Raw genomic sequence first — 57,671 nt, forward strand, 5'->3', positions numbered from 1 at the left:
ATTGAGAGGGCTTTTGCCGGGGGTTCAATCGGCATCGGAAAAACCATTTCAGCGAAAAGTATTAACGCTATCTACTATCAAGACCCTGATCCGCGAGAATCGCCGGTCATTGCGAGTTAAGGATTTAATACGCCTATTTCGGAGTGAAGTAGAAGGTTATCTTGAACGTAAGCTGGACTGGGCGACCGAAGAACGAGTCAATAAAAATCATCTTCAATTATTAGAAGAAGACATAAGACAAGCTATGAATGGTGACAGTTTGTTTCAAAATATTCTGTATTCTTTACGGGAAGAGACTTACGCTATATGGAAATTATTACCCGTTGATCAGAAAATTTTGTTCGTTAAATGGATAAAGCCCTATTTTGACATTAACCGGCATGCGGTACCCATGGAGAATGGCATTAAGATAATGAACCTATTGAAATCAAATCAGTTGGAGGTTATCGGCAATAGCGAGGACATCAAATGGAAAGGAAATAAATTTGTATTGAAGACGGAGGACGGCCAAGTCTACAAAGCGGACTTTGTCATCAATGCCTCCGGACCGGCGAGCGTCATTCATAAGATGGAAGATCAAAAGTTGTTACAAGCTTTATTAAGCAAAAAGTATATTCAAGAGTATGGCGCCGGTGGACTGATAGTGGATCTGAATACGCTGCGGGTCAAAGACGTTTCATCAGAGGAAAGGACGCCGTTCTACGCGCTTGGGCATCTGATTACGGGATTGCAATTGGATGTAAATTCGTTATGGTTTAATGTGGAACAAGCAGATCTCCTGACGGATGATCTCATTCGTCAATTTCAATAATGGAGTTATTGCAAGAACTTCTTAACAAGGTACTACCTCTCTACGGCTTCATTCTTATTGGGTTCTTTGCTAAAAAAAGATGGCAGTTGGGCAGTAAATGGATTTCAAAAATTCTTTTATACCTTTTAATTCCCTTACTTATCATTGAAAATATGCTCCAGGCCGAGCTATCGGAAAGCGCTGTGGTTGGATCTATAATCTTTGTTCTTGCCTTGGCAATGAATATACCTGCTATTATCTGTAAACGTTTTGTAGCAAAAGATTTTAATGGTAGTCTTTTGAAAGGTAGCTTTTCCTACTATAACATTGGATGGTTTGGGATCCCGGTTGTAATGGCTCTTTTTGGTAATGAACAAATGCCATTAATTATCAGCGCGTATGTAGGCAATGTATTTTACGGTGACACCATAGGTTATTATCTGATATCGCGCACGAAAGGTCTTCCTGTGAAAGAGGCTGCGAAAACGTTTTTCGTATACCTGCTCTGTATGCCTGTGTTATCGCGGTGCTATTGAACTTGTTTAGCGTGAACTTACCTCAAAGAGCTGAACTTATTGGCGATGTGGTAGGCTGGACAGTTTCGGCTTCCGGAATGTTCATCATTGGCCTCACGCTGGCGGACATCAATTTCCAACAGATACGATTATGGAATTTTGCTAAAATATTAGGCTTGCGCTACATCTCGGGCGCGGTACTTCTGGTCCTGTTGTTATGTCTTGAAAAACAATTTATGCAAATACTTGACGATGATAAATCGAAATTAATGGGGCTGATTGCTAGTTTTCCTATTGCTGCAAACCTTGTGGTCTTCGCGTCCTTTCTGGAAACTGAAAAAAAGAATTCAGCCCTATTGGTTGGGATTTCTTCTATCATTTCACTTGTTTTGGTTCCTATATTGTGCTTGCTGCTATTTTGATTCGGCGAATAAATCAAAAACAGCCGTGATGCTAATTCTTTTTTTCCATAATCTCTTTTAACTTACCAGCCAGTTCAGCCACTTTATCAGGATATTTGCCAGCTAAATTTCGTTGTTCCCGGGGATCGTGCTTTAAATTATATAACTGCGGCTCTTGTTGCAGACCCGTTTCAACCGTTTTATTATCCAACCAATCGGGTATTTTTTTGGAGACCGGTTCAATATACTTCCAGTTCTCCTCTCGAATAGCCATCGTAAACGATTCCTGTAGCATAACGCGACGCCCTTTCTTTGACTTTCCCGTTAATGCATCAAGTAAGTTTTCGCTATCAGGTGCGATTGTCTCTCGATCGATTTTAACTCCGGTAAGGTTTGCCAAGGAAGCAAAAAAATCGATCTGATTAATGACCGCATCGCTAATTCCGGGCTGTATCTCATTTGGCCAACGAACAATCATCGGCATCCGCAATCCGCCTTCGAAGGCGCTGTACTTCCCTCCTCGGTATATACCGGCCGGCTTATGGTTGCCAATCAATTCTTCTGCATGATCGCCATAACCATCGTCAAGTACCGGCCCATTATCGCTACTGAAAATGACGAGTGTGTTTTTATCGAGATTTAAATCTTTCAGCGTTTTCATAATCTCCCCCACCATGGCATCCATTTCAACAATGAGGTCTCCCCTAGGTCCCATGTTGGTAGTGCCCACGTATTTATTATTCGGCATACGTGGCACATGAATATGTGGCAGTGCATAATAGAGAAAAAAGGGCTCATTCTGATGTTGATGGATAAACGCTTTCGCCTTATCCGTAAATACGTCAGCAAAATCTTCATCTTTCCAATAAGCTTGATGCCCGCCCGTCATATAACCTATACGGCTGACTCCGTTAACAATAGTTCCGCTGTGCTGGGTGTCAGCCGCCATCTTCAGCATTTTGGGATGTTCGAGACCAATGGGATCTTTTCCTATTTTTTTATTATAATCCACCTGGATCGGATCTCGATGGTCTAAATCAACAACACGACGATTTTCTACATATACCGTAGGCACACGATCAGCCGTGGCTGGTAATAAAAAACTATAATCAAAACCTATCTCCAAGGGCCCAGGCTTTATGTCCGCATTCCAATCCGGACTTCCGTTGCCCAAACCTAAGTGCCACTTACCAACTACGCCTGCAGTATAGCCAGCCTTCTTCAACATCGACGCCAAGGTTTCACGATCGGGTTCAATAATCAAAGGTGCATCACCGGGCAAAATAGCCGCGTCGTTTCGAAAAGCATATCTTCCCGTCAGCATCGCATAACGTGACGGTGTACAGGTTGAAGCCTCGGAATAGGCATTGGTGAAACGTAAGCCTTCCGCTGCCAGTCTATCTATATGGGTTGTTTGCACTGCGCTTGCTCCATAGCAACTTAAATCACCATAGCCAAGATCGTCTGCATAAATAATAATGATATTGGGCTTTTTTACCGGCGAAGTGTTCTTTTGCTGGCAAGAGCTGAATACAATCGGGATGACAAGGGTGTAAAAGATATTTTTTATCATCTTCTTTGAATGAAAATCAATGCCTAATAGTAAAAATTCATATTCTCCAGGTTATCTTTAAACCAAGCCTGCTTTTAGCAGAAACAAATAAGCATCCTTGCTGTTCATCATTTCTCTGAATTAACGGTTGAATAGAAATCGGCTGCGGCTTTAATATCAGGCTTTAGTCGATTGTCTTCCCACTTTACCGGTACAAGGGCAGGACGACAAGTTTGAGGAAATTTTTTACCCATAGCACCGCGCGGATTAAAAAAGACGGTTGACCACCAATGTCCCTCTTTATCCCAAAATAGGTTGTTATGGCCACCTTCTATGATAGCGGGGTAGCGTGGACCATAAGGTCCGTAAATATGATCCGATTCTGCCACGACCACATCATAGCTATGTAATTGTTCACCGGGTGTTTCCTTTCTTAAATATGTATAGCGACCGTTGGAAAGCGGTACAGACCATACAGTTTGTAATAACTGGTATTTGCCATGATGCTTGGTCAACCACACGCCTTCGATATAAGGTTCTTTAGCATAAGGTGTTTCTTTAAGTTGCTTAAAAGGCTCCGCGATATCACTCAGATCATTCTTCATACGAGCGATATAATGATCATGACCGACGAGATAAACCTCGCCGTCCTCATCTTCGAAGGCGCTGAGGTCAATGTTATCGAAAATAGCATGCTGTTCATTTCCTTTGATATTGCGATAAGGCCCTTCCGGTTTTCCGGAAATACTCTCTAAAACGAAAGATCCCTGATTACCATTAAACAGGCAATGAGCAACCATTTTTTTTTTGCTTTTTATATAATGTAACTCTGGCGCCCATATGGCACGGTACATCGAGTCGAGCGGGTCACCATTTAATGACATTGCCCCCTTTTTTATAGGTTTACCGGCCTTCTGCCAATCAGCGGCATCTTCGTCGAACGACCAAATCCGGCCCATTGACTCCCAATGCTTAAGGTCTGCTGAACGCCATAGGTATAGACCATCATTATAATCCCAGCAGTGCACCCGTCCAGTAAAATGCCTATCAGGGGAAGCGGTTGTTCCAGTTAAATAATAATTCCCGTCGGGTCCGAGCATTGCATACGTATCGCGCATCCATACGTCTAACAATGGTTTTACCGTTGGAGGAACTGTAAGCAATGAATCTCCCACGGGTGCGCGAGGATCACTGAAAGATTGACGCTTGCTCCGGTTTTGAGCGTAACCGATGCAATAGCTTAAACATAATATAAGGAGTATGAATTTTATCCGTTTGGTTAACATAGCCGTCTTAGTGTATTAATAAAATCTCTAATTATATCCCTTGTTCTGTACGCAAAGTTTATTCGCTTGGATTTCGGATTGTGGAATGGGGAATAGAAGTTTATCTGGCGTTGCTAAAGCAGCTGACACTCCTCTTGCTATTGCTGATGACAAGAAGGTTCCTTGCCGGATTAAATCTTCCCGCCTTTTACCTTCAGAGATAAATTCCCAACCTCTCTCTTTAAACAGAGCTTCTCTGAAAAGTTCTTTTGTTCCTGCTTCGGTAAGTGTTAAATCGGGCAAACCGGCTCTTTTGCGTATCTGATTAATAAGTGTAAATGTTTCTTCTGAGGGCCCGGACAACTCGTTTAACGCTTCTGCGCGCGATAATAAAATATCTGCGTAGCGCAATACAGGCACGTCGTTTCCGCTGTTATTGCCGATGGTGCTGTTATCCCAATATTTAAAGCTTCGGGCATTGTCGTCATTGAGTATATTTACTGTCACGTTGTTATTATTTACATAACTGGTGCAGATCAACGCACGCCGCTGGTCGTTTTCCGCCATACTATTTACAAAGGCAGTCCTTAAACGGTATTGGGTTGCGAAGTTAGACATAGATGCCTGGTAAACAAACTCAGGAAGTTGAGCTGTACTTTTAAAATTTGGTGGAAGGGCTCCGGCCATAAACCAGTTCCCGAAATCTACTTCATTACGACAAGGCAATACTAATAGCATTTCGCGGTTGCTCATTCCTTCGTTTTCTACTCGAAAAAGATCTTTGAAGGCATATTGACCGGTGCTATAGTAATTAAAATCAATAATGGTTTTACAGGCATCTGCCGCTTTTTGCCATTGCTTGGTATTTAAGTAAAACTTCGCCAAAATACCGCTTGCGTTTCCTTTATTGAAGCGACCAAAGGCTTCCTCCTGTCCCGGATCCGGTAGATCGGGGATCGCTGCAAGAAATTCTGATTCGATGAAGTTTTTTATTTCTTCCTCAGTTGCTCTTGCCAAATCGCCTGTTTGTTCAGTGGAAAGGCGAAGAGGTACCGGCCCAAAGAAATTATATAAAATAGCAAAAGCCTGTGCACGCAGAGCGCGCGCTTCCGCTAGAATCAGTTTCTTACTTTCTTCCGAAGCATTTACCCCCTCTATATTTTCAATTACTCCGTTAGCGTCGCGGATACAGCGGTAATTCGGTGCCCACATATCACCTTCAAAAGTACCTAAAGTAGGTTCCCAACTAAAATTAATTAAGTGTAATAATTGTCCATTTTCTGCTCCGCCCGAATTGAAAGCCATATCAGTACATACCTCCGAATCGTTAATAATAAAGCGCGAATTCTGCTGCGTTTGTTGTTGCGCATAGGCAGAAAATAAAAGTGACTTGATACCAGCTTCTGTCGTGAGCACGTTGCCCGGTGCAAATTCAGAATTCGGCGTTACATCTAATACATCGCTACAGGACGAAAGGCTTCCCAAAAGCAACAATGTAATATATTGAGTGATCTTTTTCATCTGCATAAATTTTTCTATAAAAAATATACTTACATACTTTACCAAACTAAAACTGCACATTAATCCCCGCCGTAAATGTCCTTGTAAGTGGATATGAATTATAATCCACCCGCAGGATATCATCCCCAATTGCATTAACTGCAGGGTCTACCCCTGAATAGTTGGTAAACGTATATAAGTTCTGTCCGTTAACAAATACCGTTGCATTGCGAATAAATAGTTTTTCAGGTAAAGGGATCTGATAAGATAAACGCACGGATTGTATACGTAGGTAAGATGCGTCTTCTACTGTTTTATTCGTTATTTGTCTGGCACCCTGTACATCACCCGGAATAAAGGAGGGATACTCGTTATTTGGATTAGCTGCTGTCCATCGGTTAAGATATAGCTCAGCCAATTTATTACGGCGAAAATCAACGGCATAATAAGAATCTACCAGACTACTATTGAGCATCTTAGCACCTTTCGAGCCTTCTAAAAAAATAGATAAAGCTAGTTTTTTGTAGCGCATGTTTGCGTTAAAACCATAAAAGAAGTCCGGCAAGGATTTACCTAAGATGACGCGATCATCTGCATTGATGATTTTGTTATTATCGAAGTCCCTGTATTTCAGATCACCGGGTCTAACACCCGGTTGAGCCAACGAAAAATCGTCTCCTTCTTGCCAAACGCCATCCACGATGTAGCCATAAAACGAGCCCATTGACTCTCCCGGTTTTAATATGCTATACTGACCGATATTTCCAGGACCCGAGCCGATAAATTGTTCAACATTTCCTAAGCTCAACACCCTATTTTTTAACGTTGTGATATTAAAATTGGCATCTACCTTGAAATCCTCGTTTTCAACAATTACACCATTAATCGAAAACTCCATCCCCGTATTGCGCATACTGCCCACATTTTCTGTCCGACCAGCGAAACCTGAACTTAAAGGTTGAGGAACGTTATACAGCAGGTTCGAAGTTTTTCGGTTATAATAGTCTATGCTACCAGAAAGTTTAGAACTGAAAAAGGCAAAATCCAACCCAATGTCAATTTGATGGGCAGATTCCCATCTTAAGTACGAATTTGAGCTTCTGGTAGGGGCGATACTGGTTACTTTCTCTCCATCAAAAACGGCAACTCTGCCTGCAGCATAGGTTGAATAATAAAGATAATTTACATTAGGTTGGTTGCCGGTAGCGCCATAACTAGCTCTAAACTTCAAGTCATCTATAAGGTTCGTGTTCTTCAAAAAATCTTCTTGCTTCATTTTCCAAGCAAATGCCGCAGAAGGGAAATACCCGAAGCGATGCTCCGGACCGAACCGAGCCGAGCCGTCGGCACGTATCGATCCGGTGAACAAATATTTACCGGCATAGGAGTAGTTTATCCGCCCCAGATATGATAATAAAATATTTTCCTGTGCGCCATTGCCTACCCCATTTAGCATTGCATCCCCCGATCCGATACCGAAGTATGTCAAATCAGGTAATGCGAAGTCCCGCGAATTGGCAATTAACGAGCTGGAGGTGTATCGCTCATAGGTTGAACCTGCAACGGCTGACAAACTATGCTCACCAAAAGTTTTATTATAATTCAATGTACCCTCCACCAAATAATATGTTCGTTTTCCATCACGGGCGTCAGCATAACCATTATAGGAAGCGCCGGTAAGCGTGGAAGGATCTATCCAGAAGTTTCGTTGTGAGATATTGATATCTGCTCCAAGCCTTGCTTTTGCTGATAAGGAAGGAAGAATAAAATACTCGGCGTAGAGGTTTCCAAAAGTTCGATAGGTATCGCCTACCGAGTACTGCCCATTAATGACTGCTAGCGGGTTATCCATCGGCGCCATTAAAGGTGAACGATAGTAAGAACCGTCCGGATTATAAGGAGGGACCGTTGGATCGTAATTCTGTGCCATATAAAGGGCGCTGGCATTATCATTTAAACCTGTTCCATTTGCGTTATAATGATCCTTTATATAGGCCGTAGCGAGGTTAATGCCCACATTATACTTCGATGCCACACCCGTTTCCAGGTTAACTCGCGCGTTATACCGCTTAGTAGACGAATTTAACATCACCCCTTCTTGATCAAAATAGCCTGCCGAAATGTGAAACTTGGTAAGCTCATTTCCACCACTAAAAGACACATCATGACTTTGTATTGGTGCGTTTTTCAATAAGAGGTCCTGCCAATTGGTATTGTAAGTGCTCGCCTCTACGGGTTGGTATACGCTGCCGTTCAACTGTCCTTCTTGAATGATGCCATTAATGGCAGAGGTATATTCTTCAGCAGTCATATAGCGCTGTGTCTTAGCCACCTGCTGCTGTCCATAACTTGCATCATAAGTTACTGTAATTTTTCCCGCTTTCCCCTTTTTTGTGGTGATCAAGACAACACCGTTGGCACCACGCGAGCCGTAGATAGCTGTAGCAGAAGCATCTTTCAATATTTCTATCGAGGCGATGTCTGCCGGGTTAAGAGCGTTTAGTGGTGTACGATTATTCGGATTGTTCGTCGCTCCCCCTACACCGGCTGCGCCGATAGCGGCTGCATCATTCACGGGCATTCCATCAATCACATATAAGGGAGCGTTATTTCCGGTGATGGAAGTGATTCCACGGATTTGTACACTCATTGCTGCACCTGGCTCGCCGCTTTTCTGATAAATCTGCACACCTGACGTTCTCCCCTGTAGGGCCTGTTGCATGTTAACATTTGCACCCTTTGTTAAGTCTTCTGCCTTGACAGATGACACAGAACCGGTGAGATCACTTTTTGCCACCGCTCCGTAACCTATAACAACAATCTCGTCTAAAGCGGTACTTTCAGCTATCAGGGTTACTGACAGGTTATGTCTCCCGTTTAAGCCTAGTTCTTGTGTTTTGTAACCTACATACGTGAATTTTAAGGTTGCGTTTGTTTGGACGCCATTCAATGCAAACCGGCCCTTTTCGTCCGTCATCGTTGCCAAAGATGCCCCTTTAACGGATACACTTACACCGGACAGTGCCTGTCCTACTTGATCAGTCACTTTTCCGTTAACGCTTGTCTGTTGAGCTGCAAGTTGATGCATATGTACTAGCATCAGGCTTATCCATAGGAAGTGCTTTAGCCTATTGGTAAGCTTTTCTATTTTTAATCGATCCATAATTATTGGTTAGGTATTATCAAAGTATTTATACTCTCGTCATTTTAGTCAGAATAAATGCCTTCCTACCCACCGATAAGGTGGGATTCCATTATATTTCACCCGATACAATGATGACTCGCTATCTAGATGGCATCATGCGTCTTAAGGTTTCGGAAAAACGCTGTACCGGTTGGCTAATTCTTCCCATTTTTTCTTCATAGCTTCCATTCTTTGAGGATAAGTAGCCGACAGGTTTTGGGTTTCTGAACGATCTTTCGCTAAGTCATAAAGTTCCCATGGCGCATTGATATCTACCCGAACAATTTTCCAATCGCCCTGTCGCAGGGCAGCAGCACCGTTGTGTTCCCAGAACAATTCGTCATGAAGATGTGCTTTCTGCTTACCGGTCCACAGAGGCAATAGGCTTTTTCCCGGTGTAGGTGTGATACGATGTCCTTCAAAGGTCTCAGGGTATATTGCCCCCGCGATATCGGTACAAGTGGACATCAAATCAATAATATGTGCGGGTTCGTCGCTGATTTTATTTTGTGCCTTTATCTTATTTGGCCAATAAGCGATAAATGGCGTGGCGATTCCTCCCTCATGTTCTTTAGATTTCCAATAACGAAAGGGTGTACAGGATACGTTTGCCCACTCTGGTCCGATGCCGAAGTGTGTTGTTTGCGGGCCAGGCATTACATCCTTGTTGACAGAAAAACTGATCTTCCTACTATCTCGCGTCGTTCCTGAGCGATCGAAACCTGGGCCAAATTTAGCGGGTTGCTCGGGGCTAGCGCCATTATCTGAAAGGAAAACAATAAGCGTATTGTCAAGCTGGCCCGATTTCTGAAGCGCATCCATCATCTTGCCAATATTTTGATCCAGACGGTCTACCATTGCCGCATGAACCGCCATTGCACGCGCATCCCAAAGACTGTCAGCGTTTTTCTCCCAGCCCCTTTCTGGTGTCATAAATCTCGAAAGCTTTACTTGATTAGGCTTAATCAGTCCCAACTTCAGCATTTTTTGATAACGTTTTTCACGAATGTAGTTCCAGCCCTTTTTATATGTATTTTCGTATTTGCGGATATCACTTTCCAATGCTTGTAGTGGCCAATGGGGCGCCGTAAAGGCGACATACATAAAAAACGGCACCTCTTTTTGTGCGAATTGCCTTATATAAGAGGCCGTACTATCCCCAATAGCATTAGTGTAATAGAAATCTTTGGGAACTGACTGAATCGGCCGCGTGCCATTCACCAAGGAAAATGGGTCGAAATAGTCTACTACGCCCCAAATATTACCATAATGTTTATCAAAACCTTTATGTACAGGATATGACAAAGTATCTGAAAAGTCGCGATTAGTGATCTGATGATCGAGCCAAGCCAATTGTTCCTCTTTAGTTGGTAAGGGTTCTGTTTCAGAAACATGCCATTTACCTACCATTCCTGTTTGGTAGCCGGCTCCTTTTAATACCTGAGCGATTGTGACTACATTGGGTTGTAAAAAACCTCTGTATCCAGGTTGCCCTTGATCGCTTGTCATATTCCCGATACCAGCTGTATGTGGATATTGCCCGGTTAGTAGGGAGGCCCGTGTTGGGCAACATCGACTGGCATTATAAAAACTCGTCATTCGTAAACCGTGTGAAGCGAGTCGATCCAAATTAGGCGTCTTAATTTCTCCTCCATAACAGCCTATGTCTGAGAAACCCAAATCATCTGCCATTACAATAATGATATTAGGTTTATTTTGCGCCGAGACCCCGGCTGCATAAATTAACCAAATAAACAATAAGCATAGAATTTTTGCGTGTCGAAAAAAAGCCATAAGTGTATGATTGGTTTGCAAGAGCAATGTTAGACGAAAAACGCTATCATCAGTAGCACACATGTTAAATTTTATAGGACATTCGTTCAAAAACCGTATCTTAAACCCATTTAAAGCGATTTTCTATTTTTTTAGGAATTTCGTCGGATCTCGATAGACTAATCAATGCGTAAGCAATTCTACACCTGCGTTTTCTTTTTATTGTTGCTGATACAGGCAACGAAAGGTAGCGATATACGCTTCCGTAAAATAACCTCAAGCCAAGGTTTGTCGCACAATACGGTTTATGCTATCACCCAAGACGAACAGGGCTTTATGTGGTTCGGCACCCGAGAAGGCCTAAATCGATTCGATTGTCGTCATGTTAGAAGTTATTATATTGATGCTGCACCACCTGGAACGTCAACCAATCAGATTAATGCTTTACTGAGCCATCAAAAAAACATATATGTGGGTACCAATCACGGACTTTACCGCTACGATCTACGTCAAGATCGATTGATAGCCCACCCTTTAAATTCGGAAAGGCCCGCTGTAATTTTCATATCGGAACAACAAAGCGTGCTTTATATAGGTACATCTAGAGGCTTATTTCAAATCAAAAACGGTAGAACGAGTCTACTGCTTAAGGGATTCGCGAGAGCCATTTGCCCTCTATCTACAAACAGATTGTTGATTGCTATCGACCGGCGTATTCTTCTTATCAATGAGGCAGGTGATATTGAGCATACCTTCACTACGAGCTCTTTTCCTCCGCTGTCATTCTCCAATTTTACCATCTTCCAAATGCATCGCGATTTGAAAAATCGTATTTGGCTGGCTACATCGCGTGGACTTTATCTTTATAACGATGAAAAGCGACAATTTACTTCACTGCCCTTTACGAATGAAGAAAACACCGAGAACAGTACCGTTCGATCAATCACAGCAGACAAAGATGAACTTTTATATATAGGCACCGAAAATGGCCTTTATATATATGATATTAAAACAGGCCGAACTGAGAATCATTCGCAATCCTTCAATAACGAGCCTAAAAAGCTAAATGATAAAGCTATCTATTCTACCTTTATCGGTAAAGAGGGTACAGTTTGGATAGGCACTTATTTTGGCGGAGTCAACTACATCCCGGTAGGAAGTGATGGTTTTCAGAGCATACTACCAACCGATAAAAATAATGGTTTGGGAGGAAAAGCTGTCAGTCAATTAATGGAAGACAGCTTGCACCGATTATGGATTGCAACCGAAGATGGTGGTATTTCTATCTACGATCCATCTACCGCAGCTTTTAGTCGAATTAATAAAAACACCGCCCCCTTTTATCTCAATACCAACAATGTCCATGCACTCCATACAGATTCTTATGGAAATGTATGGGCTGGAACCTTTTTTGGAGGCTTGCACCGCTTTGACCTTAATAAGCGAACGACCACTATTTATGCGAAGAATCCGGCCGATCGCAACTCACTTTCCAACAATCAAGTATATGCGATATATCAGGATAGTCGCGGCATACTCTGGGTGGGTACTCAACAGGGCTTGAATCAATTTAACTATATAACAGGCAAGTTCACTTTACTTGCTCCGGAAATTTTAGGCGATAAATTCATATATGATCTCACCGAAGACAAAAATGGTGATTTATGGATCTGTACCAGACAGGATGGCATTTACCGATACAACCCGCTATCTAAAACCATGAAACACTATACTAACACGGGTAAAAATGCTCCTTTATTAAGCAATCAGCTAATCAGTGTGTATAAAGATCGTCACCAGCGTTTATGGTTCGGTACGTTAGACGGCGGCGTATGTGTTTATCATGCTGAAACAGATGCTTTTCAACATTATACCACAATTACCGGCTTGGCTAATAACAATGTCTATGGCATACTGGAGGACGATGCCGGTTTTATTTGGCTCAGTACCAACTTAGGTATTTCCAGGTGGAATCCAAACACGAAAAGATTTATAAACTATGATAATAGGCATGGCTTGAGTACGAATCAATTTAACTTTAAATCTTTCTTGCGAGGCAGCGACGGCACTTTTTATTTCGGCAGCATTAATGGCTTATGCTATTTTAATCCATTGAAGATGCAGGTAGACAGGCAATCCTATCCCCTGGTTTTTACAACCTTTCAGTTATTCAATAAGGAAGTACACCCGGATTCCGATTCTACAGTTTTGAAGCATCAGCTCGGTTACGCCCGTCAAATTAGTTTATCTTATGATCAGAATGTATTTACCATAAATTATATCACCATCAACTATGCAAACCCAACAAGCACCAACTACGCTTACTATTTAGAGGGATTTGAGGATCGATGGAATTATGTTGGTGATAAAACGAGCGCAACCTATACCAACTTGTCACCAGGCCGCTATACACTGCATGTCAAAACCCTAGATGACGCAGGCGGTTTTACCGGCCAGCAACAAAGTATTAGTATCCATGTGGCTCCTCCTTTTTACCGCACCAACCTGGCCTACCTCTTTTATGCATTTCTCTTATGCCTATGTATTTATATATATACCCGTTTTGTACGCTTTATTCATGAAAAGCGTTTGGAGATTCAACTCGCGCATATGGAGAAGGATAAAACAAAAGCACTTACACAACATCGAATTAACTTCTTCACTTTTATATCCCATGAATTTAAAACGCCCTTAACACTTATTCTTGCATCCATCGACAAATTTATAAATGAGAAGAATATCGATCTCAAGCAACATGTGGAGCTATCACATATCAAAAAGAATGCATCCAAATTATTTAAGCTCATTCACCAGCTAGCGGAATTCAGAAAGGTAGAGGGAGACGACCTGTCTGTGCATTTTAATCGATTGGATATGACCGCTTTTGTACGGCAAATCGTTAACGCTTTTGAGCCCTTGGCAAAGGAAAAAGATATTGCTATTTCTTTTGAGACGGAGATAGACGGACTTAATGTTTTTTTTGATAGCGATAAACTGGAAAAAATAATATCGAACATCTTGTCAAATGCTTTGAAACACACCCAAGCGGGTAGTGTTTCGGTATCTATGCGAACAACTCTTCAAGACGGACAGAATAGAGCAGATTTTGTCATCAGTGATACCGGAACAGGCATGTCTACGACCGATTTGAAACACCTATTTGACCCTTTTTATCGCTCGCCCTCCCAGACTGACATCTCAGGTTCGGGAATCGGTATGGCCTTAGTGCACCACTTGGTTAAAAGCCTTGAAGGCAGCATTGAAGCTTCCAGCACACTTGGCAACGGTACGACGATTTTTTTCAGTCTTCCAGTATACGAACAATTAACTGAACAACAAAGCGAACAACAAAATCCATCGGAAACTGACGTCAATATGGATGTCATCTCCCCGCCTATTGAAAAAAAAGAGCAACGACTAGACCGGCATTATACGCTACTTTTAGTAGAAGATAATAAAGAATTATTGAAATTTCTGGCACAACATTTTCAGAAGACGTACTCGGTAATAACTGCCTCAAACGGAGATATAGCATGGAAAAAGATCTGTAAAACATCTCCTGACATTATTATCAGTGATGTTAAGATGCCTAAAACCACTGGGCTGGACCTATGTTTAAGGATAAAACAAAATAAACAGTTTGATCATATTCCGTTTATCCTTTTGTCTGACAATCAGGATGAACAGATCAGGGTAAACGGATTGGATGTAGGCGCCGATGCCTATATCGGTAAACCGTTTAACTTAAATGAACTGGAGTTGGTAGTAGCCAATATGGTCAAATCAAGAATTAGTTTACGGGAACATGTAATAGGACTAGGCGCTTTTATTGATAACCCTGTTGTTGGCAATAACCGGGATCAGGACTTTCTTACCAAATTAAGTAGCGCTTTGGAGCGGCATTATAAAAACCCGGACCTATCCGTAGAAGATTTAGCGAATGAACTGAATACAAGCCGAACCTCTTTACATCTCAATCTTAAGCGTATTCTGCAAAAAAACGCAACAGAATTACTGAATGAATATCGCCTAAAAAAAGCATTGATGATGTTGGAAAAGGATGTCCCCGTTAACGAGATCTCTTACCATTGCGGCTATCGCGAACCGAATTACTTTAGTAGGGTCTTTAAAAAGCACTATCAGCTTTCTCCTCAGAAATACAAAGAGGTGCATTTTGATAAAAGTAAAGATTAGTGATATAGTAACATTTGCTTATAATGCTATACAATGTTTTTGGCCCTTTTAAGAACCGATTTATACTCTGATTTCGTTAAATGATGTTAAGCCTTTCGACTAAGCTTCTTTATTGCTAATTTAGAGCCTATGACTAGCTATCGGTCCTTTCTAATTCTTATAATTCTATCTTTGACGGCAGGTGGTCTGTATGGTCAGATGCAAAAAATAAGTGGTACGATTGTGATAAATGGGGTCAAGAGCAGTGGTTATCAGATAAAAGTAACAGAAGCGGATATAAGGAACATGAAGAAAAAGATTTCTACTAGACCTGATAATCTGGGCAATTTTTATATCGATGCCCATATTGGTGACTCGTTGGAAGTATACCTCCGAGGTTTTTCCAAAAAGTATGTCATAATAAGTAGTCATGATCATATGACCGTGTATTTAGACAATACTATTCTTTTGGAAGAAGTTGATATAAACGCAGCTATTAACAATAAAACCTTTTTGAAAAACACTGCAGTTGATTACAACAAACAAAACAATATATATTTTGGTGGAAAACCGCCTATCGCTTTGTTATCTCCGTTTGGAGGGAGTCCAATAACTTTTTTTCGTGAGCTCCTCGGTAAGGACGGCGAAAAAGTGAGGATATTCAATAAATATATTAACCAACAGATTGAACTTGAGGAAGTTGATGCTAAATTCAATACACAGACGATCAAGCAGGTAGTCGCCATTAACGATTACGAAATCAACGCATTTAAAGCTGCGTACAGACCAACTATAGAGGACATTAAAAAATGGACGAATTACGAACTGTACGATTACATCAAACAGTCGTATGAGGACTTTAAGAAAAGTAAATAATTTAACATTAATCTAACTGATTTTTTTGATTTATAGAAAAGCAAATAAGCGTTGTAAAGAAGATATCTCCTATGTAATTGCAAGAGATATCTTCTTTTAGGGGCCTATTTTAATAGGGTTTACAATCGTAACAAGTCACTTTCGAAAACGGATCTTATTCACTCCACAATAGGAACATTTAAGACATCACTGCCTTCCACTTTCTAACGTCAAGCACTAAAAAGAAATTAGCTACAACTACAAAACTGAGCAAACCGACTTGTGAGATATTATCTGATTCTTTGTAGATTGTTTCTCCTAAATGAAACACATTTAAAAGGAGTAGCATAATCGCCCAGGTAAAAAGGAACAATATGAAACCTTTCTTTTTAATATAGAGTGTTAATAAGGCTAACAACATACTGAACACTTCAAGTACAAATCGCATCAGGTGCATACTTACCGGAACTTTACCCGTAGCGCCAGGTATTTTTATGTCCATACCAAATACGGCCTGGCTAAAGTGGTAACTGCTGTGAAACAGATAACAAAGTGCGATCATAAGCCAGATAAAGGCGATTCTATGCTGGATGTTCATAATTTCCATTTTTTAAAATTTTAACCCGGCGCCCACAATGAAGTTACGCGGTGCTTGTGAATTGAATGTGGAATAACCTGTCCAATATTTCTCATTTCCAATATTGTTGGCTGAGAAGGTAATTCTAAATTTCTTTAGGTCGTAAAATATGGATGAATTGATAACAATGTAAGCGGGTGCATAGATTTTTCCAGCTGCAACTGAATTGACCAAGTAGTTTTTACTGGCGTAGTTACCACCAAAGCTAATGCCCAACCCTTCTGCTAACCCGAAAGGAATACGGTAACTTATATATAGATTACTTAAGTGGGTGGGGCCTGAAGTTTCGGGTCGCAGACCGTTTAAGCCGCCACTGGCACCATCTGCATCAATTTTTTCATATTTACTGTCGTTATAGGCATAACCGGCGATAATATTAAGTCCGTTAATTGGATTGGCTACAATCTCGGCTTCAAAACCCTTACTTAATTGGGTGCCATCCTGAATGTTTTGATTTGGTATTTGCGCGTAGGGGCGAACGATATCCTTCACTTTGATATTGTAATAACTAAAAGTACCCGATAATTTTCCACCAAATGCGTCCAGTTTTACGCCACCCTCTAGCTGATTGGCCTCTTCCGGCTTAAAGCTTTTACCTTCATAGTCAACGCCCGTTTTATTTGTAAAACCGTTCTGGTAATTACCGAATACCGATACTTGATCTTTTACAACCTGATAAATCAAACCGAACTTTGGCGAGAATGCCGTTTGAGCGTAACTATCAGAAGTGATATCGGTGGTCGCATTATAAATGCCCCTATTAAAGAAACGGTCAATCCTGATTCCTGCTAATGCAATCAGTTTGTCCGTAATATTGAGTGCATCAAACATAAAGGCACTGTAGGTATTGGTGTTTGAATTTGGTTCGTAGTTTAATAAAGGTTTAGTTCCGTATAAGGTTGAAACTTTATCCTCGTTAAAGTCGTTGTAGTTTGGTGCCGGTCCTGTAGCAGGCACGAGATCAAAGAAATCAGGTGTCTGTTGACCGCCGAATACATTGATAAAACGCTCATAAGAAATATTACTCTTATACTTAAAATAATCCAGTCCCACAGTCAGCCTATTTCTCATCCCCCCTATTTTGAAATCACCTTGCAACAAAGGCTGTATTTCTATTGCATGATCGCTTCCATTCGGCGACCACACCATTCGTGCCAGGTTGTCCGCTCCAGGAGTAGCGATCCCCAACAAAGCGTTAGGAACGAGCATTAAATAAGGTGTTCGACCTTCCGAAGAGCTGTTGGTTACCGATACATTGGTTTGTAATTTCCAGTCCTTATTTATTTGATAGTTCATCGCACCGAATAAATTGATATTTTCGGATTTGTTATATAAACTATTATTGAGAAATGCTTTGTCATAATCGATGTTAATCTCATCGATCCGGTCCGTACCTAAGTTATCCACGGTATTGCCATAGAAAAAAACGCCCATAAAGTCGTTGGCTTTCCCTGAAAAGATTTCTGCGTCTAAATTAAAGTTCAGCTTATCGTTTACCTTATAACTTAAACTAGGAGCGAAAGCAAAGCTTTTACTAAAGCCTGCATCACGGAAAGAATGTTGTGTTGTATAAGCTGAATTTACCCTAACCAATACAGATTTATCGGCATTCAAGGGGGTATTGACATCTGCGGATATTCTATTGAGCCCGAAGCTTCCTGTACTGTAATCTATCCTGCCTCCCAAACTATCATACGGTGTTTTCATGACTCTGTTAATCAATCCGCCATAAGAAGTAATTGTATTACCAAATAAGGTGGCTGATGGGCCTTTGATGACTTCGATGCGTTCGATATTCACCGCATCAATGCTTGAAGCAACATTTCCCGATATGCCATTGCGAGCTTTTATATTCGTTATGAATCCTCGTTGGCTAAAAATTGGACCTCCAATTCCGGCTCGCCCTACTGCATCCCACATTTTATGGACGCCAGGAGCATTTTTTAGGGCGTCCTCCACCCTAAATAGTTGTTGTTCGGCAAGTAAATCACCTGAAATAATGGAAATATTCTGTGGATTTTCCAGATTTCGCAGCGGCATTTTTGCTGACGCATCTGTCTTTTTAACAGCAAACTTATTGGTATGACCTGCTTTTATATTAACCTCCTGTAGTTGTGCTGAATTATAAGTAATATTAAAGTTGGCGGTAACGGTCTCTCCCAGCTTCACCGCAACGGATTGTGTTTCACTATTTGCTCCAACTGCGGTGGCTTTCAGGATATAATTTCCCGGTTTTACATTACTGATTTTATATTCTCCCCCGGTATTGGTTACGGCCCCTTGGCCAGTACCAGTTAATACAACAGATACATACGGTGCCGGATTTCCGTCTGATGTTAAAACTGTTCCGCGAACAACGCCGTTTTGCTGCGCAAAGACAGCCAGACTTGTCAGTATAAGGGTTACGAATAACTGAACGTGTAGTGTTATTTTCATTACTGTTTATTTAGATTAATTCCAAATACAAAAGAATAGATTAATTTTGATTCCCACAAATTATTTTGACACCGTTTCTTTACGCTTTACGATGGATTGCATTAGGAAAACTTAACCGATCTGAATTCACGCCTTGCACTGATACGGTACAGCTAAAAGGCGTCGAGGATGTGAAGGTTTAAAAGGCTGTACAGAAAGGCGGTATTGACACCAAATACCTTGGTACTTAACTAAGGCAGTTTCTACACTACCGGAACAAGAAGGTAAGCGAAGAGATCACACTGAGGCTTTTAATTTGTTAGACTAATAGGTAAAAATGTAAAAAGGCTTGTTGAACACAAGCCTTTTTACATTTTCTTCAAATAAGATAAATCGTTCTATCTTATAAGGTGGCAGATTTCTCATTTCTGCTCCGCTCTGGGTACGGAGTTCTGTTTTTCTTTCATCTTCTTATCTAATATCCCCCTGACTTTCTCACTTTGTTGATAGGCTTGTGCAATCTGCAAATAGGTCTCGACCTTTAAGCCTTCTTCTTCGACCGCCTTGGTCATCTTTCCTTCCAACCCCTGCTGCATGCCATTTATTTGTTCTGCCGCCTTTTGGAATACGGCCAGATCTTTCGGATCTTGCTTCGCAGCGGTGCTGTCCTGCTTTTGTTGCGCTTCTGCCATGGCATTGAATTTATCTACCGACATTCCTTCCTTCTCTATAATTTTCACCATCTCGCCTTGTGCTTCTGTCTGAATCGCGGTTATCTTTTGATTGGCATTGAGGAAACGATCCAACTCCTGCTCATTAAAATCTTCTTTTACCTGTGGTGTTTGCGTTTGGACGGGTGCTTGACCATATACGACTGAACTGCTCAAAACAATTAATAGCAATGCAAATGCACCCAAAGCTGTATTATACCTTCTTCTAATTCTGTTAAATGTTTTCATTTTTTTGTATTTTAATAGATGTACTTATTATTATAACGTAATGACATGATATTATTGCCCATTGGCTTAATTAAGATTGCCCAACCCGTTAAGATTTATGAACAATGATCTGGCTATTCTTTTAAAAGCGCTAATTTAAAAAGATGTTTCATTGCCCAATTTGATTGATATTTTCTTTATTTTTATTACAGGGCTATAAATGGCATAACTTCACACCCAAGAAATAAAAATGGACAAATCAAATGGTTATGAAAAAGTTGCGAAGACCTTTAGTGAAGTTCGTGGGCAAATTGTTGACGGAATCGGTGCATCTTCCGTCAGCATGTGGGCACAAACACTTCCTAAAGGTTCAGTTATATTAGATCTCGGTTGTGGAACGGGCATTCCGATTACGAAAGTTTTGATAGATGAAGGCATGTCGGTTTACGGAGTGGACGCATCACCTACATTAGCTCAAGCTTTTCGGAAAAACTTCCCACATTGCCCTATTGCCTGTGAACAGGTAGAAGATTCATTATTCTTTAACCGTAGTTTCGATGCCATTATCGCATGGGGGTTATTATTTTTATTATCCAAGGATAACCAAGCCATGGTGATACGGAAGATGGCCGAAGTATTGCGGATTGGCGGTAAATTGTTATTCACGGCCCCATCTTCAATAAGTGAATGGACGGATATCCTTACCGGACAACAATCAAGATCGCTTGGCACGAAAAAATACAAAGAAATACTATCGGCTGTTGGATTGTACTTGATAGAAGAATTTGAAGACGATGGTGAAAATCATTACTATCATGCTGTCAAAGTCCGATAAGGTCAATTGCTTTATATTTAAAGATTTATCATATTTATTTCACCTGCTTTTACTTCCACAAGCTTATTCAAATCAGCTTCTTGCATTTCACCTTTCTTTAAAAACGTGTAATGCATGTGAATAAGTTATACTCCTATCTTTGTATCCATTTTGCTGTTCTGTATATTTGAAGTAAGTAAATCAGTGTAAAAACACAATAAGCAGAACCAATTTTAATCTAAAAAATAAAAAAATGACCAAGTTAATAATGTGGAACATCATCACCCTCGACGGTTACTTTGAAGGTAGCCAACATTGGGACCTAAGTTTTCATAACAGTGTATGGGGGCAAGAACTTGAAAAATTAAGCCTCGAACAGTTGCACGCAGCGGATTGTCTTATTTTTGGGCGGATAACATATGAGGGTATGGCCGCTCACTGGACGAAAGCTAAAGGGGAAATTGCCGACCTTATGAACAGTATACCGAAGATTGTTTTCTCGACAACATTGAAAACGGCAACATGGAATAACTCCAAATTAATCAGCGGTAATGCTTCGGCAGAAATTAGCAAACTCAAAACGCAAAGTGCTAAGGATCTATATGTATTTGGTAGCGCTAATCTCTCAGAAACTTTTATAAATGACAATTTATTTGACGAATACCGTATTGGTATTGCACCTATAATTTTAGGAAGCGGAAGACCTCTTTTCAAACAAGGAATTTCGTCAAAAAATTTATCGCTCGTTTCAACACAACAGCTCTTGACGGGCGGTGTAGTATTAAAGTACACAAGTGCCCTGAGCAATAACTTGAAAAAAATGGATAATACAAGAGTTTACAAAATGTCTTTTGCCGGCGTATATCCCCATTATATACAAAAGGCGGAAAAAAAGGGCCGTACGAAAGCGGAAGTTGACGAAATAATATACTGGCTGACCGGATATGATGAAGACGCGCTGCAACAACACCTCGACGATAAAACAAATTTTGAAACTTTTTTTGCTCAAGCGCCACAAATAAATCCGAACGTTTCAAAAATCACAGGTGTTATCTGTGGATATCGCGTGGAAGAAATTGAAGACAAACTCATGCAGAAGATTCGCTATTTGGATAAATTGGTGGATGAACTGGCTAAAGGCAAGACGATGGAAAAGATTTTAAGAAAATAAAGAAAAAACCACCGCTCAAAATTTGAGCGGTAGTCTAACACATTAATTATCATTTTACTTGCTACCGATAAAGGTAGGCTTCTGAAATTAATACCGTATAAGAAAAAAAAGCCACCTCTTCAAAAAATAAAGAGGCAGCTCAAATGAACTTATAATGAATTGTTCTTCAAATATCGTTGTGACAGATTAGGGTGAAATAAGAAAAGCCGTCCTTAAATCTCAAAAAAGGACGGCCAAACAGAATGAAAAAAATTTACCTGTACCACTGAACACGTGGAATATCAAAGCTAGCCTTCACATATTAAATTGCCATAAGAATCGATGTAAAAAAACCGTCCTTTATGATGCGATCAAGGGCGGTTTAATTAATTCAGGTGAACTCCAACTAGTGGAGAAAGTACATAGAAGTATATTTCTGACTTGAGGTCGGAAGTGGATTCGAACCACTCTGGGATCTCTTGCGGAGCTCTGCCTAACCGCTCGGCCATCCGACCTTTTGTTTATAGAACAAATTTAGTAATGTCTGTCATCTTTACTCGGCACAAAACAATCACAGAAAAATGTATATTTATGTGACTGATATCTTTTTCTGTTTTGTCAAAAGGTGTTGATTTTTTAAAACTATGAAAGAAGAAGCCCGGTATTGATTTGAATAAATGGGTGGTATGCTGATCGAAAGTATAATTAGGGAAAACGGGTATTTTGGGCAGGTGGGCAATAATGTAACACGGCAAAATGAAAGTATTTCGAATTTATCAGCTTTAAAAAACGAAAAAAATAAAGACATTTTTTTTATAACAGCTAAGCAGTTAATCGGTAACGATCACGAAGCAACAATGATGGTACAACATTTAACAGATTTGAGGTTCACGAGAATTTCAGAAACAATTAATAAGGTACTTGAGCAGGCGATTAACAAATAACGTGATACCAAACATTTCAGCAAAGTATGCGTTATCCACTGTAAGGTCGACGGTTTACCACTCAATCGTGCAAGTATTAAATCAATTGGTTAATTCATGAACAAGGAAATAAATAGCCTAATCAACGCAGCAAGAATAGGCGACTTACAGCAGCTACAAGCATATATCACCGAGAGAGCAAACTTGGATGAGCGGGACGAAAGAGGTTACACACCACTCATTATTGCATGTTATAATAACCGATATGCGGCTGCAAAGCTGCTACTTGAAGCAGGTGTAGACGTTAACGCCCAAGATTTTGGTGGCAATACCGCTCTGATGGGCGTTGCTTTTAAAGGGTATCCCGATATCGCCGAGCTTTTAATTAGCCATGGCGCAGATTTAAACATACAACATGGAAATGGTGGGACGGCTATCATGTTTGCTGCCCTATTCGGGAGAAATAATTTGGTTGAATTATTACTTAATCATGGGGCCGACGTCACGATTCTCGAAAAAAGAGGATTAACCGTACTTGATCTAGCTGCTCAACAGGGCAACGAAGAGGCCATTACAATAATCGAAAAATATATTACTGAATAAAGCCATCCCTATAAGATGGCTTTATCTATTTTACGCAGGCACCTGCCGTGGTTTCTCCCGTTCCCAAAATCGATGTAAAGCAATGGCCTTTATAAACAGCCGCGCTAATTTTTTCTGGTCGGAGCTTACTGCAACACCTTCGGCCAATATCGTCTCTTCAGAAAAATCAGCGGGTAATTTATTCGCAAAGTAGGTTGCTTCGAGCACCTGTATGGCTTGTTCATCAGCCGCAATGGCTTTGCAATGTTTGAAGGCTTCATTCAAAAAGTGAACGGCATTTGCCTCGGCTTCAAGCGTTGCAACGCTGTTTGTACCTCCAGGCACATAAACGGCATCATACAAAACAGAGGCTGCTGTTAAAAAGCTTTCATCAACTGGCACCTCCTCTCCGTCCATACTGACAACTGCATTAAGTCTCGGCGCAATGATATGCACTACAGCTCCTTCAGAGACTAGAGCAGTTTTCATGTTGTTTACAGATTGCGCATTTACTCCATCAGCTACTAGAAAAGCGATCTTCCTTGAAATAATGCGATCTTTAACTGTATTTTTCATACTCAACGCTTCTGAACGAGCCAGTGAAGACTCTACCTGCGTCGGTTGATAATCAGCGGCGTTACCATCGGCAGGAATACTATGATTGATAGGTTGCTCAGGCTTTTGAGGTACTTTTAAGCCAAGCGCGTAGGCCACTTCTGAAGCAAGCCCTTTATCGATTAGGGACAAAATACCAATCATCCGTTGCCTTACGGCAACGGTTTTGACTTTACCAAGTTCAAAGGAGAAAGCATCAATTAGGTGATTTTTCTCCGGGTCGGACTGGCTATCAAAAAACAAACGCGCCTGACTAAAATGATCGAAAAAACTCTTGCTCCGTGCACGTACTTTTTTTGCATCAATACGTTCCTGATAACTTGCAAACCCGCCTTCAGAAGCTTTCGCTTGTATAGGATCTCCATTACCTAATGAATTCGGATTATAACTGGATTTGCCTTTGTTTATCTGCTGTCGCATATAACCATCCCGCTGATTGTTATGGATAGGTACGATCGATCTATTGATGGGAATTTCATGAAAATTGGGACCACCTAAACGAATCAATTGTGTATCTGTGTAAGAGAACAATCGTCCTTGGAGTAAAGGATCATTAGTAAAATCAATCCCAGGTACAATATGACCTACATGAAAAGCAGCTTGCTCCGTTTCGGCAAAAAAATTATCCGGATTACGGTTCAATGTCATCTTTCCAATACGCTTTACAGGCACCAACTCCTCCGGAATAATCTTGGTAGCATCTAAAAGATCAAAATCGAACTTGAATTCGTCTGCCTCCGGCACAATTTGTACGCCCAGTTCCCATTCGGGGAAGGCCCCACTTTCTATCGCTTCCCATAAATCCCGTCTATGAAAATCAGGATCTTTACCCGAAATATTCTGTGCTTCATCCCATGCCACTGAATGGACTCCTAACAATGGTTTCCAGTGAAACTTTACAAAGCTGGCCTCTCCCTTTTCGTTTATAAAACGGAAGGTATGAACACCGAAACCTTCCATCATCCGATAGCTGCGCGGAATCGCCCGGTCGCTCATGAGCCACATAATCATATGGGCCGATTCAGGCATTAGGGAGATAAAATCCCAGAACGTGTCATGTGCAGAAGCCGCCTGTGGAATCTCATTATCCGGCTCCGGTTTTACGGCATGAACTAGATCAGGGAACTTAATAGCATCCTGTATAAAGAACACGGGCATATTATTGCCGACCAAGTCGAAAATTCCCTCTTGTGTATAAAACTTTACAGCGAATCCTCGGACATCCCTAGCTAAGTCGGTTGATCCCCTAGACCCTGCCACTGTTGAAAAACGGACAAATACAGGTGTCTCTGCTGTCATATCATTTAAAAAATGTGCCTTGGTGTATTTATCCAAGGGCTCATATAGTTTAAATACTCCATGAGCACCGGAACCACGGGCGTGCACAATACGTTCGGGTATGCGCTCATGGTCAAAATGCGTGATCTTTTCGCGTAGTATAAAATCCTCCAAAAGTGTCGCACCGCGTTCACCTCCCTTCAGCGAATTTTGATCATCATTAACTTTTACACCCTGATTAGTAGTCAGGAATTGACCGGTACTCTGTTCCTTATCTGGCTCTAATTCCTCGATCTTCTTATTCACAGGTTGATCTTTTGATTGTTTTATTTTTTGTTTAGCCATTTGTTTTGTTCTTTAAGCTTCCTCCGCGGCTTGATAATTTATATCATTTTCAGCCACGTCAGTTAATAATTGATCAGCAGTCTTTTCTTCGATGAGGGTTTGCTCTAAGAGATTTGCAACTTCATTTAAACCCAAAGTAACAGCGAGCTGCTGAAGCCCCCCGTAGCTGGCAATTTCGTAGTGCTCGACTTTTTGTGCGGCCAAAATGATGCCTACATCTCGCGTCGCGGTTTGTGCCTCGGTGCTTTCGATAATGCTTTCTCCTTCCTTGGTTAACCCTTCCATAGCATCACATTTTTAGCAATTGCTTTTTCGCCAAGTAAACTAAACACCTGCTCGAGCCTAGCGACGTGTCCTATCGTCTCTTTTAAGTGATTTTGAATTGCCGTAGCAAGTTTTGGAGAAGTAGCCTCCTTAACCATTTTAGGAAGATTTTTGACCAAATGGTTCTCTGCCCAGTAGATATCCATGATACCGTCCAGGAACAAGGCCCTTAACGCGGGCTCTGCTGTTACAGAAGTTTTTGTTTTAAATTTAGGCTCTGTGCCTGTTTCATTTTTCATAGTGATGATTTTATTGGTTTATTTTTACTGTTGCTGTAGATAGATTTACTCGTTATCTGGATCTATTATAAAACTTCGTCTTTACGCGAATTGTTTGTAACAATTAATAAGTCTGCGTCAGATTGAAGTTTGACTTAATTCAAATGGATTACTTAAACGGAGAACATCGTTGATCCGTTTATACCTTCCTCACATAGCACTGTCTAAATTTTCTCTCCATTTTCAGGAGCAAGTCTTTGACGATAGTCTATCCTCTTCTATAGATCTTCCTTTTCATATCCACCCAAACAATCCAGGCAGGCATTGGCATATGCATCATATTCATTGTAAGCAGCCCCGATTTTACCAAACAGCGTTATTATTCTATCTATGCGTATTTCACTCCCTGTATCCAAAACCACAAAAACGCCTTCGCTTTTCTTCTCTTCTATGCGAGTGACACTCCCCTTTGCTTCAGCAACTTGATTGTTTGCGTCGAAAAAGAAAATTTTACCCCTACTTCTTTTACTGATCTCTTCTTCTACTACCTCGCGATATTCCCAAGGCACAGGAAGGTATGACTCGTTTTTATTATCAGCCATAATAAGTTCTTTTCTTTGCTAACAATTAGGGAGTTAAAGTGTTTAGCGAAGTGCGATTTCGGAAGCTTGGCTGATAGCGGCATCGCCTAGTCATTCAAGTACGCCCTGCAAGAATACATTTCTATTTTTTTTTAAAACAATTTTGGCCAATTGCTTATTTATTAGATAACATCTTATTTAAATTAAAATTTAAAAACCTATGGGAAATTTACTTTATATTGTAGCCGTTGTGCTCGTTATTATTTGGGCAATTAGCTTTTTTGGCGGTTACGCTCAGGGAGGAATTATTCACGTATTGTTGGTTATTGCTATTATTGCTATACTACTGAGAGTAATAAGAGGCGCTGCATAAACGATTTTTCTTTTTGCAGAAGATTAGCTTGGAGCTTATTAGCTTCAAGCTACTTTCATATATGGATTGTTCAATCCATTCTATTAAAAAACATACTGATGAACGAGCTCAACGACTAACCCACCACTTAACAAAGAAAGATTCTCCGTTTACCTACAACTATCGTTAATTGAGCTAAATGTATCAATCCTAACCAACCACCTTTGTACAATCATTTAAAAACAAATAGAAAATGAGCACAAAGAAGTTCGTTACCCCTATGGTCGTTCGATAGTTTCACATTCGAAAGGACATCGCCTTATTTTGGACGAGGCGTAATATATCTCTAAAGAGCCATCTGCCTATTGAATGGTTGGAACCTGCTGTGTGGTTTAATTATGAATTTTCGGCAATGCCTCCGTCCATTTTAATTGTATGTTCGAAAGATACCAGGACAGCCCATCTCCGGTGTTATTTCCTTGAAAAAACAAATAGTATTTTCCATTTTTTGTTTTAAAGATATCCGGGTGGCCGGACTCACTTTGATTCCAGGTTCCGGCCTTGCCATTTGCCAAAAAAGGTTCCTGTACTACACGTTTCCAATGGACTCCATCTTCACTTTTTGCCAATCCAATTTGTTGTGGATCATTGTTATAACTTCCTGCATAGAACATATATAAGGTATTGTCCTTTTCGATCACAGAAGCAGCTTCAATACAGCTACCTTCCCAAGGCAGCTCGGGCTTTAAAATAGGACCATCATGAGCTAGTTTCCAATGCGCTTTGCTGAAATCAGTGCCCTTAGGAGCAACAGCAACTCCCTGCATCTGTATTTCACCTTTAGGGTCTCGTGTAGCAAAAAAGAGAAAATATTGCTCTTGAAAAAAACAAACTTCTGCATCGATTGCGCGACCATTATTCCAATCACCTGTAGGTCTAAAAATTGGATTACTGTTATTTCTAGTAAAATGAATTCCGTCAGTGGAATAGGCGTGGCAGATGGCGTCTTTAGGACCATTGCCATATGTTTGATAAAAAAGGTGAATGGTGTCACCACGTACCAAGGCACCGGGAGCACATAAGCCATTTTGCTCATAAGTCGACATTTTATTCAATGTTCCAACTTTCTCCCAATCGATCAAATTATTGCTTTTTGCAATACCAATATGCCAACCCTTCCCCTCTTTGCCAGGAATGGAATAATACATCCAATATGCATCATTAAAATATATTACTTTAGGATCTTTAGCAATGGGTTTTCCCGACGATCGATCAGTAAAGTACATTTCGGGCTTCTCCTGAGCATATAAGTTTCCGAACCAAAGAAGGATAAAGAAGAAGCCTGTAACGATAAGGGGTAAGCGCATTTCCTGTCTCATATTAGTGGTCTGAATGATCTATGATTAGCATCGAAAGCTAAATAACAAAATTTTATGGAGTTTAAAACAACTATAATGTATCAAAATAACTGCGATTTGACTCATTTGATAAGTTAATCCCAAGTGAAACGCACAAATTTGCTTAATACAAAACCTGTTAAACTTATCTTTCTTTAAAATGTTGTTGCTAGATCAAGGAGATAGAAAAAATCAATAAATCAAAAGAAAGTACGAGGATGAAAAGGAAACTTTTTTTGGAAAACACCGCTAAAAACAATATCGTTGGACAGGCCGCGGCTAGTCGTGTTGCCCTTGGCGCAATCGCTATCGGGGCAATGGCTATTGGGGCGCTTGCAATAGGAGCAATAGCTATAGGCCTGTTGCGAATTAAAACCGGAAAAATCGGCAAACTCCATATAAGCGAGCTTAACATTGATAAACTAATGATGAAGGATCGATTATAAAACACGATCAATCAGCTTTTCTCATTAGAGCTACAATAATGGCCTAATATACAAGCACGCTCAACCGATCATTTACAATAAAATTAGCTGGGGATTTCCGTTATTAATGCAACTAAAGGATAAAAAATTTGTGCTTAGCTAGACGCCGGGAATAGCTTTACAAAAGCTATTCCTCATATAGCAAAGTGGCATTATAGCCCATTCGGTGAAGCGCTTCAGCCAACACGGCACCCTTTAAGTTAATTGCCTGGACTATCAATAGGTTATAAATAGAGTCAAAATCAATTTTCCATTCTCGGATTTCAGAAAACTTATCAAGAATAGACTTAATACGGCCCATTTCCATAGGTGAATTGATGTCTGTCATAAATTTCAACGTTTCCATAGCTTGCGATTAAATTTTCGATGAGTGATTTTATATTACGATTCAGCTATCTGAAATAAATCAACATAATTTCGCTTCGGCGTCCATTTCAAATATAAACACTTTATTATCACCGCAAAAGCCAAAAACAGAACATTGTAACGAAACAGTGGTTTTATGTAATAAACATGAAGATGACTATATCTATAAAAACCAATCGCACCTTACGGTTCTAGATAGTCCAGGTTAAAGAATTGAAATGCCGCCTCGTTACCCTGCGGTCCTTTAAAATTTAATCCGGGCCGGGGACTACGATCCCAAGGTGGCAAAAAATCAATTGCATATTTGTAATTTTTGCCAACTAATTCTTGCCATTCGTTAGACTGCTTCCAATATGCACTACAGGTAAAATCAGGAGATATTCGCATCTTTAAATAAACCGGGTACTGCTTTTTTGATAAAGGTTGCCTATCGAGCACCTCTCGCTTTCCGTCCTTTATTACCCAGAAAACCACCTCGTCACCCTCACTCGCAACTCCAATTGACGCATTTTCATCACCGTAAACAACCAATCCTTTGATTGCTTCATTATTATTTAGAACGAGTGTACTGATTTCATAAGCAACGCTATACGGTCTTAAAGTTAGCGCTATTCCGGCGCTGCTTGCCACATCATACTTCCCTGAAAGAAGTAATTGCCCATTTTGCCTTTGAATCTGTGGTTGCATATTTCGAAAATCCCATTGCCAGTAGGCCTGCTCTTCGTTTTTTCTAAAATCATGATGGCTATCATTATAGGCAAATTTGGCTGAAATGGCCTTACCAAAGACTGGCCATTCACCCTTCCATGCTAATTCGGAAATATGCCCTTCCCTTCCTGTGAAAACGTGGCTCTTCTTATTATAAGCATGATATATATAAAAGGATTTTCCGTCCTTATCTTCAACAAAAGTGCCATGTCCGGGACATTTCCAACCGTCTAAATCACTTAAAATAGGATTACTATCATATTCTTCATAAGGCCCCTCGATTGCTTCTGCACGTGCCACTCGTACATTATAGGTGCATTCGAGACCACAACAGGCACCGGCAGAATAAAACAAGTAGTAATAGCGATCCTTCTTTAAAATACTTTGCCCCTCAATTCCTGCGCCTCTTGTATCCTTTAGCATGGTAAAAGGCTTCCCCATTAAAGAAAGTCCATCGTCTGACAGTTGACACCCTAAAATTTCAATTGGTCTTTTGTCCAAACCGTATGCTTTCCACGTGATATATAACTGTCCATTGTCGTTCACAACAAAAGCATCAATTGCTTCCTTTCCATATTCTATTAAAACACCTTGATCCTTAAAGCCACGGTCGGGGAATCTGGAAGTTGCCACGCCAATACAGGAAACACCATCGCTCTTTCTTCGAGCTGTATAATAAACATAATAGGTTCCCTTATGGAAATAGTACTCGGGAGCCCAAAATGATCCTTTGGTCCACTTTGGAGCGTCTTCAAACAAAAAACCAACTTGCTGCCAGTTGTTCAAGTCAGTAGATTTAAAAATCGGAAAATGCGGTCCCCACTCACTCGATGTACCGATCGCATAATAGGTATTCTCTTGTCTTATAATGGATGGGTCTGCAAAATCACCAGGGATCACGGCATTTGTATGTTGAGCCAAAAGAATTTGGCACATTCCTAAATATACGACAAAAAACGGGGTAATCTTATTAAAGTCGAGCTTCATTATCTTAGACATCTGACATGTTATTTTGCCTGCAAACGTAGGTGCTAAAAATACATATTATAACAAAAGAACGAAGTGCCCTATTTCTCATTTATTCAATAGATCATCTCAAGGTATACTTTTTCAATTAACTTTTCAAGAAAATGAGCATTATGTCCATATTGTACCTGGAATGACCTCACAAAAGGAAGTGGCTAACGTGTTAAAAGCTAACATCAATTAGGCCTAAGTGTCCTGGAAAATGTACCCCCACATATTGGTAGGTGGTACATCTAAAATTTATTATTATGTGCCAACTGAGCAATCTCATTTTCCTGCAATGTTGTCTTAGGAGCGAAGGAAGATGACTGCATGTAGGCACTAAGGCTATATAATAATTGACGAGCCTCCGGCCTGTTTTGACGGTCCGTCAATAAATCGATTGCAGACACGATCAGTTTACCCTTTCCTATGTTGGCCTCAAAAACTAATCCTAACGGTCTTGCCGTAAACCAATCGTCAATTACGCGAACAATAGGCTTTAACGTTGGATTGATTCTATCGAGCCGCATAGCATCGGCATGAGTAATTGCATCCCACCACTGCCAGTTGGAATGGAAATCCGTTGGAAAATGTTGAAATGCCGGATGTTGGGGGTCGCAGAGGAGGCCAAGCGTAACAGGCGCCTGCCCACGCGTCCAAGCTGTATTCCAAAAAATGCTTGAAAAGCCTAAAGCGATATCGCCTCCCTTATCTTTCTTAAGAACACCTTTTCTTAAAGTGTACAGCACTTTACCTCCGCTTGCCAGTAGCTCCCTTGCCTTTTGATCAAAGCTAGCCGTCACATACACTTCGCTATTTACATTTGGCAGCGTTTTTGGAAAAACGAAAAAATCCCACTGATTCGCGTATTGGCCTAAGGTCACTATAAGCGTGAGTTTCTTCGCTTCTTTTATCTCATTCAAATTCATAGTGACGGCACCGGCTTGTTGGTTGTTTCCGATCCGCAGCGTATTGATCAAAAGACTTCCGGTACCATAAACATGCTTTGCCTCATCAATAATTTGCCATTTTACGCTCACATTGCTTTTTTCTTCTGCCCCATAATGAGCAATTTCTATGGGGACTTTTAATAATTGATCGTTGGTATATATAAAATTGGGAAAACGTGCCAGTGGTACGGTACTATTACAAAATTGCCTATAAGTTTTACCATCTACATAGCCCTTATCCTTCCAAAACGCATTTAACACACCTACCAAAGCCGTACCTTGACCGGGAAAATCGTGCAGATCTAATAGTTGAAAGCCCGCAAAACCAGGTGTTCGCAGAGCCGCTTCAATATCGGCCTTATAACATAATGTCTGCAACTTACCTGATGCTTGCAAAAACTGATCAGCTAAAGTGTCCATTCCGGTTTCGCGTAAGCGATCGCGGAAAATCTCTAAGTTTCTTGCTTTCATTACGCCTGTATAGGCGCTTATTTCTTTAAAATCCGGATACACACACCATTGGCCAATTTCATGACTGATCGTAGGAATGTCGAATTGAGCAATACGCTCGTGCCAATCGTAATCACTTCTCGGTTTTTGCTTATTAATGATCGAGTTCAATCCTTCACCCCAGGATTGTATTCGCGGTTCCGGTATGTTGTTGTAGTCATTTTCTGCGATGGCAGGCCAACCCGCCGCGGTAGTATATAAACGCCTCCCATCTTTGGCTTTCCACGTCTCCACAAATTTTCGAAGATACGCAACATGATTTTTTCCGCTAGGTTCATTTCCGTACGCCATCATTAAAAATGAGGGGTGATTTCCATACTGTGTCACGATCCGCTCGCTTTCACGATAGATATAATCATCCAGGGGTTTGCCATCTCCGATCGTAGCACCCTGATTTGCCCATGATGCACATTCTATTTGAAGATACATCCCAAGGCTATCGGCGGCTCTGAAAGCTGCTTCCGGAGGGCACCAAGAATGAAAACGAAGGTGGTTTAACCCGTAGGCCTTACAGGTTTTGATAATCTTCGCCCACGATGCAACGTCCGTTGCCGGATATCCTGTAAGTGGAAAAATGGCACTTTCCAGTGTACCACGTAAAAAAACAGGCCGTCCGTTTAAAGTGATTTCCTTTCCCTTAAGGGCTATCTCACGCATCCCAAAGTCTGTTTGATACCCAAAGGACTTCCCTTCTACCACTAAACTAGCTATCATGGTATATAAATTGGGGTTAAATTCGTCCCAGGTCTTAACGGCATTTCCCATCGGATAGTCTATTTTTATTTCATTAACACCACCTGTGAGAACTAATGTTTGTTGCACGTCTTTCAATCTCTCGCCCGCTTTCTCTGTTGCATAAAGTGTCAAAGAAGCGTTTACCGGCCGACTTATATTTACAATACGTGCACGGACAGCCACTGTTTTCTTTGATAGATCAGGAAAAACCTGTAAGCTCTCTACACGCAGTCTTTCCAATGGCTTCAAGGTCATCTTTCCGATCATTCCATTCCAGTTGGTTTGGGTATGATCAGTAATACTATGTGCATTGGGACCAACATCGATGGTTTTAACCCTATTGTCAATACGAATAGTGAGCAAGTGCTTTCCAGGCTTGAGACTCCCTTTAAACAAAAAGCGGTGCGGCGTGCTTAAGCTATTTTCAGTTCCCAGCTTTACGCTGTCTAACCAAACCGAACTTTCCCAATGGACCCGCTCGATGACAAGCTCTGCACCCTCCTGATAGGCACTATCAGGTATTTGAATCTCCTTTTGATACCAAGCAGCCCCTTTATAATATTTCACTGGTTGCAACCAAAACGGTACTTTTATATTCCCTGCCTTACGATAGCGAGCATACGCTGTATCCGTAAAGTAAGAAGAATCAACAATGCCCCCCGTCCAAGGCGTATGGACATCTATATCGAAGCCTTTACCATTTGTAGTGGTTGAGCCTGGCAGCTTCACTTTTTCCTTTAGACGCCTTGTAAACCATTTTTCCCTTTCGCCAATATCCGCTGTATCCAATGAAAAAGTCCATTCACCTGTCAGATCAAGATGGCTCTGCGTCGACTTGTCTACCTTACAAGCTGCGAACAACGCAAAACAAGAAAGTAAGAGCAATTTATTCATGGTCATTATAATCGTTTTTAAATTTTCGTATTCATTTGGTCATTACCAATTGGGATTTTGAACCATATTTGGATTTGTATTCAACTCATCTTGTGGAATTGGAAACAGTTCATGGCGTGGAAGCGTTAAAAACTGTCGGCCCTCTTTATCACTTGCCGCTATTTCATCCGCTAGTTTACCCCAACGCCTTAAATCATAAAATCGCAATCCTTCTCTAAAAAACTCGAGCATGCGCTGATGCATAATCTCTATCATCATAGCCTGCTGGTTTTTCCCCGCCGCAAGCGGAGCGAGTTTAGCACGCGTTCTTATTCTGTCTATAAGCGGATATGCTTCTTCTATCCGCCCCAATTGCACCAAAGCCTCAGCCCGCATTAACAAAACGTCTGCAAAGCGAATGACTTTTTCATTATTCTCGGAAATAAAAATTCCTTCATCATTATTTCTCCAATTTGGTATTTACGAATCATGGCATTGAAGCCGAATTGTTTCTTAATTGTTGAAAAAGGACGATTGTAATACAAGGCCCCTGGGTAGTCCCATACCAACGACGCATACATACGTGCGTCGAAATCACCATCCACTGTTTTTTCCTGTTGGAAAGCCTGGAATATCTTGTTGGTAGGAAAAGCTTCAAACCAACCGGCAACTTCGGCCGGTGCGAATTCCTGTGCCACCGTGGTGCCCTGCGACTCATTAGCATTCTCTCCTGCCCAAGGTTGCGGTCCGCCCACATTTTGCATTTGAACCTCAAACAGGGATTCTTTGTTGTTATCATAGGCGGCCATAAAATTATGCTCGTAATCATCCAGCAGGGTATAATCATAAGGAGCTTTCGTTATAATGTCCAACTCATTTGCTGCATCTTCCCAACGTTCCATATATAAATAAACTTTCCCTAACTGCGCAATGGCAGCTCCGTTGGTTGCTCTACCAATGTAAACATCCGAATAGTTGAGCGGCAACGTATTCTTCGCTTCTGTAAGATCCGCAATTATAAAATTCCAAAGGTCTGTCTGATTGGCAGGGGGCGCAAAATATTGTTCGCGCTCCTTCGGTACTGAAGAAATAAGCGGTACGTCTCCAAAATTGATAATCAGATAAAAGTAGTTCAAAGCACGGAGAAACTTCGCTTCTGCTATTAGCTCTGCTTTTTTTGCTTCATCAATCGATGCATTAGGCGTATTTTCGATCACTTGATTTGCCCTAAAGATTCCCCTAAAGAAACCGTCATAAATATCTCTGGGGGTTGTAGTAGTAGGATTATTAGTAAAAGTAGATAACTGATAAAGAGACTGCACATCATTTCTGATAAAAAAATCGTCGCCTCTCCCATTTGACAGCTCCACCCCTCTTACTCCGAAATATCCGCGATTAATATCTTTTAGCACTTTATAGGTAGCGGCAAGGCCGCTTAATACGTCTTCTTCATTTTTCCAAAAATTAGCATCCGTCTGTGTATTTGGATTTTCCAACGACAGTTTATCCGTGCAGCCTACTGCAAATATCATCACACTGACGATCAACACAGCGGTAATTACACGCTTTACTTGTGATATATATTCAATATTCATTTTCTTAGATTTAGCTTTTAAAAAGAAACCTGTACGCCTAGCATGGCAGTTTGTGCCAATGGATAAGCAATATGCCCAAAATCAACTCCTCGATTTAAAACGCTCCCCGTCCTTCCCAAATCCGGGTTATAGCCTTTATATTTTGAGATCGTGAAAACATTATCCAAACTCACGTAGAATCTACAATTGTTTATCTTCAAATGCTCCAATGTGGCAGATGGAAGTGTATAGCCGAGCTGTACTGTACGAAGTCGCAGGTAGGATCCGCTTTCTAAAAAACGGTCGCTAGTTTGGCTATTAAGATTCGGGTCATTTATCACTGCCCGAGGCATATTTGTATTCGTGTTCTGTGGAGTCCATGCGTTTAGCGTAGTTTTCAGGTAATTAAACTCTAAGTTCATGCCTTCTAAATCTTGGCGTAAACCATTATAGATTTTGTTGCCGTAAGTACCCTGAAAGAACAAGTTGAGGTCGATATTCTTCCAGCGCAAATTCCCCCCAAATCCGTAGCTGAATTTAGGATTCGGGCTCCCCGCATATTGCCGATCATTTTGATCGATTTTACCATCGTTATTAACGTCCCTGAAACGGATATCTCCCGGTTTAGCATTCGGTTGAATCAGTTGACCATTTAAGCTATGCTGCTGTACTTCCTGTTCTGATTGAAATATACCATCTGCATGAATCAAGTAGAAAGCTCCAACTGGCCAACCCGCTTGCGTTACCGTTGCAGAAGCGCCGTGATGAGTTGGCTGCCCCCCAAAAATCTGTTGAGACCCGGTGCCGAGTGCCAACACTTCATTCGAGATTGTTGAAAAAGTGGCATTAATGCCATAAGAAAAATCACCTTTTTCATCGGCAAAGGAAAGATCTGCTTCAAAACCTTTGTTACGTATGCTCCCTGCGTTGATAAACGGACTGGCGGCGCTGGCTCCGGTAGATAAGGGTATGGGAACCTGCAAAAGTATATCATTGCTATTTTTCACAAAATAATCAGCGATCACCGATAGCTTGTTATTGAAGAGCCCTAAGTCTATACCCGCATTGTACGTTTCCGAGCTTTCCCATCGTATATCCGGTGTAGCAAAAGCCACCTGTGTTGCACCTGGCATCAAATGTTGATCTGCTCCAATGACATAGTTGATATTAGGGTTTATATTGGCCAGGAACTGATAATCTGAGATTTCCTGGTTACCTAGCTTGCCATAACCTGCCCGAATCTTGAAGGAACTGATTGCCGGAACGGCATCTTTGAAAAACGACTCATTCGATACATTCCAAGCGGCCGCTAAAGAAGGAAAATTACCGTACTTATAGGCTTCACCAAAGCGAGAGGAACCATCTCTGCGGATAATTGCGGTCAGCGTGTATTTGTCATCAAAGGTATATATTAATCTTCCAAAATACGAAATTAAGGTGTTCTCGAGCGCATTACTGCCTGTAACAGTATTAGTGGTTCCGGCATCAAGCACCTCAATTCCTCGGGGCATACCACTTTTACGCCCGCTCAGCTCCCGATATCTTGTATTCTGATAGGTATAACCTGCCATTCCCTGTAAACTATGTTTGTTCCACTGTTTATCGTACGTTAACGTGTGCTCTTGCAAGATAACTTGTTTTTCCGTACGTCTTTCATAGAGGTTAGCCATTCGATTAATAAATAAGGTACCTACTTCATAGGGATGCTGATAAGCGAAATCCTTCCCATAGGTTCGGGTATATCCTGCATTATATTTATATTTTAATCCGTCAATAATACTGACCTCCGCATAGGCGTTGATAAGAGCATTAGCCACTGAGTATTCCGGCCTATCCAAATGCAGTTGAGCAAGAGGGTTAGCTACGTTGACCACGGGACCATAAGCTCCGCCAAAACCTCCAACGGCATCTGGATTGTATATATCGAAAACAGGAATCATTTTAAGAGCTGCACCAACTGGACCGCCACCCTGGCCTCCCCAACCTCCTGACATGTTTCGCCATTTTTCGTCCGAGAGAATAATAGTTTCCCCAATCTTTACACGGCCTTTGGTAAGATCTGATTTAATTCGCAGATTATATCGTTCGTACCCAGTGGTACGAACGATCCCTTCTTGACCAAGGTAATCTCCCGAAATACTATAGTTATAATTTTCACCCCCACCGGCAGCATTCATATTGTAATTTTGCATTGGCGACTTGTGGAAGATTTCATCTTGCCAATCTACATCTGCTAACTGTGCATAGTTTTCCGCAACTTCAAGACGTGCTAAACCAGCATTATCGTGTGCTGCATTGCTTACTGATGCCCATTCCTGCGCATTGAGGACGTCTAACTTCTTGGCCAATTTTTGAAAGCCATAATAAGCATTAAGCGCAATAATATGATCTCCTTTTTTACCTGACTTGGTTGTTACCAATACGACGCCATTAGCTGCACGCGACCCGTATATAGCGGCTGCAGAGGCGTCTTTTAACACGTCCATGGATGCGATATCATTAGGTGCTATGTTATTGATGTTATCAACCTGTACACCATCGACAATGTAAAGTGGGTTATTATTGTTCAACGATCCTGTTCCGCGAATCAGTACGCGCACACCCGATCCCGGATTGCCACCCCCTGATTCTATTTGTACACCGGCTACTTTACCTTGAATGGCTTGCCCAACATTACTAAAACCCTCAGAAACAATATCTTCAGCCGAAATAGACGCAATTGCTCCAGTTATATTTGATCTTTTTTGTGTACCATACCCAACTACTACTACTTCGTCCAACGTTGTATTATCGGTTGCAAGTTGAATATGGAGAACCTGTTGCTCACCTATTTTTACTTCTTGGGTAATATAACCGATAGCGCTTATTACCAGCACATCTTGTGAGTTAGCACTTAATTGAAAATTACCTTCAGAGTCGGAAGACGTCCCTTTGGCAGACATTCCCTTAACCGTAATCGAAACTCCAGGAATAGCTTGTCCTACAGGGTCGGTGATCTTCCCTCGTATTTGTTGTTCTCCGTCGTCCTGTGCACTTGATGCAAGTGGAATGAGAAAGCAAAGGATACAAAGAATCGTCCTGGACAAAGTCCGTGCACCCTTCTGATTGAGACTTGATTTAATTGGTAGCATAAAAGATTTATTTTGGTTAAATGATCGCCCCGTGGTATTGCAAAACTACGTTGCGTCGATCCGCAAAAAATAGACAATTGTGGGTAAAAGATGGAAAATATTCTTTTGATCTACTTAAGGGATGACCACTCCTATTGATGGGGACTGGTCATTGTTCTTGCTTTGCTGTTTACTTTGGCTATATCCTGGTTATCGGCCATCTTAGGCTTATTCGTTAAAAGTTTGGAAGCAGCACAATGGACAGGGTTTGTCGTAATTTTCCCACTGACATTTGCCTCTAGTGCCTTCGTCCCTACTGACACCATGCCTAAGGCACTACGATTTTTCGCTGAAAATCAATCACTCACACACGTTATCAACGCCATGCGTGCTTGGCTGGTAGTAACCATCTGGAAATTCGACCTGGTTGGCGTTTATTTGGTGCATCGCTATTATTGCTATAGCAATGCCTGTTGCAACGTGGATATTCAAACGTCAGGCGAGCTAGGCTATTCTTAGTTTATAAGGAAACTTTAATTAATTAGTAATGGCAGAAAAACATGATTTTTGTATTTTCTGCCATTTTACCTATTTTCGTTCTCCTTAAAAATAAGCGTGGATAATACGAAACATATCGTTATTATAGTTCCTCCAATGACTTCTATTTTAGACATAGCAGGTCCTTTGGAAGTTTTTACGAAAGCTGCCGACTACGTCAGGGGGCATAAACCCGAAATAAAGAGAGCCTATGTTACCCACGTCCTTTCGGCGGATTCATCCTTCGTAGTCAATACATCGGCGGGTTTGCCCATTGTTTGCGAGGGAGGGATTGACTCGATCGATTACGAAATAGATACCATCTTATTTGCCGGAAAAGGCAATGCCTGTAGTTCCATAATCGAGAAAATCGCTAGTTGGCTCAAAGAAAATATTAGTAAAATACGCCGTATAGGATCCATTTGTGCCGGTGCTTTCATTTTGGCGGAAGCTGGCCTATTGAATGGCAAACGAGTGACTTCACATTGGCAGGTTTGCGATAAAATGGCGTCGCTCTATCCGGAAATAAAAGTAGAAAAAGACGCCATTTATGTCAAGGATGGGAATATATATACATCTGCAGGTATCTCCACCGGTATGGATTTATCACTTGCAATGGTAGAAGAAGACTTCGGTCGTGATATAGCCGTTATGGTAGCAAAAATATTGGTCCTATACCTAAAACGCCCTGGAAATCAATCACAATTTAGCAGTATTCTCATGCATCAAACGGTGGATTACGAACCTATTAAAGTTGCCCAAGATTGGATTATCGATCATTTGGAGGATGAGCTGAGCGTAGCGTTCTTGGCTGAGAAAGTTTCTATGAGTCCTAGAAACTTCGCGCGTGTCTTTTTACGAGAAACCGGAATTACCCCGGCAAAATATATTGAAAAAATACGACTTGAAATGGCACGCCGGCGATTAGAGGAAACCCAATTGACATTGGACGAAATCTGCTGTGAGTGCGGAATCGGAAGCACCGAGGGACTACGCCGCTTGTTCTTACGTCACTTGAAAACAACTCCTAGTGACTATCGCAGAAACTTTACTACCGCAATCGCTTAATATCAGCGAGAACGACAATTTACAGTCAGTCCCCGCTGAGACACAAAAGTTCTATAAGGAACCGAAATAGGCCACCGTGCGAACCATTTGCGATACAAAAGACATTTCATTATCATACCAAGAAACAGTTTTTACTAACTGTTTGTCGCCAACCGTTACAATCTTTGTTTGGGTAGCATCGAAAAGCGAACCATAACGTATGCCTAATGTATCTGCCGAGACAATGAAATCTTCTGTATATCCGTATGATTCATTAGCTGCGGCTCGCATCGTTGTATTGATTTCTTTTGCACTCGTTTCTTTCTCAAGTACGGTAAACAATTCAACAAGGGATCCTGCATGGACAGGAACCCGTTGGGACGAACCATCAAGTTTTCCCTCTAATTCAGGAATCACTAGGCCTATCGCTTTTGCCGCTCCCGTGGTATAGGGAATGATACTGTCCCCCGCTGCTCTCGATTTACGATAATTTCCTTTTAGATCCGGAGTATCCATTAAGGGTTGTGAGTTGGTATAAGCATGAATGGTTGTCATTTGGCCGGCAATAATGCTAAAATTATCATTCAGTACTTTAGCCATCGGTGCCAAACAATTCGTTGTACAAGAAGCACAACTGATTAGTTTGTCGCTGGCGTTAAGCAGCTGGTGATTTACATTATAGACGATTGTCTTAACTTCTTTATCAGATGGTGCGGAAATAATCACTTTTTTAGCCCCCGCCTCCAAGTGCGCCTTTGCTCTCTCTTTGGATTCGAAAATTCCTGTGCATTCCAATACCACATCAATATTATCATCTCTCCATGGCAGCTTTGATGGCTCACGCTCTGTGTACACCGTGATTTTCTTTCCATCAACAACAAGGGCATCTGTAGTGTAATCAACATCTTTTTCAAACCTTCCATGTATGGAATCGTATTTCAGCAAGTAAGATAACATGGAAGGATCTGCTAAATCATTAATAGCAACAACTTCCAATTTATCATTATTCACCATTTCACGGAGTGCTAAACGACCGATACGACCGAACCCATTAATTGCAACTTTAATCATAACTTTATCTTTTTAAACAAAGCTACCATTCCTTATTCATGTCAGAAAAGACAAAAAACCAACAATTTCTGCCAACTAATAGATACAACGGACCTCCGGTAAAGTAAGGCCGATCTTCATTTGTCCTCTCAACCACAAGGGGCTATATAAAATGGTATAAGAATACTACATTACCCGTATATGCTGGCTTGGGTTGATCTTTAATAGCGAGCGTGGCTTCAATAACAACTTTGGTAACACCTCTCAAGTTAACAGCGGAAACAAGTTTTGCTTTTAACTGAACTTCATTATCTACTAAGACTGGCTGTCCAAACTTCAGGTTTTCTATACCATAATTTATTTCCATTTTAATATTCCGTACATCCGCAATCTGCTTCCATAAATATGGAATTAATGACAGTGTTAAATAACCATGAGCAATGGTACTTTTGAACGGCCCCTCACTTTCGGCTCGCTCCTTATCTACATGTATCCATTGATGATCTAATGTCGCATCGGCGAATTTGTCAATTTGCGATTGATCTATTTTATGCCAATCGGAAACACCAAGTTCCTCTCCCACATGCGATTGATACTCCTCAAAATTATTGATTACTAACATATATATTTAAATGGTTAATGAATATTTCCGTAAACGTTTTTTGGCTCTCGACTCAAGGTCAACGGCATAAAAGTATTGAAAAAATATGAAATGACAACGGGGTCTCTTATAAAGGAGATTTATTTCTGTAAAGTATATTTACAAAGACTGTTCTTTTCAGGATTCAACCTTCAAAACAGCCCATTACTCTAAACAAGCTACAATTTCATACTTTTAAAGGTTCCGCGTCATATACCACCTCCTATTTACACACTTCCATTCTCGCACCTCTTCAATCTCAATGACATATTCGCCAACCAAAGTGGTAGGGTCAATACGGGAACGATGATTCAGGACAGAGAATTTTTTTCGGCATCAACCCAGTTGTTTGTGGTGAGATAAGCCTAACGCACAATGAAATACCAACAGACCATCTAAATCTTACAATAGTATTTTTAGCAGATTTTTTCTACCTAGTATATGCTCGTTTTCGAAATATTCAAAAGGGTGACTTTTAACCTCAATACTACTCATGGAATAGTAATAGGGCTTACATATGTCATTACTTTTTATTTGGTTAATAGAATAGGACAATTCCACCCTCCCGAAATTAGCTACGTCAATGCTAAATGGGTAATCTCCTTCTCCTGTCTCCGGAATAATCAATATAAGTGTACCATTTAATGGATTTCTATCGTTGTTAATAATCATTTTGGGATATGACTTTACGATATTCGCAGATCTTATTTTAATAACTGCGGTATCCAGCTTATTAGCTATAATAATGTTTTCATCAGTCTGTTTGTTAACGAACACAAATCCAATTTGTTTTGGCTGTGATTCGTTTAACAAACCTTCACATGGGCTTCTTTCTGCTTTTTTGCAGCTAAACCCCAAATAAGTAACTAATAAAATTAACATAAATAAGGCATAGGTTTTCGTTTTCATTATTAAGGTCTAATTATTAATATCATATTTTAGGTTGCCGTTTACTGAATGACGAAAAATGTCTTGTAAATGCTACTCTTTAGAAAAAATAAACAAGTGGCTTCATTTGAAGGAATGCCACCTGTTTGATCTGTTTCTAAAATTTTTCTTAGAATAATAATCAGTAAAATTCGCTATTGATCTGAAGTTATTCACTTACAAGAACCTGGTATTTTTTCCAATTATCAAAAATCACCCAAAGATTTATTAAAAACATAACACCGGCAATCGCCAATCCGGACGGCATATAGACGGCATTGTGTAATATGACACCTACCATAACAGGAAGAATCACAATGGCTCCAAGAGCTCTTGTCCTGGGCAAGATAAACAACAATCCGCCTATTACTTCTATGGCACCTATTAAAGGGAATAACCACTTAATCTGCATAAAGGCCTGTCCGACCTTCAACATCTCACCTTCCATTGGCGGAACGGGCATGTAGTGAAAAAATTTGTCCAATCCGGCGTTGATGAACATCAAGCCAAATAACACGCAGAGAATAGTTTTTACAATTTTCATATTGACTAATTTATAATTTATCGGCATTTGTCCACTTCTAATTCGTTTAATCACGGACATATTTTATTTGCCATTAAGCTTAACAAAAATAGTAAATTACCTGTTACAAAACAGTAGCGATTACGGCAAAGGAAGGGGGCGTCTACGACAAAAAAAGAACGCTGCTAAACCTGCTCATCTTTATGTTTTTCAGGGTTGACGTCTCGTAAATGGATGGTCCTCTCCATATCTTTCCGATCTCTTCGATTTTTCCGAAGGAACCATATAAGTATTGCTATTATAGCAATACTTACTAATGTAATAATGATGATGTTAGTTTCCATATTGATTCTTTTCAACTTCTATCCACAGCAACATATTTTTCTTCTTATTGTTCTCTTTATCAATATTTTGACACGAATAGTGATTTCCGAATCAATGAATTACGATGAGTTTAATTTATACCTAAAACCTTATAATATGAACGACATAAATGGTGGAGCCAAAGTTCTTTTTCCGAAGCCCGTAACAGATTAATGTTCCAGTTAAAAATCGTTAAAATCCCAGTTTCCTCGATATGGTCTTGACAACATTCCATTTGCATAGACATTATCAAATATTTCCTTCTTAGGATCCCACTGTAAAGACTTCTGTAATTCATAAGCAATATTCACTGCATTGCAAACTGTTGCTGTGCGATGCCCTGTCTCTACATCCACAATAGGTTGCTTTCTGGCCTTAACAGCATTAATCCAATCTTGATAGTGATTTTCACTATGGTATACTTTCTTATCGCTCGCCTTAAGTGTGATTTTGGCTAGCGGCTCGGGTTTTGAACGAAGGAATTCTCTTGCCACTTCAATCGTCCCATTGGTACCTACGAATTGTATTGCATTACCTTCTATCCATCTTTTATGATTTACCTGAATGCCGTTCGCATATTTAAAATACAAACCCTCTTGTGCGAGCGGTTGTTGTGGAGGCACAAACTCTACAGGACCCGATCGGTCCATATCCAGAGCCCACTGGACAATATCGAACATATGAGCGCCCCAATCCGTTACATAACCGCCACCAAAGCCGTGGTAATTTCGCCAGCCGGCCCAGCTTTCATCACCTAAAGGTGGCGAAAGTGTGGGATGGTACCCCCGATACAGGGAAGGGCCAATCTAGTTATCCCAGTCCAAATAATCCGGTGTCGGCAAAGTTGGTAAATCGCATGCCCTGACAGGTCCACCAATCGAAACGTTGATCTCTTTAATCTCTCCGATATAGCCATTTCTTACCAAATTCACGGCATCTCTGAAATATTGTTGAGATCTTTGCATACTTCCGGTTTGAAAAACTCTTTTATACTTACCAACGGCATCTACCATCGCTCTGCCTTCCGCAATGGTTAAGGAAAGAGGTTTTTCACAATAAATATCTTTTCCGGCTTTTGCCGCATCTACAACCATTTGGGCGTGCCAATGATCCGGAGAAGCAATCACAACCGCATCAATATCTTTCCTATCTAACAGCTCGCGATACTGTCTGTAGGCTGCTACTTCTGCTGCTGCCTTCTTTTTATTTTCGACAATAGCAGCTTGAACAAAACGTTGTAACTTCTGCTTATCCACATCGCTGGCGGCTAGTACCATAGTCTCCGGACATTTAGCGATAGCCTTAAGTAAGTAACTATTCTGTTTTCCGGTTCCTATATAACCTAAATTGATCCGATCGCTGGGCGCTAAAAAGCCCTGACCGCCCAATACATGCCTCGGCAATATGGTAATACCAACCGCCCCGATTAGGGTGTTTTTAATAAAATCTTTTCTTTTCATTTTGGTTTACTTAAAGGCGTTCTGGTTTATTTAGCATATAACTGACTAAGTACGTACAAGATAGCAAATCTAAAAGAACCAAGCAATAATTTGTTTTCTAACAAGTGTCCGATTTTTACAATTAGATTCACATGAGCTATCTTAACTTAGCTGTCGGAAAAGTTGTACAGCAGTTGTTTTCGCCTTGGTAGACAAGAAATACTTTAGACAATATGGGAACTAGTTATAGTATTACAGACAAATTTGGAGAAGATTTAGCATGTCTTCTAGCAGAAAAGATAGTAAAACGATATACTGACTTTCATTCAGCGGCTTTTATTAAAGAGGTTGCTGTCAGCACAAAGGGCAAAACTTATACCCAACGGGTGGAGGTGATTGCTGATTTGTTAGATATTCATTTACCGTTTGCATACAAAGAAGCTATTCATATACTACTTTCCATATTAGGAGAAGAAAATCCGAAGGAGACGGGAATGTTCACCAATTTTTACTGGGTTTTACCCATCGGTAAATATGTAGAAAAGTACGGCTTATCAGATTACAATGTTTCTATGCGAGCAATTGCCGAGATAACCAAAAGAAACACAGGGGAATATGCGATACGTCCCTTTATAAGAAACTTCCCTGCACATACGTTGCAAATAATGGAAAGTGGGCGCAATCTGACAATTTTCACTTGCGGCGCTTGGCATCGGAAGGATTGCGCCCAAAACTACCGTGGGCTACAAGATTAGACACCTTTAATCATTGTCCTGAAAAAGTTTTTAAAATTCTGGAAATATTAAAAGAAGACCCTGTCTTGTTTGTGAAAAAATCCGTTGCTAACCATCTAACCGATTGGCTGAAAGTAGATAAGGATGCTACCATGCCTTTACTTAGAAGATGGGCAACGTCTAATAATAAACATACTATGTGGATCGTAAAACGTGCAAGTCGGAAAATTGACTTATTATTAGCTGATACAGTTGATAGGTAGCACTAAACGCACCTTGAAAAACTTGAATTAGCTAAACATAGAATTTACGCTGCCTATTGGTTTATCTTCCACTGATATTTCTGATCGTCGAACAGTTCTTTACCCCAAATGGGTAATTCGATCTTGATTCTCTCAACTACTTCCGTACATGCTTCAATTGCTGCCTTACGGTGCTGTGAAGAAGTGAATACAAAAAGGCAAATTTCTCCCGTCTTCACAACGCCTAAGCTATGGTGTACGTGCATACACGTCAACGCATACTTGTCGAAAATCTCTTCACGGATATTGTGCATTTTTTCCAATGCCATTTCTTCATAAGCAGTATATGCTATGGCAACAACTTCCTTTCCATCAATTAAATCAGCTCGTACCTGACCTAAAAAAATATTATGAGCCCCTATTTCTGTTTTCGTGGCATGTTTGGCAATGCTTTCTGAGATGAATGATGGACTTATCGGGCCATGTTGAAATATCTGTTTCATTTTTATAAATATAACTATGCTAAATTAGTAATTTATGTGCAAGGTTTTAATAAATTCATCTAATGCAGCAAGTGGATGCGATAGCGTAGTTAAAGCCCAAAACACAAAGTATTTCCTCAATGATTAATATATAAAGATTCCTATAACCGCTGCAACGGCTATTACAAAAACCGGATGTAATTTATATCGAACAGATAGGAACAGTGCCCCCAGAAACAGTAAAGGACTGAAGTAATCTATAAAGTTTTCGTGGTTCATTAAAGACACCGCTGCAAGTCCTATTAATGCAACGCTTAATAACCGAACTCCAGTCATGGCTCAGGTAAAATATTTATTGCTTCGAAAACGACTAAAAAAGTAAGATATTAAGATAATCAGAATAAACGAAGGTAAGCATAAAGAGAAGGTGGCTACGACTGACCCCAAAATAGACACAAAGGGAGAGCTTCCCGAATTTTCAAGGGCTGTATATCCGGCATAGGTCGCTGTATTTATCCCAATTGGTCCGGGCGTCATTTGAGATACCGCTATTAGATCGGTAAATTGCTGTTTCGTCATCCAATTGTTTTTTTCCACAACTTCGTCCTGAATCAATGAGAGCATGGCATAACCACCTCCGAAGCCAAAAACACCAATCTTTGTAAACACCCAAAATAGTCTAAAAAAAATCACCCTATCTCCTCTTATTTTTTTCTTTGAAAATATTATAGATTATTCCGGCAATACAGCCAAAAACAACAATGAAAATTGGCGATACATGTCCTTGCCACATTATGAGTAATGCCACAATAGGTATAATCGCTGTCTTATAAGTAAGTTTATTAGCTTTTATCGCCGAGAAACAAGGCGCCACAATAAGTGCGACCACCGCTGGACGCAGGGCTTTGAATGCTTTTGTGACCCATATATTTTCCTGAAATCTACTAAAAAAAGCAGCTATCATAATGATGATTGCAAAGGGCGCTACAATAGTTCCTAATGCGGCTATCGCACCACCCTTTAGCCCGTTTATTTTATAACCTACAAGTGCAGCAATGTTAGTAGCAAAAACACCTGGTAAAGATTCCGTAATGGATAGCAATTCATAAAATTCTTCCTTAGACAGCCAACCTCGGGACACAATATCCCGTTCTATTAACGGGATAACTGCATATCCACCACCAATTGTAAACAAACCGATTCTAGTGAAAGTGACAAATAATTTAAAGAACATTCAAACTAAAAAAAGGTAAAAAACTTCTGTACAACGTCTTCTCTTTTGTTATACCGGGGTTATATTTTATCTTATAAAGATACAAAAAAAGGCGCTTTTTTGGGCAATTTTTAATAAAAAAGAAATATAACCTAAAGAATAAAAAAGATGATAATTTCCGCTTCAGAAAACAACTAGCCTAATAAGTTCAGAGACAATCTATCGATGATAGAGCCATATATTTTCAAATTAGAAAAAGCAAATCGGATGAGACGAAATTTAGAAAAACTGAGACAGACGTTCACGATAGTCATCCATTTTTTGACTTTATTTGTGAGATGCTTTAGGAAAGATATTTCTTTGAATGTCCTGCGAGTTTCCACCGATTAAACATGTATAAAACAAAACCGAATTTTAGCCTTTTAAAGACAAAGCAGCATTTTGAGATTCTGGACGGATTAAGGGGAATCGCCGCAATAGCAGTGCTCATATTTCACTTCATGGAAATAGCTACTCCGGACTATCACGATAATTTTATAGCACATAGCTACTTAGCGGTTGATTTCTTCTTTTGTTTATCAGGCTTTGTGATTGCATACGCCTACGATAATAAGATGGATAGCATCGGCTTTATTTCGTTTCTTAAACTAAGGCTCATACGCTTGCACCCGCTCGTTATTATCGGCTCGATCATCGGTTTACTTGGTTTTTTGTATGATCCCTTCAGCGATCTGTATAAAGAATTTAGCCCCATTCAGATTGCGCTCATGTTTGCAAGCTCTTCCTTATTAATCCCATATCCTGCAGTGCCGGAAAGATACTTTAATTTATTTCATTTAAACCCACCCACCTGGTCATTATTTTGGGAATATATTGCGAATATTTCCTACGCTTTATTCCTTTATAAATTCCGTAACAAGATACTGTGGTGTCTCACCGGCATTGCAGCTCTTGCGCTATGTTACGAAGCCTATCGATCAAACTACTTGGGTGTGGGATGGGGAGCAGACAATATTCGAGGTGGCGGTATCCGTATCTCTTACTCTTTCTTAGTAGGCATGCTAGTTTATCGTTCTAACTGGGTCATCAAAAATAGATTAGGATTTATCTTGCTTGGAAGCTTACTCGCAATTACTTTCTTTATTCCTTTTTCTGAAAAATCAATTGGGTGTTAGATCCGTTTATTGTGATCTTCTACTTTCCGTTCTTAATTGTGCTCGGTGTAGGAGTTAATGTTCCATCATCTTCCAATAATATCTGCAAATTTTTGGGAGATATTTCCTATCCGCTTTATATGATTCATTATCCGTTTATCTGGATATTTATGAGCTATGTGGAACAGTTCCATCCAACTTGGTCTCAATTACGTATCATTGTACTTTTAGCAGTCATCACTATAATCATTTTCGCCTATTTCGTTTTTCGCGTACTGGATCTTCCAATACGAACCTACCTCAAAAATAAATTCAAGAGAGATTGGGATAAATAATAAAAAGCGCTTTATCGAGTTTTCATATTTATAATGGATATATACAATGGTATTAAACCACATGATATCAAAATAAAAATGCTTACGCGAATATAGTTAAGTGTTCGCCAAAGATTTGCCCTATCCAACAAATCGGTTTCTGAAGCAGCTCCATTGGCAACATCTTGGAATGTCATAATGTTAGGTGCAAAATACATCAGTGTCCAAGCTCTGACTGCCATATGCAAGAAGAAAAGAAGCAGCAACCAATTTCTAATGGGCATTATTTTCCAACAAAAAATGAGTGCCACTACAAAGGTGATCTCGTGAATGGTATGGACAACAATCCAGAAAGTCTTTAAGTTTAGGCCATACCTTCCTCCCAGTAACTGAAAGGATTCAGGTGGTGAAGCTGTCCATTTAGGAACAATCACTGCAGTTTCAAAAATTTGCGCCCCATTCATCAGAAAGTAAACAAGTGTCGTAATGAAGAGCCATGTCTCAGCCCTTACAATATAATTTGCGCCGTATTCCATATTTATTGTTTTCTTAACTGTTCAATCATTTCATTCATAATATCAATGGCAGAAGTAAAATACTTTTCAAGTACGGTGATTTCTTGATCGGAAAAGGAATTCACCAGCTTAGATGTTTTTTCATTTAATTTATCAAAAAGGGATTTAATAGCTTTAAGGTATTTTTGGTGTTCGGCACAATAATTACTTTGCGTCTATCCTCGCTATCAAACTTCCTTTTGACTAATTTTTTTTTCTCCAGCCGATCTACCAAGCCTGTGACAGCCCCTGTTGTCAGACCTGTTAATCTGGAAAGCTCACCGGCAGTCATTTCTCCATTTTGTATTATAAAACCTAAGTATTTATGATCTGTACCCGATAATCCTATTTCACGAGCAATCGCTTCGTGCATTAATATAGAGGTGTCTGAATACTTCCTGCTGAGGGATCTAAAGTTTTGAGCTTGCTGCTCTTTCGTTCTATCGGTCATTTCAAAATATATTAGCAACTAAATATCTTAGTTGCAAAGATAAAAAACAAAATCATACAAATCAATTCATTTTTTCCCCGAGGTTAAGAGTAGAGCTGCTCATGTATCTTAGTTCTGCCTGAAAGCAAGCCGCTTTCTTACTTTTTCAAGTTGCCTGCTGGCAAAAATTTGTGGCAGGTTTTAACATTTTGCAATTCCTTAAAACAAAATCGGCATCTAAATTCTTTTATGTGCATGGAAATCTCAACAAATAATATCGTCGCGCAAGTAAAAGAGCAGTTATTAGATCGTTTTGTAACGAGTGGCGCACATGTTGACCTCTTCGACGCAATACATGGGCTTTCTTGGGAGCAGGCCGGACAAAAAAACGAAACTTTTCCTTATAATATTTGGCAGCTAACAGAACATATTCGTATTTCTCAATTTGATATATTGGAATTTTGTCGCAATCCGAGTTACCGGTCTCCTGACTGGCCCTCAGGTTACTGGCCTAAACAGAGTAGTCCAAAAAATAGCTTGGAGTGGAAGCAAACGCAGGATAAAATTCGGGAAGATCATCAGGCCTTCATCGAATTAATACGAGAAAGCATGGAAATTTTTAAACGCTTTGATCACGGTACGGGGCAAAGCGTGTTTAATGAGGCCTTGTTGATTTTAGATCACAATGCGTATCATGTCGGACAAATCGTCCTAATTAGAAAAGTAAATGGATGGTGGCATTAATGCTGAATGTATTTAAGATAAGATCAATCGTATTTACAACTCCTTCCGCATATACATTGCTAACTGCTGATCACCTAAATCGCTATGGGACTGTAAGTCATTAATGATTTTTTCCCGTTCCAAACGCGTTTTATTCTGACTTAGCTTTTTAACTCCTTGAATATTCGATACTTCTAATTTAAACGCAACAATGCCCTTAATCATTCGGTCGATATACTCCTTTGGCAACGATTTCCATTGCTCATTATAGTCCTTATCATAGAAATTGATAGTAGCACTAAGTACCCGTAATATTTCTTCCCGCTCCCATATTAAACTAACGGTTCCATAAACATGAACCGCAACATAATTCCACGTCGGGACGCTTTCTATCTTTTCATAATTTTTAGGCGAAATATAAGCATGCGGCCCCGAAAACACCACCAAAACACTCTTTTCTTCTATCGACTTCCATTGCGTATTCGCTTTGGCAAAATGCGACTTTAATATTAATTGTCCGTTTTGGTGTTCAATGGCGAAGGGCAAGTGCGTTGCCACCGGAACCATCTGCTCATTCCCATTTATGATAAGACCAAAACTGTTCGCTTTTATAAACTCCAGTAAGTCATCTTGGTGTTTAAATACAAAATTTTTCGGAATATACATCTATTTCACCGTCTTTAAAACAATTTTAACAACATCTATTAGAAGTATGGTGTTTCCTCCCGAAAGTAGCATTGCGAAAAGAGGAGGCTTTCGTGAATTATCCTAGAATCCTATAAAAAAACGGCACGTACTTATTCATGCACTTGCCGTTTCCTGTCTAGTTTACGAAAGATTTACTCCGTAACCAATTGGGTATTTTTAAGCTGACTCCTTGTAGAAGTTGTCAATTCGCGTTTTGCTAAAGCATGACATTCCTCCAAAGCTTGGCTGAACATCATTTGTTCAGGAGGGGTTTTCTGAGTTGCGGCAGACGGCCCACGTAATGCTCCGACGATTCCCAATTCCCTAGCTACATATACATATCGTATAGCATCAATTACGACGCCAGCGGAATTTGGAGAATCCTGAACAGATAATTGTGCGTCTAATATCACCGGTGCCCCCATAAACCCTTCGAGTTCTAACCTAAAATTGGCCACTTTGTTGTCTCCATAATAAGCAATATACTCCGATGGCCCTGCGTGCAAAAAGCTATTCTCAGTAGATATGTTCCTGATATCGTTTTGTGCTCTAATAACATTCTCTTTGGAAATCTTCTTCGATTTCAAGCGATTCTTGTCTTCCATATTCAAAAAATCGGTATTCCCTCCAATATTTCTTTGAATATGGGCTTTTACGTGATGTCCGCGCGCAAACGCAAGTTCTTGCAGCATTTGCGATAAAATACTCGCTCCGAATTGGCTTCTCATATCATCTCCAATAATCGGAATGCCTGCATCAATAAATCTTTGCTCCCAGGCAGGATCAGAAGCAATAAATACCGGAATACAATTTACAAGTGAAATGCCTAGCTCTAAACAAATTTCTGCAAAAAATTCCGTGGCAATTTGTGAACCAACAGGCAGATAATTGATCAGAATCTCAACCTGATACGCCTTTAGCTGGTTAATAATCTGCTCACGGAAGACTTCAACAAGACCTTTGTCATATGTTGAGCTACTATCGAGCATATCTGTGGCTTTCAATGATTCCGCAACTTTGAATCTTTGCGCCTCCGGGTAGGAAGCCATCATTGGTGAAACACCATCAAGAACAACGGATGGATATATGGGTGCATTGGAGCTGATTTGATCATATAAAACCATTGTACAATTTGGTTTCTCAAAAATAGCATCTTTCAAAGTTTTTCCGATTTTCCGCTCGTCGACATCAAATCCGCAAACAAATTCAATGTCAGCAGCACGATATCCTCCAATGTCATCTGTCATTAAGCCAGATTTTTGATCGGGGTGGTTAGTATAATACTCAACACCTTGTACCAATGAGCTTGCGCAATTTCCTACACCCAGGATTGCGACTTTTATTTTATGTTCCATTAGTTAAAATATATTATTTTTTTTCATGTAAAACAAGTATTTAAAGTAAGTTTGCGGACGGATACAACTTATTACTGCTTCTTTAAATTACCTGTGGTTAAAATTATTGGTTCCAAAGGTAGCCAATGGTTTAAAATTCTCATCGAATAAAATATCTTTTTTTGAAAGTTTTACTTTTTTATTAACATAGTCAAGATATTGGTATATTCTAAATGTAAATATCGGATAATTTTCCGTTATAGTAAGGCTATGAGCAAGTTATAGACAGTGAGTTTTTTTCAAAAGATGCGAATTAAATTGGTAGTAGGTTATCGGAAACAGATACCGGATACCATATCGGTTTTAGCGACGATCAGCCCCCAATAAAAAAAAGGGCCTTGAGTCAACTATCAAGCCCCTTTTTATTTCAGATCGGTAAACCTATCGTACCGTTCTACCAAAACTGTAACGAATAGTCGCTCCAAATGTACGTGGGTCACCCAGCACAGCAGCATAGTGACCAGCATTGCCTGCAGCGGGAAGCAATTGCTCGAAGTAATCTTTATCTAGCAAGTTTCTACTCCAGATAAAGAACGATACACTTTGACTCGCTTGAAACCCGAGTCGCGCGTTCAGTAAAAGATAACCGTCCACATTTAAATATTGAGATGGAGACGGGCTCGATGAAAATGAAGAACGAAAATAAGAATCAATCGCGAAAAAGTAGCTCCCGCCTAAAGTAAGGAATTTACCCGGAATGTCAACTTGTCCACCTAAAGATCCCGCCCATTTTGAAATTCCAGGCAGCTTACCGCCTGAAATATCCTTGAAGGCAGACTCTCCGCCCGTTTCTTCTAACGGAACAGGTGCATTTTTAAAGGAAATGTACTTACCGTCGGTATACGAGAGCGCTCCATATAATGAAAAAACGTTGCCAATAAACACATTACCATCAAGCTCTGCTCCGCGTACCCTCACTTTTTCTGCGTTTGCTAAATAACCACGATTTACGCCTACTTCCGCGGTTTGCACTTGCGTTTGAAAATCTTTGATATCTGTATTATAAACAGAAAAATTTAAAGTAGCATTGTCCAAAGGAGTAGTTTTTATCCCAATTTCGTAATGTGTAACATATTCCGGTTTAATTTCTGCCAGTTCCAGCATTGGCTCACCGTTATTAGTAGGTAACCCCCCGAGGTTAAGTCCTACCGGTTTGTAGTTAGTTGAGAAAGTAGCGTAAGAATTGATACGATCATTGGGTTTATACGCTAGGGTTAGTTGGCCGGAAAGATTCGTATTATCGGTATTTGCGTTAAATACCTGATCCGTATAAACTGCTCTTTTAATTGCCAAAAGGGCTGGGTCATCGGTTTGAAGCCCTCCATAAGTTTGGCGGTTGAAATCTACTTTTTTGTCATCGTAATTAAACCTCAGTCCTGGCAATAGATGTATTTGGTCTGTGATCGACCAGTCGAGCTGGCCAAATACTGCCCCACTAAAAGACGTAAGCTTTGAATATGTCCGAATACCGTATCCATCGAGCAATCCCGGTGTGGCCCATAAATCACTCGTTGAATTTTGCGAGAACCGCCATTGCGCTGCACCTGATTCCTCCGTATGGTATGGATCTGTCTTCAATCGTTGTCCGATCGCATAAACACCAAACACTCCACTTAGACGGGATGAAAGATCACCGGCATAGCGAATTTCCTGCGACCATTGTTGATGTTTGGAAGGCGCTTGTGAGAGCGATAAAACTGGGAGCCCTGTAAAATCGCGATCGTTTGAGGGATTCCAGTTCCAATATCGCCACGCGGTCGTTGAAGTCAATGTACCTGATCCGATTTTAATATCTGCATTCAAAGAAACACCTCCTAAGTCATTATCTGATCGCCAAGGTGTGTCGTGGTCTATTTTTCTATCAAAAGGATTACGGCTTGGTAGATTATATCCCAGATCGGCAATAATTTGTTCAAATTGCCGATAAGCTGCTCTTTGTGTAGGAACTACCCCGGCGACAACTTGGGCATAACCATTGGGACGCTGTCTTGACACATCACCCGCAAATAGAATATTGACGTTATTGGAAGGTGCATAAAGTAATTGTCCTCGAAAGCCTAAATTATTAAGATCATTTACGTTTTGATCGGTAGCGACGTTATATAATACACCATCGCGCTGCGTACCGGAAAAAGAAACTCGGGCTGCCAAATTTTTCGTCAGGGGACCGGTAACGGAGCTTTTTGCCTGGACATAACCAAAATTTCCATAGCTCGCTTCGAAATTAACCTCCGGTGTAAAGCTAGGTTTACGAGTAGTGATGTTGAAAGCTCCTGCTGTCGTATTCTTTCCAAATAGCGTACCTTGGGGACCTCGCAGCACCTCTATTCGCTCAACATCAATAAAATCGAGTGTAGTTGCTGCTGGGCGTGCAAAGTAGACGCCATCGACGTAGAAACCTACACCGGGGTCTATGCCATCATTCGTAAGTCCAAACGTCGAACCTAACCCCCTAATATTCAAAGTCGTATTTCTAGGATTAGATGAATATAGTTGCACCGCTGGCACCAATTCTTTTAGACGATTAACATTGAATGCACCTGCATTTTCAACACGAGCTCCGCCGACAACAGAAATAGGAATGGGAACATTTTGCACACGTTCTGTACGACGCCTAGCCGTTACGGCAACTTCTGAAAGCTGGAAATCATCGGCAAGTAATACAATATTGAACTTGTTTCCACTCGCCTGTTGGACCTGCACTTCTTTTGTTCTGAATCCTACGGAACTGACAGAAAGTGTAAACGGCAAAGTTGTTGTCCCTTGAATGGTGAATTCACCATTAATGTCAGTAACAGCTTTTAAATTAGTACCCTTTATTAATACTGTTGCACCAAGAATAGCCACATCATTGGCATCTTTAACAATTCCCGTGACCGTTTGCTGTGCAAAAACAAACTGCGAGATTAGTGTGATTAGAAAAAGGAAAAGTAGCTTTTGTTTAAACATAATAAAATCTATAGAATAAGTAGACAAATATAGATATTCTTTTGATATTCCGTAGATTTTATAGAAATAATGAGGACGCTTATTAATGCGCATTTATTAATGGAGATGACGCTATTTTATCCAGGACAAATTACCATGGGAGAACATAAAGTAATTTAACACCAAGTAATCTCTGCGCTTATGTTTTGTATTCTTTTTCGGTTGATAGAATGCGATAACAATGGTGCGGAAATGCAAAATGTAAACAAAATTTTGTTCTTTTGTGTAAATGTTGCTACTTGCACCACGTTAATAACCGGTTATGAAATCATCATTATATTATTTAAGTCAACTGTTCTCTCAATAAATCCGGTGCCTGCTTGTAATAGACAAGCCTTTATGGTCATTGAAACAAATTTATAACAATGAAAAATCAATCTGATTTACCGTTATTACCTGTGGTCGTACGAATTTTTATCGTCGGGTTAATTGTAGGAACGTTGGATATAACAGCTGCCTTCATAAAATATTATTTAGAAACGGGAAAGAACCCGCTGTTTATTTTCAAGTATATTGCAAGTGGGGTACTTGGTTCAGAAGCTTTTTCAACAGGAATGCCGGCAATTCTCTTGGGATTATTTCTACACTACGGTATTGCGCTTTCATTTACGATAGTTTTTTGTGTAATATACCATCGGCTTCCGATTATATCGAAATATAAAGTGTTATCCGGTATCTTTTTTGGCTTTTCGATTTGGGTTATCATGAATTTCCTGATCGTGCCACTAAGCAGCACTCCGAAGGGCGAGTTTAAGGCAGGTAATGCAATAAAAGAACTCCTAATTTTGATAGGCATGATCGGCTTACCACTACCCTTCCTAGCAAATTGGCTTGTTTTTAACGAACGAATCCTTAAAAGGGTTTAGTTATTAAAAAGTTTCCGGATCGCTAACCGAACAGATCACGTTCTCCGTAAAACTGACGAATAATCTTCACAAATTCATCTCCCAATTCTTTGGCTTTTCCGACCCCTATACCTTTAATTTGAGCTAACTCTCCCAAGGATTTTGGCGATTTGGCTGCAATAGCGATACAAAGTTGTTCACTCAAAATGAGATAGTCTGCAACCCCTCTCTTTTCGCTATTTTTCGTTCGCCAAGCGAAAATTTCGTCGAGTAATAAGGGATTAACCAAGTCGCTAATTTTAGGTTCGTTCATCCCTTTTTTTCCTACTTGATAAACCGGAACGTAATTTATGGCAGCCTCCATCGATACTGATGATAATTTTTGGCTATCGACTTGGACCGGATCAATCTGTAAGACGGCCAGTTTCCCTTTCAGATGCATTACAAACTGATTGTATATCTCAAAAAATTCAGGGTCGAGTCCCTCTT

Annotated in this window: 51 protein-coding genes, 1 tRNA gene and 2 pseudogenes (1 of these 54 cut by a window edge); 19 read left to right on the forward strand and 35 right to left on the reverse strand. The window is 40.3% G+C overall.

The window, feature by feature from the left end; all coding sequences use genetic code 11:
• From QT327_RS05190 to QT327_RS05200, 3 genes are all read left to right on the forward strand, one after another.
• Positions 1-811 (forward strand): FAD/NAD(P)-binding protein (locus tag QT327_RS05190; protein WP_289552258.1); only part of this gene is annotated, 811 nt, incomplete at its 5' end.
• Positions 811-1,326: an AEC family transporter gene (locus QT327_RS05195; RefSeq protein WP_289552259.1), complete on the forward strand. Its 516-nt coding sequence runs from the start codon at positions 811-813 to the stop codon at positions 1,324-1,326. The genes QT327_RS05190 and QT327_RS05195, both read left to right, overlap by 1 nt.
• Before the next feature lie 11 nt (positions 1,327-1,337).
• On the forward strand, positions 1,338-1,727 hold the full coding sequence (locus QT327_RS05200; protein WP_289552261.1) for a hypothetical protein: 390 nt from the start codon (positions 1,338-1,340) through the stop codon (positions 1,725-1,727).
• Between the two features lie 31 nt (positions 1,728-1,758).
• Here the strand turns inward: QT327_RS05200 and QT327_RS05205 are convergent, their stop codons facing one another.
• From QT327_RS05205 to QT327_RS05225, 5 genes are all read right to left on the reverse strand, one after another.
• The gene (locus tag QT327_RS05205; RefSeq protein WP_289552263.1) at positions 1,759-3,279 is read right to left on the reverse strand and encodes a sulfatase family protein; all 1,521 of its coding nucleotides are present in this window, start codon (positions 3,277-3,279) and stop codon (positions 1,759-1,761) included.
• 107 nt (positions 3,280-3,386) lie between these two features.
• Positions 3,387-4,544, reverse strand: a complete 1,158-nt coding sequence (locus tag QT327_RS05210; RefSeq protein WP_289552265.1) for a family 43 glycosylhydrolase — start codon at positions 4,542-4,544, stop codon at positions 3,387-3,389.
• 27 nt (positions 4,545-4,571) lie between these two features.
• Positions 4,572-6,044 (reverse strand): RagB/SusD family nutrient uptake outer membrane protein, encoded by a 1,473-nt coding sequence (locus QT327_RS05215; protein ID WP_289552267.1) that lies wholly within the window; start codon positions 6,042-6,044, stop codon positions 4,572-4,574.
• Between the two features lie 46 nt (positions 6,045-6,090).
• The gene (locus QT327_RS05220; protein WP_289552269.1) at positions 6,091-9,186 is read right to left on the reverse strand and encodes a SusC/RagA family TonB-linked outer membrane protein; all 3,096 of its coding nucleotides are present in this window, start codon (positions 9,184-9,186) and stop codon (positions 6,091-6,093) included.
• Positions 9,187-9,330: 144 nt separating this feature from the next.
• The gene (locus QT327_RS05225; protein WP_289552270.1) at positions 9,331-11,001 is read right to left on the reverse strand and encodes an arylsulfatase; all 1,671 of its coding nucleotides are present in this window, start codon (positions 10,999-11,001) and stop codon (positions 9,331-9,333) included.
• A gap of 165 nt (positions 11,002-11,166) precedes the next feature.
• On the opposite strand from QT327_RS05225, the gene QT327_RS05230 reads away from it, so the two are divergent.
• Entirely contained in the window at positions 11,167-15,174 is a 4,008-nt protein-coding gene (locus QT327_RS05230) for a hybrid sensor histidine kinase/response regulator transcription factor (RefSeq protein WP_289552271.1), read from the forward strand.
• A gap of 129 nt (positions 15,175-15,303) precedes the next feature.
• Positions 15,304-16,029 carry a hypothetical protein gene (locus QT327_RS05235; protein ID WP_289552272.1) on the forward strand — a complete coding sequence of 242 codons (726 nt, stop codon included), beginning with the start codon at positions 15,304-15,306 and terminating at the stop codon, positions 16,027-16,029.
• Between the two features lie 178 nt (positions 16,030-16,207).
• Here the strand turns inward: QT327_RS05235 and QT327_RS05240 are convergent, their stop codons facing one another.
• The 3 genes from QT327_RS05240 to QT327_RS05250 form a co-directional block, all read right to left on the reverse strand.
• Positions 16,208-16,606 carry a hypothetical protein gene (locus tag QT327_RS05240; RefSeq protein ID WP_149106220.1) on the reverse strand — a complete coding sequence of 133 codons (399 nt, stop codon included), beginning with the start codon at positions 16,604-16,606 and terminating at the stop codon, positions 16,208-16,210.
• Positions 16,607-16,618: 12 nt separating this feature from the next.
• Positions 16,619-19,081 carry a TonB-dependent receptor gene (locus QT327_RS05245; RefSeq protein WP_289552273.1) on the reverse strand — a complete coding sequence of 821 codons (2,463 nt, stop codon included), beginning with the start codon at positions 19,079-19,081 and terminating at the stop codon, positions 16,619-16,621.
• 401 nt (positions 19,082-19,482) lie between these two features.
• Positions 19,483-20,019 (reverse strand): DUF4168 domain-containing protein, encoded by a 537-nt coding sequence (locus QT327_RS05250; RefSeq protein ID WP_289552274.1) that lies wholly within the window; start codon positions 20,017-20,019, stop codon positions 19,483-19,485.
• A gap of 229 nt (positions 20,020-20,248) precedes the next feature.
• Between QT327_RS05250 and QT327_RS05255 the strand changes: the two genes are divergently transcribed.
• The 3 genes and pseudogenes from QT327_RS05255 to QT327_RS28500 all read left to right on the forward strand — a co-directional run bounded on the left by QT327_RS05255 (position 20,249) and on the right by QT327_RS28500 (position 21,983).
• Positions 20,249-20,833, forward strand: a complete 585-nt coding sequence (locus QT327_RS05255) for a class I SAM-dependent methyltransferase (RefSeq protein ID WP_289552275.1) — start codon at positions 20,249-20,251, stop codon at positions 20,831-20,833.
• A gap of 247 nt (positions 20,834-21,080) precedes the next feature.
• Positions 21,081-21,572: pseudogene (locus QT327_RS28495) on the forward strand (dihydrofolate reductase family protein); the annotation flags it as partial.
• Positions 21,573-21,632: 60 nt separating this feature from the next.
• Entirely contained in the window at positions 21,633-21,983 is a 351-nt protein-coding gene (locus QT327_RS28500; protein ID WP_013668262.1) for a DUF2200 domain-containing protein, read from the forward strand.
• Between the two features lie 423 nt (positions 21,984-22,406).
• Here QT327_RS28500 and QT327_RS05265 read toward each other — a convergent pair.
• A tRNA-Cys gene (locus QT327_RS05265) sits at positions 22,407-22,477 on the reverse strand.
• Positions 22,478-22,639: 162 nt separating this feature from the next.
• Here QT327_RS05265 and QT327_RS05270 point away from each other — a divergent pair.
• Both QT327_RS05270 and QT327_RS05275 read left to right on the forward strand, forming a co-directional pair.
• The gene (locus QT327_RS05270; protein ID WP_289552278.1) at positions 22,640-22,906 is read left to right on the forward strand and encodes an SGNH/GDSL hydrolase family protein; all 267 of its coding nucleotides are present in this window, start codon (positions 22,640-22,642) and stop codon (positions 22,904-22,906) included.
• 96 nt (positions 22,907-23,002) lie between these two features.
• Positions 23,003-23,488, forward strand: coding sequence for an ankyrin repeat domain-containing protein (locus QT327_RS05275; RefSeq protein ID WP_289552279.1), 486 nt, complete (start codon positions 23,003-23,005; stop codon positions 23,486-23,488).
• 30 nt (positions 23,489-23,518) lie between these two features.
• Here the strand turns inward: QT327_RS05275 and QT327_RS05280 are convergent, their stop codons facing one another.
• From QT327_RS05280 to QT327_RS05290, 3 genes and pseudogenes are all read right to left on the reverse strand, one after another.
• Complete coding sequence (locus QT327_RS05280) at positions 23,519-25,705, reverse strand: catalase (protein ID WP_289552280.1); 2,187 nt, start codon at positions 25,703-25,705, stop codon at positions 23,519-23,521.
• 12 nt (positions 25,706-25,717) lie between these two features.
• A pseudogene (locus QT327_RS05285) lies at positions 25,718-26,268 on the reverse strand (YciE/YciF ferroxidase family protein).
• A gap of 257 nt (positions 26,269-26,525) precedes the next feature.
• Entirely contained in the window at positions 26,526-26,849 is a 324-nt protein-coding gene (locus tag QT327_RS05290) for a hypothetical protein (RefSeq protein ID WP_130856537.1), read from the reverse strand.
• A gap of 199 nt (positions 26,850-27,048) precedes the next feature.
• Here QT327_RS05290 and QT327_RS05295 point away from each other — a divergent pair, with 199 nt between their 5' ends.
• Positions 27,049-27,201, forward strand: a complete 153-nt coding sequence (locus QT327_RS05295; RefSeq protein WP_013668267.1) for a lmo0937 family membrane protein — start codon at positions 27,049-27,051, stop codon at positions 27,199-27,201.
• A gap of 371 nt (positions 27,202-27,572) precedes the next feature.
• Here the strand turns inward: QT327_RS05295 and QT327_RS05300 are convergent, their stop codons facing one another.
• Positions 27,573-28,559: a family 43 glycosylhydrolase gene (locus tag QT327_RS05300; RefSeq protein WP_165446995.1), complete on the reverse strand. Its 987-nt coding sequence runs from the start codon at positions 28,557-28,559 to the stop codon at positions 27,573-27,575.
• A 236-nt stretch (positions 28,560-28,795) separates the two neighbouring features.
• Here QT327_RS05300 and QT327_RS05305 point away from each other — a divergent pair, with 236 nt between their 5' ends.
• A complete protein-coding gene (locus QT327_RS05305) occupies positions 28,796-29,023 on the forward strand; it encodes a hypothetical protein (protein WP_149106223.1) in 228 nt (75 codons plus the stop codon).
• 166 nt (positions 29,024-29,189) lie between these two features.
• Here the strand turns inward: QT327_RS05305 and QT327_RS05310 are convergent, their stop codons facing one another.
• The 6 genes from QT327_RS05310 to QT327_RS05335 all read right to left on the reverse strand — a co-directional run bounded on the left by QT327_RS05310 (position 29,190) and on the right by QT327_RS05335 (position 38,917).
• Entirely contained in the window at positions 29,190-29,408 is a 219-nt protein-coding gene (locus tag QT327_RS05310; RefSeq protein WP_013668270.1) for a hypothetical protein, read from the reverse strand.
• Between the two features lie 203 nt (positions 29,409-29,611).
• Positions 29,612-31,135, reverse strand: coding sequence for a glycoside hydrolase family 43 protein (locus QT327_RS05315; protein WP_289552281.1), 1,524 nt, complete (start codon positions 31,133-31,135; stop codon positions 29,612-29,614).
• A gap of 260 nt (positions 31,136-31,395) precedes the next feature.
• Positions 31,396-34,239, reverse strand: a complete 2,844-nt coding sequence (locus QT327_RS05320) for a DUF8487 domain-containing protein (protein ID WP_130856533.1) — start codon at positions 34,237-34,239, stop codon at positions 31,396-31,398.
• Between the two features lie 36 nt (positions 34,240-34,275).
• On the reverse strand, positions 34,276-34,608 hold the full coding sequence (locus tag QT327_RS05325; RefSeq protein ID WP_289552282.1) for a RagB/SusD family nutrient uptake outer membrane protein: 333 nt from the start codon (positions 34,606-34,608) through the stop codon (positions 34,276-34,278).
• Positions 34,608-35,807 (reverse strand): RagB/SusD family nutrient uptake outer membrane protein, encoded by a 1,200-nt coding sequence (locus tag QT327_RS05330; protein WP_289552284.1) that lies wholly within the window; start codon positions 35,805-35,807, stop codon positions 34,608-34,610. The genes QT327_RS05325 and QT327_RS05330 overlap by 1 nt, the downstream gene beginning before the upstream one ends.
• Before the next feature lie 17 nt (positions 35,808-35,824).
• Positions 35,825-38,917 (reverse strand): SusC/RagA family TonB-linked outer membrane protein, encoded by a 3,093-nt coding sequence (locus QT327_RS05335; protein ID WP_130856531.1) that lies wholly within the window; start codon positions 38,915-38,917, stop codon positions 35,825-35,827.
• 150 nt (positions 38,918-39,067) lie between these two features.
• Here QT327_RS05335 and QT327_RS05340 point away from each other — a divergent pair, with 150 nt between their 5' ends.
• Both QT327_RS05340 and QT327_RS05345 read left to right on the forward strand, forming a co-directional pair.
• Complete coding sequence (locus QT327_RS05340) at positions 39,068-39,415, forward strand: ABC transporter permease (RefSeq protein ID WP_256377679.1); 348 nt, start codon at positions 39,068-39,070, stop codon at positions 39,413-39,415.
• Between the two features lie 96 nt (positions 39,416-39,511).
• A complete protein-coding gene (locus QT327_RS05345) occupies positions 39,512-40,501 on the forward strand; it encodes a GlxA family transcriptional regulator (RefSeq protein ID WP_130856529.1) in 990 nt (329 codons plus the stop codon).
• Between the two features lie 51 nt (positions 40,502-40,552).
• Here QT327_RS05345 and gap read toward each other — a convergent pair whose 3' ends face one another.
• The 7 genes from gap to QT327_RS05380 form a co-directional block, all read right to left on the reverse strand.
• Positions 40,553-41,551, reverse strand: a complete 999-nt coding sequence (gap, locus tag QT327_RS05350; protein WP_130856528.1) for a type I glyceraldehyde-3-phosphate dehydrogenase — start codon at positions 41,549-41,551, stop codon at positions 40,553-40,555.
• A 142-nt stretch (positions 41,552-41,693) separates the two neighbouring features.
• Complete coding sequence (locus QT327_RS05355) at positions 41,694-42,152, reverse strand: MaoC family dehydratase (protein WP_130856527.1); 459 nt, start codon at positions 42,150-42,152, stop codon at positions 41,694-41,696.
• Positions 42,153-42,572: 420 nt separating this feature from the next.
• Positions 42,573-43,079, reverse strand: a complete 507-nt coding sequence (locus QT327_RS05360; protein ID WP_130856526.1) for a hypothetical protein — start codon at positions 43,077-43,079, stop codon at positions 42,573-42,575.
• Between the two features lie 187 nt (positions 43,080-43,266).
• Positions 43,267-43,641 carry a DoxX family protein gene (locus QT327_RS05365; RefSeq protein ID WP_041388762.1) on the reverse strand — a complete coding sequence of 125 codons (375 nt, stop codon included), beginning with the start codon at positions 43,639-43,641 and terminating at the stop codon, positions 43,267-43,269.
• Between the two features lie 164 nt (positions 43,642-43,805).
• Positions 43,806-43,964 carry an LPXTG cell wall anchor domain-containing protein gene (locus QT327_RS05370; RefSeq protein ID WP_013668280.1) on the reverse strand — a complete coding sequence of 53 codons (159 nt, stop codon included), beginning with the start codon at positions 43,962-43,964 and terminating at the stop codon, positions 43,806-43,808.
• A gap of 201 nt (positions 43,965-44,165) precedes the next feature.
• Entirely contained in the window at positions 44,166-44,789 is a 624-nt protein-coding gene (locus tag QT327_RS05375; RefSeq protein WP_354004811.1) for a Gfo/Idh/MocA family oxidoreductase, read from the reverse strand.
• Entirely contained in the window at positions 44,790-45,443 is a 654-nt protein-coding gene (locus QT327_RS05380; RefSeq protein ID WP_207303766.1) for a Gfo/Idh/MocA family protein, read from the reverse strand. It lies immediately after the preceding gene.
• A gap of 212 nt (positions 45,444-45,655) precedes the next feature.
• Here QT327_RS05380 and QT327_RS05385 point away from each other — a divergent pair, with 212 nt between their 5' ends.
• On the forward strand, positions 45,656-46,177 hold the full coding sequence (locus tag QT327_RS05385) for a hypothetical protein (RefSeq protein ID WP_289552286.1): 522 nt from the start codon (positions 45,656-45,658) through the stop codon (positions 46,175-46,177).
• A gap of 295 nt (positions 46,178-46,472) precedes the next feature.
• On the opposite strand, the gene QT327_RS05390 is transcribed toward QT327_RS05385, so the two are convergent.
• The 3 genes from QT327_RS05390 to QT327_RS05400 form a co-directional block, all read right to left on the reverse strand.
• Positions 46,473-46,901, reverse strand: a complete 429-nt coding sequence (locus QT327_RS05390) for a molybdenum cofactor biosynthesis protein MoaE (RefSeq protein ID WP_130856524.1) — start codon at positions 46,899-46,901, stop codon at positions 46,473-46,475.
• 318 nt (positions 46,902-47,219) lie between these two features.
• The gene (locus QT327_RS05395) at positions 47,220-47,549 is read right to left on the reverse strand and encodes a chromate transporter (RefSeq protein ID WP_289552287.1); all 330 of its coding nucleotides are present in this window, start codon (positions 47,547-47,549) and stop codon (positions 47,220-47,222) included.
• A 25-nt stretch (positions 47,550-47,574) separates the two neighbouring features.
• A complete protein-coding gene (locus QT327_RS05400; protein WP_289552288.1) occupies positions 47,575-48,114 on the reverse strand; it encodes a chromate transporter in 540 nt (179 codons plus the stop codon).
• A 371-nt stretch (positions 48,115-48,485) separates the two neighbouring features.
• Here QT327_RS05400 and QT327_RS05405 point away from each other — a divergent pair, with 371 nt between their 5' ends.
• Together QT327_RS05405 and QT327_RS28170 are read left to right on the forward strand one after the other, a co-directional pair.
• Positions 48,486-49,268 carry an acyltransferase family protein gene (locus QT327_RS05405; RefSeq protein WP_354004750.1) on the forward strand — a complete coding sequence of 261 codons (783 nt, stop codon included), beginning with the start codon at positions 48,486-48,488 and terminating at the stop codon, positions 49,266-49,268.
• Positions 49,262-49,582, forward strand: a complete 321-nt coding sequence (locus QT327_RS28170) for an acyltransferase family protein (RefSeq protein WP_354004751.1) — start codon at positions 49,262-49,264, stop codon at positions 49,580-49,582. Before QT327_RS05405 ends, QT327_RS28170 begins: the two co-directional genes overlap by 7 nt.
• A gap of 11 nt (positions 49,583-49,593) precedes the next feature.
• On the opposite strand, the gene QT327_RS05410 is transcribed toward QT327_RS28170, so the two are convergent.
• Together QT327_RS05410 and QT327_RS05415 are read right to left on the reverse strand one after the other, a co-directional pair.
• Entirely contained in the window at positions 49,594-50,097 is a 504-nt protein-coding gene (locus QT327_RS05410; protein WP_289552289.1) for a transposase, read from the reverse strand.
• Between the two features lie 124 nt (positions 50,098-50,221).
• Complete coding sequence (locus QT327_RS05415; protein ID WP_289552291.1) at positions 50,222-50,566, reverse strand: MarR family winged helix-turn-helix transcriptional regulator; 345 nt, start codon at positions 50,564-50,566, stop codon at positions 50,222-50,224.
• 234 nt (positions 50,567-50,800) lie between these two features.
• On the opposite strand from QT327_RS05415, the gene QT327_RS05420 reads away from it, so the two are divergent.
• Positions 50,801-51,289 carry a DinB family protein gene (locus tag QT327_RS05420; protein ID WP_041387792.1) on the forward strand — a complete coding sequence of 163 codons (489 nt, stop codon included), beginning with the start codon at positions 50,801-50,803 and terminating at the stop codon, positions 51,287-51,289.
• A gap of 33 nt (positions 51,290-51,322) precedes the next feature.
• Here QT327_RS05420 and QT327_RS05425 read toward each other — a convergent pair whose 3' ends face one another.
• From QT327_RS05425 to QT327_RS05435, 3 genes are all read right to left on the reverse strand, one after another.
• Positions 51,323-51,934 (reverse strand): FMN-binding negative transcriptional regulator, encoded by a 612-nt coding sequence (locus QT327_RS05425; protein WP_289552293.1) that lies wholly within the window; start codon positions 51,932-51,934, stop codon positions 51,323-51,325.
• Between the two features lie 173 nt (positions 51,935-52,107).
• Positions 52,108-53,310 (reverse strand): inositol-3-phosphate synthase, encoded by a 1,203-nt coding sequence (locus QT327_RS05430; protein WP_289552294.1) that lies wholly within the window; start codon positions 53,308-53,310, stop codon positions 52,108-52,110.
• A 420-nt stretch (positions 53,311-53,730) separates the two neighbouring features.
• Positions 53,731-56,298: a TonB-dependent receptor gene (locus QT327_RS05435; RefSeq protein WP_289552295.1), complete on the reverse strand. Its 2,568-nt coding sequence runs from the start codon at positions 56,296-56,298 to the stop codon at positions 53,731-53,733.
• Between the two features lie 404 nt (positions 56,299-56,702).
• Here QT327_RS05435 and QT327_RS05440 point away from each other — a divergent pair, with 404 nt between their 5' ends.
• Complete coding sequence (locus tag QT327_RS05440; protein WP_289552296.1) at positions 56,703-57,203, forward strand: hypothetical protein; 501 nt, start codon at positions 56,703-56,705, stop codon at positions 57,201-57,203.
• 22 nt (positions 57,204-57,225) lie between these two features.
• Here QT327_RS05440 and QT327_RS05445 read toward each other — a convergent pair whose 3' ends face one another.
• Positions 57,226-57,671, reverse strand: partial view of an HRDC domain-containing protein gene (locus tag QT327_RS05445; protein ID WP_289552297.1) — the 3' end only. The gene runs 1,660 nt beyond the window's last position; only the last 446 of its 2,106 coding nucleotides appear in the window; its start codon lies beyond the right edge, outside the window — the gene reads right to left on this strand; it ends in the stop codon at positions 57,226-57,228.

Source organism: Olivibacter sp. 47 (assembly GCF_030372825.1).
Lineage (GTDB): Bacteria > Bacteroidota > Bacteroidia > Sphingobacteriales > Sphingobacteriaceae > Olivibacter > Olivibacter oleidegradans.

What these genes read in the sequence shown, in the direction of transcription:
- QT327_RS05195 (WP_289552259.1), top strand. Translation starts at nt 811, where the DNA reads ATGGAGTTATTGCAAGAACTTCTTAACAAGGTACTACCTCTCTACGGC.
- QT327_RS05205 (WP_289552263.1), bottom strand. Translation starts at nt 3,279, where the DNA reads ATGATAAAAAATATCTTTTACACCCTTGTCATCCCGATTGTATTCAGC.
- QT327_RS05210 (WP_289552265.1), bottom strand. Translation starts at nt 4,544, where the DNA reads ATGTTAACCAAACGGATAAAATTCATACTCCTTATATTATGTTTAAGC.
- QT327_RS05215 (WP_289552267.1), bottom strand. Translation starts at nt 6,044, where the DNA reads ATGAAAAAGATCACTCAATATATTACATTGTTGCTTTTGGGAAGCCTT.
- QT327_RS05220 (WP_289552269.1), bottom strand. Translation starts at nt 9,186, where the DNA reads ATGGATCGATTAAAAATAGAAAAGCTTACCAATAGGCTAAAGCACTTC.
- QT327_RS05225 (WP_289552270.1), bottom strand. Translation starts at nt 11,001, where the DNA reads ATGGCTTTTTTTCGACACGCAAAAATTCTATGCTTATTGTTTATTTGG.
- QT327_RS05230 (WP_289552271.1), top strand. Translation starts at nt 11,167, where the DNA reads ATGCGTAAGCAATTCTACACCTGCGTTTTCTTTTTATTGTTGCTGATA.
- QT327_RS05235 (WP_289552272.1), top strand. Translation starts at nt 15,304, where the DNA reads ATGACTAGCTATCGGTCCTTTCTAATTCTTATAATTCTATCTTTGACG.
- QT327_RS05240 (WP_149106220.1), bottom strand. Translation starts at nt 16,606, where the DNA reads ATGAACATCCAGCATAGAATCGCCTTTATCTGGCTTATGATCGCACTT.
- QT327_RS05245 (WP_289552273.1), bottom strand. Translation starts at nt 19,081, where the DNA reads ATGAAAATAACACTACACGTTCAGTTATTCGTAACCCTTATACTGACA.
- QT327_RS05250 (WP_289552274.1), bottom strand. Translation starts at nt 20,019, where the DNA reads ATGAAAACATTTAACAGAATTAGAAGAAGGTATAATACAGCTTTGGGT.
- QT327_RS05255 (WP_289552275.1), top strand. Translation starts at nt 20,249, where the DNA reads ATGGACAAATCAAATGGTTATGAAAAAGTTGCGAAGACCTTTAGTGAA.
- QT327_RS28500 (WP_013668262.1), top strand. Translation starts at nt 21,633, where the DNA reads ATGGATAATACAAGAGTTTACAAAATGTCTTTTGCCGGCGTATATCCC.
- QT327_RS05270 (WP_289552278.1), top strand. Translation starts at nt 22,640, where the DNA reads ATGGGTGGTATGCTGATCGAAAGTATAATTAGGGAAAACGGGTATTTT.
- QT327_RS05275 (WP_289552279.1), top strand. Translation starts at nt 23,003, where the DNA reads ATGAACAAGGAAATAAATAGCCTAATCAACGCAGCAAGAATAGGCGAC.
- QT327_RS05280 (WP_289552280.1), bottom strand. Translation starts at nt 25,705, where the DNA reads ATGGCTAAACAAAAAATAAAACAATCAAAAGATCAACCTGTGAATAAG.
- QT327_RS05290 (WP_130856537.1), bottom strand. Translation starts at nt 26,849, where the DNA reads ATGGCTGATAATAAAAACGAGTCATACCTTCCTGTGCCTTGGGAATAT.
- QT327_RS05295 (WP_013668267.1), top strand. Translation starts at nt 27,049, where the DNA reads ATGGGAAATTTACTTTATATTGTAGCCGTTGTGCTCGTTATTATTTGG.
- QT327_RS05300 (WP_165446995.1), bottom strand. Translation starts at nt 28,559, where the DNA reads ATGAGACAGGAAATGCGCTTACCCCTTATCGTTACAGGCTTCTTCTTT.
- QT327_RS05305 (WP_149106223.1), top strand. Translation starts at nt 28,796, where the DNA reads ATGAAAAGGAAACTTTTTTTGGAAAACACCGCTAAAAACAATATCGTT.
- QT327_RS05310 (WP_013668270.1), bottom strand. Translation starts at nt 29,408, where the DNA reads ATGGAAACGTTGAAATTTATGACAGACATCAATTCACCTATGGAAATG.
- QT327_RS05315 (WP_289552281.1), bottom strand. Translation starts at nt 31,135, where the DNA reads ATGTCTAAGATAATGAAGCTCGACTTTAATAAGATTACCCCGTTTTTT.
- QT327_RS05320 (WP_130856533.1), bottom strand. Translation starts at nt 34,239, where the DNA reads ATGACCATGAATAAATTGCTCTTACTTTCTTGTTTTGCGTTGTTCGCA.
- QT327_RS05325 (WP_289552282.1), bottom strand. Translation starts at nt 34,608, where the DNA reads ATGCGGGCTGAGGCTTTGGTGCAATTGGGGCGGATAGAAGAAGCATAT.
- QT327_RS05330 (WP_289552284.1), bottom strand. Translation starts at nt 35,807, where the DNA reads ATGAATATTGAATATATATCACAAGTAAAGCGTGTAATTACCGCTGTG.
- QT327_RS05335 (WP_130856531.1), bottom strand. Translation starts at nt 38,917, where the DNA reads ATGCTACCAATTAAATCAAGTCTCAATCAGAAGGGTGCACGGACTTTG.
- gap (WP_130856528.1), bottom strand. Translation starts at nt 41,551, where the DNA reads ATGATTAAAGTTGCAATTAATGGGTTCGGTCGTATCGGTCGTTTAGCA.
- QT327_RS05355 (WP_130856527.1), bottom strand. Translation starts at nt 42,152, where the DNA reads ATGTTAGTAATCAATAATTTTGAGGAGTATCAATCGCATGTGGGAGAG.
- QT327_RS05360 (WP_130856526.1), bottom strand. Translation starts at nt 43,079, where the DNA reads ATGAAAACGAAAACCTATGCCTTATTTATGTTAATTTTATTAGTTACT.
- QT327_RS05365 (WP_041388762.1), bottom strand. Translation starts at nt 43,641, where the DNA reads ATGAAAATTGTAAAAACTATTCTCTGCGTGTTATTTGGCTTGATGTTC.
- QT327_RS05370 (WP_013668280.1), bottom strand. Translation starts at nt 43,964, where the DNA reads ATGGAAACTAACATCATCATTATTACATTAGTAAGTATTGCTATAATA.
- QT327_RS05380 (WP_207303766.1), bottom strand. Translation starts at nt 45,443, where the DNA reads ATGAAAAGAAAAGATTTTATTAAAAACACCCTAATCGGGGCGGTTGGT.
- QT327_RS05385 (WP_289552286.1), top strand. Translation starts at nt 45,656, where the DNA reads ATGGGAACTAGTTATAGTATTACAGACAAATTTGGAGAAGATTTAGCA.
- QT327_RS05390 (WP_130856524.1), bottom strand. Translation starts at nt 46,901, where the DNA reads ATGAAACAGATATTTCAACATGGCCCGATAAGTCCATCATTCATCTCA.
- QT327_RS05400 (WP_289552288.1), bottom strand. Translation starts at nt 48,114, where the DNA reads ATGTTCTTTAAATTATTTGTCACTTTCACTAGAATCGGTTTGTTTACA.
- QT327_RS05405 (WP_354004750.1), top strand. Translation starts at nt 48,486, where the DNA reads ATGTATAAAACAAAACCGAATTTTAGCCTTTTAAAGACAAAGCAGCAT.
- QT327_RS05410 (WP_289552289.1), bottom strand. Translation starts at nt 50,097, where the DNA reads ATGGAATACGGCGCAAATTATATTGTAAGGGCTGAGACATGGCTCTTC.
- QT327_RS05415 (WP_289552291.1), bottom strand. Translation starts at nt 50,566, where the DNA reads ATGACCGATAGAACGAAAGAGCAGCAAGCTCAAAACTTTAGATCCCTC.
- QT327_RS05420 (WP_041387792.1), top strand. Translation starts at nt 50,801, where the DNA reads ATGGAAATCTCAACAAATAATATCGTCGCGCAAGTAAAAGAGCAGTTA.
- QT327_RS05425 (WP_289552293.1), bottom strand. Translation starts at nt 51,934, where the DNA reads ATGTATATTCCGAAAAATTTTGTATTTAAACACCAAGATGACTTACTG.
- QT327_RS05430 (WP_289552294.1), bottom strand. Translation starts at nt 53,310, where the DNA reads ATGGAACATAAAATAAAAGTCGCAATCCTGGGTGTAGGAAATTGCGCA.
- QT327_RS05435 (WP_289552295.1), bottom strand. Translation starts at nt 56,298, where the DNA reads ATGTTTAAACAAAAGCTACTTTTCCTTTTTCTAATCACACTAATCTCG.
- QT327_RS05440 (WP_289552296.1), top strand. Translation starts at nt 56,703, where the DNA reads ATGAAAAATCAATCTGATTTACCGTTATTACCTGTGGTCGTACGAATT.